This is a genomic window from Kitasatospora sp. NBC_00458 (assembly GCF_036013975.1).
Taxonomy (GTDB): domain Bacteria; phylum Actinomycetota; class Actinomycetes; order Streptomycetales; family Streptomycetaceae; genus Kitasatospora.
On the sequence record NZ_CP107904.1, the window covers coordinates 1,151,937 to 1,209,607 of the forward strand.

Sequence of the window (57,671 nt, forward strand, 5' to 3'; positions counted from 1 at the left end):
TCGAACCGCCGCCCGGCGAGGGCGGTGAGCAGTTCCTCGGCGGCCCGCCCGGCGCGGGCCGGGTCGGGCTCGTCGCGGACGGTCACCCCGATCTCGCCCGAGGCGAGGAGGTGCTGGCCGGGTTCGCCCGCGCCGGAGAGGGTCAGGCGGGTGCGGAGCGCCTCGTGCCGGGCGAGCAGCGCGGCGACGGCCCCGGTGAACCCGGCCTCGTCGACGGGTGCGCCCCGGTCGGCGAGCGGGAGCACCCGGCCGAGGTTGAAGTAGTGGTCGTTGGGCGCGGTGCGGCCGATGGCGTGCCAGATGGCGCGCTGGCCCCAGGTGAGCGGGGCGCGGCCGGCCCGGCTGCCGGTGAAGGGGACGGCGAGGACGGCCGCCCCGGCGGGGGGCGCCTCGCGCAGGGCCGTCCCGGCGGCGGTGGGTCCGCTCATCCGGTGGGCTCCGCGCCCGACCGGCCGCCGAGTCGGCGGAGTCGCTCGGCCAGGCCGTCGAGGCCTTCGGCGTGGAGTGCCGGGTCGCCGAGGTCGATCAGCACCCCGAACTCCTCCTCCAGGCCGTCGGCGAGCCGCAGCAGGGCCAGCGAGGAGACCCCGAGCGCGGTCAGCGAGGCGTCCGAGGCGAGGAGTTCGGCGGTGCCGAGGGTGCCGTCGGTGGCCTCGGAGACCAGCTCGGCGAGGCGGCTGAGCAGCGCGTCGCCGGGAGCGGGGGCGTCGCCGGGCGCGGGGGCGTCGCCGGGCGCGGGGGCGGCGGCGGCCGTGTCGGCGGGGGCGCTCACCGGGCCGCTCCGCCGGTGGCGGCCGCGGCCTGCTCGGCGAGGCGGCGGCGCAGGCTGAGCGGGCGGATGTCGGGCCAGACCCGGTCGACGTGGGCGGCGCACTCCTCCTCGGTGCCGGCGAACCCCTCGGCGCGCCAGCCCGCGGGCAGCGGGGTGCCGGACGGCCAGAGGGCGTGCTGCTCCTCGTCGTTGACGACCACCTGGTACGGGGCTTCGGTGCTCACGGGCTACTCCTTGCGAAGGTCGGCGACGGCGGCGGCGACGCCGTGCACGGTCGGGGTGTCGAAGAAGACGTCGAGGGGGACGGCGACGCCGAGTTCCCGGCGGATCCGGGCGGCGATGGCGGTGATCAGCAGCGAGTGGCCGCCGAGGTCGAAGAAGTCCTCGTCCGGTCCGAGGTCGTCCAGCCGCAGCACCTCGCGCCAGATGGCGAGGACGGTGGCGGTGGTCGGGTCGAGGCCGTCAGGGCCGTCGGGGCCGTCGGGGCCGTCCGAACCGCCGTGCTCGGCGGTCGGGGCCGGCGGTTCCGCCCGGACGGGGGCCGGTTCGGGCAGCGCCGCGCGGTCCAGCTTGCCGTTGGGGGTGAGCGGGAAGGCGTCGAGCACGACGCAGGCGCCCGGCAGGACGGCGGCGGGCAGGGTGGCGGCGAGGTAGGCGCGCAGCTCGTCCGGCCCGGGCGGCGGCCCGGACGGGACGACGTAGACGGCGAGCCGGCGGTCGTCCTCGGGGCCGTGCAGGGCGGCGGCGGCCCGGGCGACGGCGGGGTGCTCGGCCAGCCGGGCCTCGATCTCGCCGAGTTCGATGCGGTGGCCGCGCAGCTTGACCTGGGTGTCGGCGCGGCCGACGTACTCCAGGGCGCCGTCGGGGTGGCGGCGGACCAGGTCGCCGGTGCGGTAGATCCGGGCGCCGGGCGGCCCGTACGGGTCGGGGAGGAACCGGGCGGCGGTCAGGCCGGGGCGCCCCCGGTAGCCGTGGGCGACGCCCGCGCCGCCGAGGTACAGCTCGCCGGCCAGCCCGTACGGGACGGGGTGCAGGCGCTCGTCCAGGACGTAGGCGCGGGTGTTGGCGAGCGGGTCCCCGATGCCGATCCGGCCGTCGGCCCCGACGGGTTCGGCGAGGGTGGACCAGACGGTGGTCTCGGTCGGGCCGTAGACGTTCACCAGGCGGGCGGTGGCGGCGGCCAGTTCGGCGGCGAGCGGGGCGGGCAGGGCCTCGCCGCCGGTGAGCGCGGTCAGGACGGGGGCCTGCCCGGCGGCCGGTGCCCCGAGTCCGGCGTCGAGCAGGACCCGCCAGCCGCTGGGGGTGGCCTGGACGTGGCTGACACCCTCGCGGGCGATCAGCCCGAGCAGTGCGGGACCGTCCCGGTGGGCGCCCTCGGGGGCGAGGACGACGCGGCCGCCGGTGGTGAGCGGGAGCAGCAGTTCGACGGTGGAGATGTCGAAGGAGAGCGAGGTGAGCCCGAGCCAGCGGTCCCCGGGGCCGGAGCCGAGGCGGTCGCGCAGGGCGGCGAGCAGGTTGGCGAGCGCGCCGTGCGGCACCTCCACGCCCTTGGGGGTGCCGGTGGAGCCGGAGGTGTAGAGGACGTAGGCGGGGTGGGTGGGCGAGGGGCCTGCGGGCAGCGCGGGCCCCTCGCCCGGTACGGGGGCCGCACCGCCGGGGGCGGGGACGGCGTCCGGGTCGGCGTCCGGGTCGGCGGGGGCCAGGTCGGCGGGCGTGAGGTCGCCCGGCCCGTCCGGCTCGCGGGTGATCCGCAGGGCGAGCCCGGCGTCGGCGCGCAGGAAGGCGAGCCGCTCGGCGGGGTACTCGGGGTCGAGCGGCAGGTAGGCGGCGCCGGCGGCCAGGGTGGCCAGGACGGCGACCAGCTGGTCCCGGCCGCGCGGCAGGGCGATGCCGACCAGTGCGCCCGGGCCCGCGCCGTGCCGGGTGAGCGCGGCGGCGGCGTGCGCGACCAGGCCGGCGAGCTCCCGGTAGGTGTGGGCGGCGCCGTCGGCGACCAGGGCGACGGCCCCGGGGGTCGCCGCCGCGCGGGCGGCGAACAGCGCGGGGACGGTGTCCTCGGCGAGTTCGGGGCGGGGTGCGGGCGCGGCGAGCTGGGCGGCCCGTTCGGCCGGGCCGAGCAGCGGCAGGTCCCCGACCGGGGTCGCGGGGTCGGCGAGCACGCCGTCCAGCAGGGTGCCGAAGTGGCCGGCGATCCGTTCGACGGCGCCCGGTGCGAAGGCGTCCGCCCGGTACTGCAGGCTTCCGGTCACCTCGTCGTCCGCGTCGACGAGCTGGAGGTGGAGGAGGTTGCGGGCGGTGCCGGCGAAGCCGGTCCAGCGGACGGTGGCGCCGAGCGCCTCCCCCGGGGCGGCCGGATCCGCCGTGGCGGCGGCGCCGAAGGCGGGCTCCGGTCGGCCCGCGGGCCGGCGGCGGTAGCTGACCGAGAGCGGGGTCAGCGCGGTGCGCGGGGTCAGGCCGCGGACGGCCCGGCCGAGCGGCACGGCGCGGTGCGGGTACAGGCCGCGCAGCCGGGCGCGCACGTCCAGCGCGAGGTCCGCGAACGGCTGCTCGGCCGACGGGCCGGTGAACAGCGGGAGTTCGTTGACGGCCAGGCCGACGGCGACCGGTTCGCCGGGCCGGCGGACGGACAGTTCGACGGCGGTGGCGGGCGCCCGGTCGCCGTAGCGCAGCAGCAGGGCGTGCCAGACGGCGGTGAGCAGTTCGAAGCGGGTGACGCCGAGCCGGGCGGCGGTGGCGGCGAGTGCGGCGTGCCGGTCACCGGCCCACCGGAACGGCACGGCCGCGCCGGGCGCGGGGGTGGTGCCGTGGCCGGGGGACTGCCGCAGCCCGGGCAGGACCGGCGGGCCGGGCTCGTGCCAGCGGTCGGCCCAGTAGGCGGTGGCGGCCGCGACGTCCTGCGGCGCCGGTCCCACGGCGGCGGGCGCGGCGGGCGCGGCGGGCGCGGCGGGCGCGGCGGGCGCGACGGGCGCGGCGGGCGCGACGGGCGCGGCGGGCGCGGCGGGCGCGACGGGCGCGGCGGGCGCGGCGGGCGCGACGTCCGCAGGCTCCCCGCGGTAGGCCGCGGCCAGGTCCGCGACCAGCCGGTCCTTGGACTCGCCGTCGAAGGCGAGGTGGTGCGCGGCGACCAGCAGCACGTGCCGGGACGGCCCGGTCCGGTACAGGGTGAACCGGGCGAGCGGCCCGGCGGCCAGGTCGAAGCGGGCGGCCGTCTCGTCGGCGAGCAGCTTGTCGAGTTCGTCCTCGCCGCAGTCGGCCAGGCGCAGCCCGGGCGCGGGGCCGGCCAGGACGGCGGTGCCGTCGGGGGCGATCCGGCTGCCGAGCGCCGGGTGCCGGCGGACGGCCTCGGCGCAGGCCGCGGCCAGGGCCGGGACGTCGAGCGGGCCGTCGAACCCGACGGTGACGGCGAGGTGGTAGGCGGCCGCGGCGTCGAGGGTCTGCTCGGTGAGCCAGATGCCGTGCTGGGCGGGGCTGAGGGGGGTGCTCATCGGGGTGCCTCGGGGGACTCGTGGGTCGTCAGGAGCCGGCGCAGTTCGCGTTTGAGGACCTTGCCGCCCTCGTTGCGCGGCAGTGCGTCGAGGAACAGGACGGTGGCCGGCAGTTCGTGCGCGGCGAGCCGGTCCAGCAGGGAGGCGCGCAGGTCGGCGGCGGTCGGTGCGCCGTGCGCACCGCCCTCGGCGGGGGTGAGGACGACGGCGGCGGCGACCACGCTGCCCAGGACGGGGTGCGGGACGCCGAACGCGGCGGCGTCGGCCACCCGCGGGTGGCCGTGCAGTGCGTTCTCGACCTGGAGGGTGGAGACCTTGTGGGCGCCGGACTTGATCACGTCCTTCTCCCGGTCGAGCAGGTGGAGGAAGCCGTCCGCGTCGATCCGGCCGAGGTCGCCCATCCGGACCCAGCGGCCCTGGAACACGGCCCGGTCGTGCTCGCCGAGGTAGCCGCGCGGGGCGGTCGGGGAGCGGAGCCAGAGCTCGCCCGGCTCCCCGGGCGGGACGGGTCGGCCGTCCGGGTCGGTGATCCGCAGGTCGGCGAGCGAGGCGGGCTGCCCCGGCGACTCCGGGTGCTCCGGGTCGAAGAGCAGGGTGACCTGGGCGGGCGCGGCCTCGGTGGAGGTGTAGTAGTTGGCGATCTGGGCGTGCGGGAAGGCCCGGCTGAGGGCCAGTGCGACCGGCTGCGGGAGGGCGGCGGCGGTGGAGCCGACCAGCCTGACGCCGTCCAGCGCGCCACCGCCCGGTGCGCCCCCACCGTCCGGTGCGCCCCCACCGTCCGGTGCGGCCCCGCCGTCCGGTGCGGCCCCGCCGTCCGGTGCGCCCGGGCCGGCCGCCGCGGCCTTGGCCAGGGCGGCCGAGCCGAGCAGTTCGACCGCCATCGCGGGGACGAGGAAGACGCTGCCGACGCGGTGTTCCGCGATCAGCCGGAGGAACCGCAGCGGGGTGAACTGCGGGGCGGCGACACAGGTGGCGTGCGCGTCGAGCGCCTTGACCAGCATCGTCTGGCCGGCGTTGGTGCCGACCGGGAAGGCGTGCAGGAAGGCCTCGGAGTGCCGCAGCGGGCGGCGGCGCTCGTCCAGGGTGCAGCCGTGCGCCAGGTTGGCGTGGGTGGCGGTGACGCCCTTGGGCGTGCCGGTGGTGCCGGAGGTGTAGAGGATCTGGGCGGGAGCGGCCGGATCGGGCGCCGGGAGGCCCGGGTCGGCGGGGTGGCCGGCGGCGTCCGCCTCGGTGAGCACCGTCACCCCGGCGGCGGCCGGGCCGGCGTCGGCCGCCCCCGCGTGTAGCAGGAACCGGGCCCCGGAGTCGGCGAGGGCGTGCGCGGTGACGGCCGGGGCGAGCCGGTCGGAGAGCGGGACGGCGACGCCGCCGGCCCGCAGCACGGCCAGGTGGGCGACGGCGTAGGCGGCCCAGTCGGCGGTGCCGTAGCGCAGGCCGACCCGGTCGCCGGGGCGGAGGCCGGCGGTGCGCAGGGCTCCGGCGAGCGCGCCCGAACGGGCCTGCCAGGAGCCGAAGTCGAGCCGGTCGGGGCCGTTGGCGACGGCGGTCCGCCCGGGGTGGGCGGCGGCCCGGTGGGCGAGCAGTTCGGGCAGGGTGGCGGGGGCGCGGTTCACTCGGCGCCCGCCTTCGCCCGCGGTGCGGGGTCCGTGTGCACCGGGTGCGCCGCGTCCGTCCCGGTCCGGCGCGCGGCCTGCCCGGCGGCCTCCTCGGCGGCCCGGCGGGCGGCCGCGGCGCGGGCCCGTTCCCGCAGGCCGACCAGGTCGTCGGGTTCGGCGTCGGGCACGTCCCGGTCGAAGCGGGCGAGCGCGGGCAGCCGCAGCCCGACGAGGACCAGCACCAGCATGGCCAGGCCGAACAGCACGTACATCAGGGCGATGCCGCGCCCGGGCCCGGTGCCGATCAGCGGGCCGAAGACCGGGGCGAGCGCGCCGCCGGGCTCCATCAGCGGGCCGAACACGGCCGAGCCGAGCGGGGCGATGACGCCGTGGCCGAGCGGCAGGGTGGACCAGGCCACCAGCGTGTTGAGCGCGAAGACCCGGCCGTGGAACCGCTGCGGCACCTTGACCTGGACGATCGTCGAGTAGACGCCGTTGACCAGCGAGAGCGCGAAGGACATCCCGAACGCCCCGGCGGCGATCACCCAGAGCCCGGCGTGCAGGCCGGTGACGGCCCCGGCCAGGGCGAGCAGGGCGGCCAGGCCGAGCATGCCGCGCAGCCGGTGCCGGCGCGGCCCGCCCCAGAACCCCATCGCGACGCCGCCGAGCAGCGCGCCCGCGCCGCCCGCCACGGCCACCCGGGCGGCGCCGTCCAGGTCGTCGAAGGCGAGCACCATCGGGGTGACGAGCAGGAACAGCGGGGAGAGGAAGACGTTCAGCCCGGCGAACCAGAGCAGCATGGCCCGGAACCCCCGGTTGCGCCAGGAGTAGCCGAAGCCCTGCTTGATCTCCTCGGTGAGCGACTCGCGCCTGGTCCAGGGCAGCGTCCGGGGGAACCGCACCACGAGCAGGATGCCGATCGCGAGCGCGTAGCTGGCCACGTCGATGATCAGGATGCCGCGCAGGCCGATCGCCGACATCATCGCCACCGCCACCAGCGGGACGACGAACTGCGCCGCGCCGAAGGCCAGCTGGACGATCCCGTTGGCGTGTCCCAGGTACTGCTTGGGCACGATCTGGGGCACCGCGGAGGCGTAGGCGAGGCGTTGGAAGGTGAGGGCGACCGAGAGCACGCCGAGCAGCACGTAGACCGTCCAGGAGTGCAGCTGCCCGGCGAGCAGCAGCGCGAGCATCGCGGCCTGGGTGGCGCCGGCCGCGACGTCCCCGGCGAGCATGACCCTCCGCCGGTCGAGCCGGTCGACCAAGGCGCCGGCCAGCGGGCCGACCAGGATGCCGGGGAGCATGGCGACGACGGCGTAGAGCGCGTACCGGGCCATCGAGCCGGTCTCCAGCAGGATCCAGACCGGCAGCGCGAACTCGGTGAGCGCCGAGCCGGTGATCGAGACCAGCTGTCCGGCGGCGACGGCGAGGAAGCGGCCGAGGCCGGGCTGCGGGCCGTCCGCCTCCGGCTCCCCCGCGGCGGCGCCCACCGCCGGGGAGCCCGCCGGACCTGCTGCCGGGGCCTCCGACGGGGAGCCCGCCGCGGTGCCCGCCGCCGGGGCGGGCGGGCCGGTCTCGCCGTGGAACCACCAGGAGTTCTCGGGTGCCCGGCCCGGCAGGGCGCCGGTCTCCCCCGCCAGGACGGCGCGGTGCACGGTGGTGACGGCCTCGGCGACCTCGGCGGCCCGGTACTTGACGAAGAAGTGCCCGCCCTGGTCGAGCACGGCGACGGCGGAGCGCTCGGCGAGCAGCAGCCACTCGCGGTAGCGCTCCTGGTAGAAGTCGGCGGCCGGGTCGTGGTCGCCGACCAGCGAGACGAGCGGCGCGCGCAGCCGGGGCGCGCCGGCGGCGACCTCCGCGATGGCGCGGGTGAAGTACGCCTCGGCGGCCTTCGAGTCGCGGCGCATGTTGCCGACGATGAACCGGATCTGGTCCTGGTCGAGTTCGGAGGTGTCGACGCCCATGCCGGTGAGCCAGTTGACGTAGACCCGGTCGCCGAGCAGCGGCTCCAGCGAGGCGAGTCCGCTGAGCGCGGTGAGCACCCTGCTGCGCGGCTTGGCGAAGGGGAACTGGGCGCCGGCGTACACCGCCTCCAGTTCGCGGCCGGAGGCCTCCAGCAGGCGGGCGGTGGCCACGGCCAGCGCGGTGCCGACGCCGCAGTGGCCGTAGACGACCACCGGACCGTCCACCCGCTCGCGCACCTCGGCGGCCAGCTGCTCGGCCAACTCGTCGAAGGGGACGTGCTGTTCGGTGACGCCGATGTCGTGGCCGGGGATGGCCACCGCCCACAGTTCGGTGTCGGCGGGCAGCAGGTCGGCGACCGGCTGGTAGACGACCGCGCTGCCGCCCCCGTACGGGACGCAGACCAGGGTGAGCCGGCGGCGGTCGGCGGGGACGGGCCGGGTGAGGCGGTGCAGGAGCCGGCGCGGGCCGCGGTCCTGCTCGTCGAGGGAGGCGAGCGCGGCGAGGTCGCGGACGGTGCGGCAGGTGAAGAGGTCCATCACGCTGACCGGGCGGGCGCCGGCCTCGGCGAGCCGCCTGCGGGCCTTGGCGACCACCTGGGTGGCGAGCAGGGAGTGGCCGCCGAGGTCGAAGAAGTCCTCGTCGGTGCCGACCTCGGGCAGGCCGAGCACCTCGGCCCAGATCTCGGCGAGCACCCGCTCGGCGGGAGTGGCGGGTGCGGTGGCGCCGGCGTCGCGGCGCAGCTTCGGGGCGGGCAGGGCCCGGCGGTCGAGCTTGCCGTTGGGGGTGAGCGGCAGGGCGGGCAGGACGGCGAAGGCGGTGGGCACCTGGTGGTCGGGCAGGCTGCGCTTGAGCGCGGCGCGCAGCGCGGCGGGGTCGGGTTCGTCGGCGCCGGGCGCGGGGACGAGGTAGCCGACCAGGCGCTTGTCGCCGGGCCGGTCCTCGCGGACGACCACGGCGGCGTCGGCGATGCCGGGCCGGGCGCGCAGGGCGGCCTCGGTCTCGCCGGGCTCGATCCGCAGGCCGCGGATCTTCACCTGCTGGTCGATCCGGCCGAGGTGTTCGAGGGCGCCGTCGGGGCGGCGGCGGGCGAGGTCGCCGGTGCGGTAGAGCCGGGAGCCGGGCGGGCCGTAGGGATCGGGGACGAAGCGGGCGGCGGTGAGGCCGGGTCTGCGGTGGTAGCCGAGGGCGACGGCGGTGCCGCCGATGTGCAGTTCGCCGGGGGCGCCGGGCGGCACCGGGCGGAGCGCCGCGTCCAGCACGTACAGGCGGGTGTTGTCGATCGGCAGGCCGATCGGGACGGTCTCCGGCGGGCCCTCGCACTCCCAGGCGGAGACGTCGACGGCGGCCTCGGTGGGCCCGTACAGGTTGGCGAGTGCGCAGCCGGGCAGGCGGGTGGTGAACTCCCGTGCGGTGTCGGGCGGGAGGGCCTCGCCGCTGCAGACCACGCGGCGCAGCGCGGTGCACTGCTCGATGCCGTCCTCGGCGAGGAAGACGGTGAGCATCGCGGGGACGAAGTGGGCGACGGTGACGCCGGCCCGCACGATCAGGTCGCGCAGGTAGCCGCTGTCCTTCTGGCCGCCGGGCTTGGCGAGGACGATCCGGGCGCCGGTGGTGAGCGGCCAGAAGAACTCCCAGACGGAGACGTCGAATCCGGCCGGGGTCTTCTGCAGGACGGCGTCCCCGGGGCCGATCCGGTAGGCGTCCTGCATCCAGTGGATGCGGTTGGCGATGGCCCGGTGGGTGTTGGGGACGCCCTTGGGGCGGCCGGTGGAGCCGGAGGTGTAGATCAGGTAGGCGGTGTCGTCGGGGGCGGGTCCGGCCGGGCCGGCGGCTCTGCTCCTGGCCTTGGGCCACTCGCCGGGGTCGTCGAGCAGCAGGACCCTGGCGGTGCAGCCGTCCGGGACGGGGAGGCGGCGCTGGGTGAGCAGGACGGGTGCGGCGCTGTCGGCGAGCAGGAAGGCGAGCCGCTCGGCGGGGTAGTCGGGTTCGAGGGGGGTGTAGCCGGCGCCGGTGCGGAGCACGCCGAGCAGGCCGGCGACGAGTTCGGGCGAGCGTTCGGCGCTGATCGCGACCAGGCTGCCGGGGCCGACGCCCTCGGCGGCGAGGCGGGCGGCGATCCGGTCGGCGGCGGCGTCGAGCTGGCGGTAGGTCAGCGCCGGCTTCCCCTCGAAGGCGACGGCGACGGCGTCCGGGGTGCGGGCGATCTGCTCGGCGACCAGGGCGGTCAGCGTGGTGTCCGGCCGGTCGACCGCGGTGTCGTTGAACTCGTCGATCTCGAAGGCGCGTTCGGCGGCCGGGAGGTCGTCGAGGGCGGACAGCGGGGTGTCGGGGTCGGCGGCGACGGCGGTGAGCAGCCGGCCGAGGTGTCCGGCGAGGCGGGCGACGTCGGCCTCGGCGAACAGGTCGGTGTTGTAGTTGAACGAGCCCTGCAGGCCCTGCGGCCACTCCTGGAGGAAGAGTTCCAGGTCGAACCGGGTGCCGCTGGCGCGCACTCCGAACGGCGCTACGTCGAAGGGAGGTTCGCCGACGGCCTCGCGCTGGGTGGCGTAGTTCTGGACGGCGAGGACGGCCTGGAAGACCGGCGGCCGGGTGACGTCGCGGGGCACCTTGAGCTCGGTGACCAGCTGGGCGAAGGGGAGCTCCTGGTGGGCGTAGGCCTCCAGGCAGGTCTCCCGGGTGCGGCGGAGCAGCTCGGTGAAGGCCGGGTCGCCCTCCAGCCGGGCGGGCAGCGCCAGCACGTTGACGAACATACCGACGAGCGGTTCGAGTTCGGGCTCGGGGCGGCCGGCGATCGGCGAGCCGACGGCGAAGTCGCGCTGGCCGCTGTAGCGGGAGAGCAGGGCCTGGAAGGCGGCGAGCAGCACCATGTGCACGGTGGCGTCGTGCCGCTTGCCGAGGGCGGTGAGCCGGTCGAGCAGCCCGCGGTCGACGGCGAAGCCGTAGCCTGCGCCGTCGAAGGTCTGCCGGGGCGGCCGGGGGCGGGAGAAGGCGAGCTCCAGCGGTTCGACGCCGGCCAGTTCGCGGGCCCAGTGCGCGACCTCGGCGGCGAGCCGCCCGCCGCTCAGCCGCTCGCGCTGCCAGATCGCGAAGTCGCCGTACTGGACGGCGAGTTCCGGCAGCGGGTCAGGGCGTCCGGCGGCGTACGCGGCGTAGCCGCGGAGGATCTCGCCGAGCAGGACCTCGCTGGACCAGCCGTCGCTGACGCTGTGGTGGACGACCAGCAGCAGGACGTGGTCGTCGGCGGCGAGGCGGATCAGCAGGGCGCGCAGCAGCGGGCCGCGTTCGAGGTCGAAGGGGACGGCGGAGGCCTCGTCGACCAGCCGCTCGGCGTGCGCCTCGTCGTCGGCGTCGGCCACGGTGAGCGCGGCCGGGCCGGGCGGGTCGACGGCCAGCACCGGGCGGCCGTCCTCGGTGGCCGGGTAGCGGGAGCGGAGCGTCTCGTGCCGGGCGACCGAGGCGTCCAGGGCGCGGCGCAGCGCGTCGGCTTCCAGCGGCCCCCGCAGCCGCCGGACCACCGGGATGTTGTACGCGGCGGTGCCCGGTGCGAACTGCTCCATGAACCAGAGCCGTTCCTGGGCGAAGGAGAGCGGCACGGGCGCGTCGGCGGCACGGCGCCCGATCGCCCGGCGCGGCGCGGTGCGGGCGCGCAGCCGGCGGCTGAGCAGTTCCCGCTTGGCGGCGGTGAGGCCGGCGGCCGGGGGCGCCGGGGGCGCGGTGGCCGGGGTGGCGGCGTCGGGCCGGTCCGCCGGGGGCGTGTCCGCTCCGGCGGCGGGGCTGGTGGTGTCGGTGCTCATGAGGGCGTTGCGGTCCCTTCCGGGGCGTCCTGCGCGGCGAGCAGCTCCTCGGCGGCGTCGTCGGACAGTGCGTCGAGCTCGGCGACCAGGGCGGCTTCGACGGCGTCGGCGAAGGCGGCCACCGTGCGGTGGGTGAAGAGGGTGCGCAGCGGGACGGCCAGGTCGGCCGTGCCGCGGATCCGGGCGATGACCCGGGTGGCGAGCAGGGAGTGGCCGCCGAGGTCGAAGAAGTCGTCGTGGACGCCGACCCGGTCGAGGCCGAGCACCTCCTGCCAGACCTCGGCGACCAGTTCCTCCGCCTCGGTGCGCGGGGCGAGGTAGGCGGCGCGCAGTTCGGGGCGGGTGTCGGGGGCCGGCAGGGCCCGGCGGTCGAGCTTGCCGTTGGGCGTGAGCGGCAGGGCGTCGAGGGCGACCAGCGCGTTGGGCACCAGGTGGGCGGGGAGCACGGCGGCCAGGTCGGCGCGCAGCGCGGCCGGGTCGGGCGCCGCGGCGCCGGGCGCGGGCACGACGTAGCCGACCAGGCTGTCGCCGCGGGCCACCACCGCGGCCTGGCCGATGCCGGGCCGGGCCAGCAGCGCCGACTCGACCTCGCCGGGCTCGATCCGGTAGCCGCGCACCTTGACCTGGGCGTCGATCCGGCCGAGGAACTCCAGGGCGCCGTCGGCGCGGTGGCGGACCAGGTCGCCGGTGCGGTAGCGGCGGGAGCCGGGCGGGCCGTCCGGGTCGGGGACGAAGGCGCGGGCGGTGGCGCCGGGCCGGCCGAGGTAGCCGTCGGTGACGCCCGCCCCGCCGACGACCAGCTCGCCCGGGGTGCCGGGCGGTACGGGGGTGCCGTGGCGGTCGAGCACGGCGACGCTGGTGGCGCCGATCGGTCGGCCGATCGGCGGTCGGTGCTTCGCGTCGGCGGCGGTGAGGTCGGCGGTGGTGGCGATGACGGTGGTCTCGGTGGGGCCGTAGGAGTTGACCAGCCGGACGGTGTCGCCGAAGCGGGCCCGCCAGGCGGCGACGGCCTCGGGGGCGACCTGGTCGGCGCCGAGGATCAGCAGGCGCAGGCCGGGCGGCCAGGCCGTGGCGTCGAGGTCGGCGGTCAGCCGGTGCCAGTAGGGCGTGGGCAGGTCGAGGACGGTGAGGCCGGCGGCGGACGGTTCGGCGAGCTGGTCCGGCAGCGCGGCGCCGGCGCCGGCGACCACCAGGGCGGCGCCCGCCGCGAGGGCCGGGAACACCTCCTCGGCACAGGTGTCGAAGGAGAGCGAGGCGTACTGGAGGACCCGGTCGGCGGCGGTGATGCCGTAGCCGTCGCGCATCCAGGCCACCCGGGCGGCCAGCGCGCGGTGCGGGACCAGGACGCCCTTGGGGGTGCCGGTCGAGCCGGAGGTGTAGACGAGGTAGGCGGGGTCGTCCGGGCCGGCTGCGGCCCCGGCGGGGAGCCGCGCGGGAGCCGCGGCGGCCGCGCCCGGGCCGCTCCCCGGCGCGGGGAGGACGGGGAGGACGGGGAGCACCGGGAGGTCGGCGGCGAGGCCCTCGACGGGTGCGCCGTCGGCGGTGACCAGCACGGCCGCGCCGCTGTCGGCGAGCATGAAGGCGAGCCGGGCGGCCGGGTACTCCGGGTCGAGCGGCAGGTAGCCGGCGCCGGCGCGCCAGGCCGCCAGCATCGCGACCACCGCGCGCGGCCCGCGCGGCAGGCAGAACGCCACCAGGTCACCGCGCCGCACCCCGCCGGCCGCCAGCCGTGCCGCCAACTCCTCGGACGCGTCCTTGAGTCGGGACCTGTCGAGGGTCTCCTCCGGTCCGATCAGGGCGACCGCCGCGGGCTCGGCCCCGGCGGCGAGGTCGATCGCGTCGAGGACGGTGGCCGGGTGGGCGGGCAGCGGCGGTCCGGCGGACTCCCCCGCCACCGCGGCGAGTTCGGCGGCGTCCAGCAGCGGCAGCAGGTGGACGGGGGTGTCCGGGGCGGTGAGCGCGGCCCGCAGCAGGGTCTCGAAGCGGCGGCCGAGCCGGACCACCCGCTCCTCGTCCAGCAGGTCGGTCCGGTAGCCGAACACGGCCTGCAGGTCGGCGCCGTCCGGCCGGACGTCCAGGGCGAGTTCGAACTTGGCGGCGGTGTGGCCGCCGTCGGTCTCGGCGCAGAGCAGGTCGGCGAACGCGTGCTCGTCCAGCGCGCCGCCGCCCTGGGTGTGCACCGTGAGCAGGGTCTGGAACAGCGGGGTGCGGCCCGGGTCGCGGTCCGGCCGCAGCTCCTCGGCGAGCTGCTCGAACGGCACCCGGCCGTGGCCGAGCGCACCCAGCCAGTCGGCGCGGACCCGCCGCAGCAGCGCGTCGAAGCTCGGCGCGCCCGCGAGGTCGGCGCGGAGCACCAGGGCGGAGGAGAAGTAGCCGACCGTCGACTCGCTCTCGACGGTGGTGCGGGCCGCGGTGGGCACGCCGACGCAGAAGTCGTCCTGGCCGGTGCAGCGGTGCAGCAGCACCTGGTAGGCGGCGGCCAGCACCATGAACGGGGTCAGCCGGCGGGCGCGGGCGAAGGCCTCCAGCTCGGGGCCGGCGCCGCGCAGGATCCGGGTGTGGAAGGCGCCCGTGCTGCCCGGACCGGCGGGCCGGGGGCGGTCCAGCGGCAGCTCCAGCGCGGGCGCGCCGGACAGTCGCCCGCGCCAGTACTCCACCGCCTCGGCGGCCTCCGGCCCGGCGAGCCAGGCGCGTTCGGCGGCGGCGTGGGCGGTGTAGGACGGCGGGGCGGGCAGGTCGAGCGGCCGGCCGGCGCGGTGCGCGGCGTAGCGGTCGGCGAGTTCGGTGCGGAGCAGGCCGAGCGACCAGCCGTCGGCGGCGATGTGGTGCACGACGAGGCAGAGCACGTGCTCGCGCTCGCCGGTGCGCAGCAGGGCGGCGCGCAGCAGCGGGCCGGCGGCCAGGTCGAAGCCGCGGTTGGTGCGTTCGGCGAGCGCGGCCGCGAGGTCCGCCTCCGGGTGGGGCCGGTCGCGCAGGTCGACCAGGTCGAGCGGGAGGTGCGCGGGCGGCTCGACCACGGCGGCCGGGCGGCCGTCCTCGGCCGGGAAGCGGGTGCGCAGTGCCTCGTGCCGGGCCACCGCGCCGTCGAGGGCGGCGGACAGCGACCCGGGCGCCAGGTCGCCGGTGAGGCGCAGGACGAGCGGGATGTTGTAGGCGGGGTCGCCTGGGTCCATCTGGTCGAGGAACCAGAGGCGTTCCTGCCCGACGGTGAGGACGCCGGCCTGCGGCCCGGCGGCGGACTCGTGCCCGACGGGCCCGTGCCCGGCGGACTCGTGCCCGGTGGCGGGCTGTTGCGGCGCGGTCGGCGAGCCGTTCGTGGACGGCCGGGCAGGCCGGTGCTCGTACTCCTGGACGGTCCTGGACATGACACTCCTCGGTACCCGCCCCGCGAGGGGACGGCGGGTCTGGGACATGGCTCGGCCGCGTGCCCTGCGTGGGTGGGAGGAGCTGCGCGCTCGGCGAGAGGCGGCGGGCCCCCGTTTGGCCGCCGCGGTCCGGATCATGCTAGGGAGCGTCCGAGGGAGCGTCAATGGTCTGGACCAGCTGAACCGGTGGGACTGCTGTGACTGGTGGGACAGCCAGGGCGAACGCGTCCGATCCGGGCTCGAACGGCGGAAACTCGCCCGAAACGCCGAGCGGCCCGGCCGGTCCGGGGCACCGCTCGGAACGCCCCGAAGACGCGCCGCGGAACGCCGAACGGCCCGGCCCCCGTCCGAGACGGGGGCCGGGCCGGGGGCGCCGGGAGCCGGGTCAGGCCTGCTGGGCCGCCAGCTTCCGGGCGTCCTTGCGGCGCTCCGGGCGAAGGCTGTCGACGATCACACCGGGGCCCTCCCCGGGGGTGAGCTCCCAGGCCCGCAGCTTCGCCGCGACGGCGGCCAGCCGCGGGTCGCCCGGCGGCACGTCGATCGAGAACAGCGACTCGTCCGGCGTCCGGTCGTCGCCGCCCCAGCGGACCACGCCCTCGCAGTCCGCGAGGATGTCGCGGATCGTCAGCTCCTCCAGCGGGAAGAAGCCGCCCCGGACCCCGGTCGGGTAGGAGCCGGGCCTGATCTGCACCGCCGTGCCGGACGCCTGGTTGGACTCGGCGAGCCGCCGGCCCACCGCGTCCGGCGCCCGCCAGCCGACCACGTCGCCGGACCGCAGCGCGTCGACCTCGTAGTGGAACCGCCGGACGACGTGCACCAGCACCGTCTCGACCTCGCCCATCCGGACCTTGACGTCCAGCGGGGTGCCGGGCACCGGCCGGGTGTAGACGCTGCCGCGGGCGTCGGTGGCCTTCTCCATCTCCCAGCCGTTCTTCGACGGGATCCCGGTGAGCACCTTGGCCTCCCGCTCGCGGGCCTCCTCCACCGCCCGGCGGACCGCCTCCGAGCTGGGGACGGGGGTCGGGGCGGGCGCCGGGGCGGCACCCGCCGCGTAGCCGGGGGTGGCGAGCAGCTGCGAGCCGACCGCGGCACCGGCGGCGACGGCGGCGGCGCGGAACAGCGCCGCTCGCCGGGACAGGTTGGCCGTCACTTGTATTCCTCCTTGCGTCGGACGATCACGAACACGGTGAGCAGGACGGCGCAGACCGCCAGCACGGCCAGCACCGGATTGACGTACGAGGGCACGATCACCGGGACGACACCGCCGTCGGCGGTGCGGCACCCGAACTCCAGCGGGATCCACGACGGCTCGTAGCCGACCAGCCGACGCCCCACCGCCGCGTTGCACGCCGTCGACTGGTCGTAGTCGTCGGCGGCGAACAGGTGCAGCAGACCCCAGGTGTACGTCGCGGCCGTCGCGGCCCAGGCCAGCGCGGCCGCGGGGGCCGACGCCTTCGCCGCGGTCCACCCGGTCCGGGCGCGGAGCAGCGCCCGGACCGCGCGGACGAGCAGCCAGGGGACGGCGACGAACCCGACCGCCATCAGCAGGAGGAGGACGACGCCTTCGTGGGAGGCGAACGGCTGGTCACCCGACATCGTGGACCTCACGTCTCGTCAGCGGTTGCGGGAGATGGAGTTGTACTTCTCCATCACGTAGTACAGTCCCATCCGCTTCTTGGCCTCCTTGTAGGCCTCGTTCCCCGGCCCCTGGTAGCGGCGCAGGACGTCGTAGATCTCCGAGTCGACGTAGTCCAGGCGCGGCGACCGCATGGCCGGTGAGTCGTCGTCGCCCTCGGGCTTGCCGTCGATGTCCCACAGGTCGATGAGCGCCACGTTGGTCAGGGCCGTGGTCTCGGAGTCGTACGAGGCCTTCCAGCAGTTGTACAGGTGCTCGTCGTTGGTCTTGTCGAGGATCGACCCGCCGGTGATGTAGCCCTTGCGGACGGCGTTGTTGTGCGCGCCGAGGAGCGTCAGCCCGCGCTGCTTGGCGATGCCCGCCGAGGTGTCCTCGAAGTGGCCCGTGGTGTTGAACGCCAGGATCACGGCATCCCAGGCCAGCAGGTCGTCCGGTGCGATGTGGCGCATCTCCCAGTAGGCCGAGGTCTGGATCAGGGCCTTGCGCAGGTTGTACCGGTTCGACAGCTCGGTGATGAGTTCGTCGTGCTCGATCACCGTCGTCTGGAAGCACTTCCAGTGCTGGTAGCTGCGCATCCCGCCGTCGTTCGGGTAGCCCAGCGACTCCATGTACTTGCCGACGTCCGTCTGCATCGCGGACCACACCGTCATGTCCAGCCGGACGTCGGCCTTCACCGGGCGCGGCGGGTCGAAGGAGTTCTGACCGGTGTCGCGGCCCGAGGCGATGTTGTTGTCGATCTCGATCGAGCCGGCGCCGCTCCCGACGGTGCGGGTGACGATCTGGTCGTACGCCCAGTCGGCCGGCAGCGGGTAGCCGTAGTTGCCGGAGAACCCGGAGGACATGTCCGAGACGAACGAGGCCGTGGAGTGGCCGGCCTGGGAGACCCGGGTGCAGACGTTGCGCGGCCCGTACACCCCGATCTGGTACCGGTTCCCGTCGTCGGCCATCGCGTCCTGGATGCCCTTGAAGTGCGGCAGCACGTTGGACGTGATGTCGGAGTCCATGGCGTCGAAGTCGACCGCGAAGAAGATCCGCGTCCCGGCCTTGAAGCCGTGGTCCAGCGCGGCGTTCACCGCCGCCTGCCCGGCGGTCCGGCCCGCCGTGTAGGTGAAGTTCGAGGCGTCCCGCCCGTAGGTCTGGTAGATCGGGAAGCAGCGCAGGCCGTTGGCGGCGATCGTCGCCAGCTCGCCCTCCTGGATCGCCTTCTCGGGGAGGTCCTTCGTCGGGTCCTTCACCACCAGCGGATTGGTGAGGTAGCGCCCCACGTAGGTGATGCCCTCGGCCTTGAGGGCCGCCGCGCGGGCCGGGGTGATCCTGGTGACGCCGTCGCAGGCCGCACCCTTGCGCGCCTGGTCGCCGTAGGACACCAGCAGGGAGGCCCAGGTGGAGAAGTCCCCGGTGCCGCTGACCGGGAGCGCCGCGAACGACTGGAAGTCCCGGACGGCGCCCGCGAGCGCGGAGTCGAAGGAGGAGGTGAACGCGTTCGGGCGGCTGTTCAGGACCATGCCCGCCGAGAACAGCTCGACCCAGGTGCCCTGCGACCCCTGCGACACCGTGTGGGACTTGATCCCCGCCTGGGTGCCCGGTCCGAAGACGCCGTTGGCCGTCCCGTCGGCCATGCCCAGCTCGAACTGGACGGCGAACAGCATCGCCTTGGCGACGTCCCGCGAGTTGTGGCCGTCGCAGGGGATGGCGTAGAAGTCGCGGCGGTTCAGGTAACGGCCGTTGAGCCAGCGCTGGACGGCACGGATCTCCTGCGTCCCGGAGTTGACCGTGACGTAGGCGTCCATGGTCAGCAGGGCCTTGAACACCTTGGGCGTCAGGTCGCTGCCGGGCATCAGGCCGTCCACGCCCATGTCGAGCTTGAGCCGGGCCACGCCCGCCTGGACCCGCGCGTTGTAGGTGCCGTCGAAGCCGCCGCCGTCGTAGCCCTTGCAGTAGAGGGCCGACTGGATGATCTGGCCGAAGTTCCCCGAGGGCACGGTGGAGGCGTTGAGCGCCGGGTACTTCGTCGCCAGGGTCGACAGTGTCGTCGGACCGAAGGTGTTCGAGAGCGCCGTGATGCCGAGCTCGATCTGGAGGGCCTTCGTCAGCGCGAACATCGTGGGCCAGCCGGTCCGGCCGTCCTCGTCGATGATGCCGATCCGACTGCCGTACACGGTGTTCAGGAACCGCTGGGCCCGCATCACCATTTCATCGGCCATGGTCGCCGTCCTCCTTCTTGGTCCCGACCGGAGTGTCGTGCCGGCGAGAGTCGTGCCGGCGGAGAGTCATGCCGGTCCACCGGCACACGGGATCCCGCGGACACGGCCCCGTTCGGGCCGCGGAGGAGGAAGGCGCGCCACACGCCCGGCACCGTCGACAGGACGGCCCGGCACCGCGCCGGAGGGCCCGAGAAAGGCCCCCGTGATTCACCGTCGAAACCGATTCCCGAATCCCGCCCGAAGCGGTGGGAAATCGTTCGTGAAATCATTCCGCCGTGCCCTGGACGGACCCGGCATTCCCCCGTGATTCGCTATCCCCCGTGCTCAGGGCCACCTTCCCCTTCGGTGGACCCCGGTTGATCGACCCACCGATGCTTTCATCAGCCGTACGGACGCGTCAAGCACGGAACTGACGGATCGTATCGGTCCGATGCCGCCCCCCACCGGCCGCCGCGTCCTCGACTCGCCCCCGGGCGCTCCCCGGGCCGCCGCGGCGCAGCTCCGAGCGGCTCCTCCGGGCCCCTGACGGATCGGGGAAGGATCGGGGACGGAACACCTCCCGGGGAGGAGACCGGCCGCACACCGCCGACCTCGTGATCGACCACGAAGGGGAATAGCGTCCGACCGGACCCGAACGACCGCCCCGGCCGCACCGGGCGGTGGGTCCCGTTCACCGGCCGGGGTCGGCGGCCCGCGCGGAGATGCCCAGGTCGGTGCGCATGGTCGCGCGCAGGAGGGCGAGCTGGTCCCAGCCCGCCTCGACGGCGCCGGTCAGCGCGGCGAGTTCGCCCTCCGGCTCCGGCATGCCGTGACCGATCCTCATCAGCCTGCCGTAGAGGCCGCTCAGCACCCGGTTGGCCCGGGAGACCTCCGCCAGCACGAGGTCGGGGACGGTCATCTGCGCCTCGGCGTACCGCTGGAGGTACTCGGTGCGGACGGTGTCCAGGACCGCCAGCGCGGGCTCCGCCGCCGCCGGGTCCCGGCGCAGCGCGTGGGCGTAGTCGTTCAGTGCGGTGAGGTACTGGCGGGCGGCGATGTTGAGGGCGGTGTAGCCGGCGCGGCGCTCGGCGAGGTCCACCGCCTCGCGCTGTCCGGCGAGTTCCTCGCGCCGCTGCCGGTCCGCGAGGTCACGCTCCTCACGGCGTGCGGCGTCGCCCCGGCGCTGCGTCAGGAGGGCCGAGGCGAGGGTGCCGGCCACGCCGACGACGGCGACCAGCAGGGCGGTGAGGCTCGATGGGTCCATGGTGGCCGGGTGTCCCTCGGTCGGTGCCGGACGGCGGGTCGGCAGGGTCGGCGGGCGGTGTGCGGGCGGTGTGCGGGCGGCAGGCGGGCAGCCGGCGGGCAGCCGGTGGGCAGCCGGTGGGCGGAGCGCCGACCGGAAGGCGGTCGGGCGGACGGACGGCGACCGCCCGTCACCCGCCCTGGTAGACGAACGCCGCCCACACGTCGAGGGCCGCCGCGTCGCGGCGGGCCAGCGCGACGAGCTCCGGCGGGGCCCCGGGCGGCAGCCGCCGGTCCGGGTCGAGCGCCCACAGCTGGGTGCGGCGCAGCGCCTCGGCCGGCGGCTCACCCCCGGCCAGGCGGCCGTGGAACACGTACATCAGCACGCACACCATCTCGTCGACCACCTCCCAGCGGGAGCCGACCACCCCGGTGGCCCCGGCCGCGACGAACGCCGTCGACAGGGTCAGCGCCTCGTCGAGGTCGCCGCCGGTGTGGTCGCTGACGCACGCGTCCAGGACCACCAGCCCGCCCGGCGAGCCCGGCGGACGGCCCTGGGCCTGCCGCAGGATGTCGCCGACGGGCAGCCGGCCGCTCCGCGCCGGGTCCGGGCCGTCCGGGCCCGGACGGCCCGCGAGGTCGGGGCGGCCCACCACGTCGGGGCGGCCCGCTGGGTCCGGGCCCCCGGGGCCCTCCGGTTCGGGTGCCAGGCCCAGGTAGGCGTCCAGCGGCGAGCGGCCCGACGGCACCGCGTGGCAGGCGAGGTGCAGGACGGACGCCCCGGCCCGCCCGGGCGCGGGCAGCGCGGCCAGCACCTCGCGCGGCGTCCCGGCCCCCTCCGCGTCCTCGACGTAGCCGAGCAGGGTGCCGTGCGGGTAGTAGTCGGCGTGCAGGTACTCGGCCTCGACCTCGGCGAACATCAGCTCCCGGGTCGGGTCGCCGACGATCACCGGCCGTTCGCCGAGCGGCAGCCGGGGCCGCGCGGCCGCCTCGCAGAACTGGCGCGCCGAGACCGCGTACGACACCACCGCCCGCTCCAGCGCGCGGACCGGCCGGCCCCCGTCGCGCAGACCGCTGCTCAGCAGTGCGGCGTGCCAGGGCACCCCGCCCAGCTCGCCGAACGGCACCAGCACCAGCCGGGGCAGCCGCCCCTCGGCATCGCCGGCCTGACGCAGCGCCGGGTGGCGGAGCAGCGGCCGGAGCACGGTGGTGCCCGCCCAGTCGCAGAGCTCGGCCAGGGTGGCCTGCCACCGGCGCCGCGCGGCGACCCGCTCCGGGTGGCCGGGCGGGCGGTCCTCCAGGGTGGCCTGCCGCTCCAGGTGCTCCCGCCGGTAGGCGGCCAGCGGGCCGCCCCGACCGAGCGCGTCGGAGCTGACCAGACCGAGCGGCACCAGTTCGACGACCCCGGGGGCGGCCGCACCGACCAGCAGGGCCTGACCGCTGCGGCCGTCCCCGGGCGGCAGCAGGTAGACGAGCGCGTCGGCACCGGCCGTGCGCAGGCTCGCGGCGATCTCCTCGACCGACGGCGGTGCCATGAGCAGGGTGCCGACCGGGGAGTCGGTCAGTGCGGCGAGCGCCCGGCGGCGCAGGTCGTCCGGCATCGGGACGGCGGCGCCGCCGGGCAGCGAGTCCAGCAGCGTGCCGGGCGTGCCGAGCAGGGCGTCGAACGGGCCGCCGCCGGAGTCGTCACCCTGCGCTCCGCCCGCCAGCCAGGCGGTGGCGAGGTCCTCGTGGCCGGCGCTCCGCAACAGGTCGGGGACGTCGGTGGTGGCGGTCGAGGCGTGCAGCACGAGTCCCCGGCCGAGCTCCAGCACCTCGACGGCGGACCGCAGGTGGGGATCCCCGGCGACCGGACCGGCCGGCCCCCCGGCCGATCCCCCGGCCGGTCCCCCGGGGCCACCGCCTGCCCTCGCCGCCTCGTGGTCGGCCAGGCACCAGTGGGCGACCTTCAGGGCCTGGTCGGCGGCCCTCCGGGCCACCATGAGCGCCGGCGCCGCGGCGGCCTGGAGCAGTGCCGAGGCGGCGGTCTGGCGCAGCGCGTCGACGCCGGACTCGCGGCCCAGCCGCCGGTCGTCCGGCCCCAGCCGCCGCCGGTGGACGTCCGCGATCAGGATCCGCGCCGCGACGAGCAGCTGGGTGGGGGTCCCGCGCCGCAGGTGTTCGACGGCGGCCCCGGCGGCGGCCAGCGCGGCGTCGGCGTCGGCCGGGCGCCGGGCGTGGCGGTACCGCCTCGCCAGCAGCTCCGCCCGGAGCAGGAGCCCGCGGGTGCCTTCCAGGCTGTCCGGGGCGGCGCACGCGTCGAGGAGGTCGAGGTACGACAGGGCGGTTTCGGTGCGGTGGTCGGAGAAGACCGGGTTGAAGGCGCACATGCCGAGCGCCGCCGCCGCCCGCATGGTCAGCACCGCCTTGTGCAGGTGCCCGGCCGGCGTCTCGGCCGCCACCTCCAGCATCAGGGCGACCGCCCCGTCGACGCGCTCCGGGGCCGCCAGGAACGCGTGCAGGAAGGTGGCCGCACCGAGGTCCCCGCGGGCGAGCAGGTACAGCGGGTCGTCCTCCGGCACCTCCGCGGCCAGCGGCTCCAGCTCGGCCACGAGCCGCCCCATCCGCTCCGTGTCCCCGACGGTCAGCGCGTCCTGGAAGTCCAGCATCAGCCGGATGCGCTGGAGGGTCGGCAGTTCCCGCGCCACCAGCCGCTCGACCCCGGCGTGCGCGGAGCGGGCCAGGAAGGCCAGCACCTCGGCGTGGTAGCGGCGGGAGGCCGACAGGTCCTGGTAGTCCCCGCCGAGCAGGAAGCGCTGGTAGAGGCTGACCGAGAGGTTCTCCAGGTAGACGGCCCGGTTGACGTCGTCCGGCGCCGCCTGCCGGAACGCGGCGCGCTCGTGCCGGATCGCGGCGTCCAGGTCGGCCATCTCGTTGGTGAGGGCGAAGCGCTTGCTCATCGCCGCCCCCAGCGAGCCGTGCAGGTGCTCGTCCGACCACTCGGTGCCGGAGGGCTTCGCCCGCGACTCGTCCAACAGGCCGATCACCCGGTCCGCCCCGGCCAGGTCGGTGGAGAACTGGCCCTGGACGATGGAGGCGTGGGCCAGCTGCTGGAGGATGTCGCTGCGGCGGATCCCGTGGTCCTCCTCCTCCATCGAGTCCGCGGCCACCGTGAGGTGGTGGACGGCCTCCTCGGTGGGGAACGCCTCCGCGTCGTGCTCGCGCATCGCGATGACCATGGTGCCGAGCACGGCGTGCGAGGCGGGCCGCACCGGGTCGTCCCCGGCCATCCCGGCCAGGCCCTCGCGCAGCACCTCCACCGACTCGTACGCCTCCGCGGTGGCCACGTAGCGGTCGAGCCGGGCGAGGCCGGCGAGGGTGCCGCCGAGCAGCCAGCGGACGTTGCCGCCGAGCGGGTGGTCGGGCGGGAGCAGCCGGCGCAGGTCGCGCAGCCGGGCGAGCCGGTGGGGGGCGTCCTCCGGCCGGATCGTGCCGTCGCAGCGTGCCCAGTAGCGGTCGAGCAGGCTGAGCGAGGCGCGCAGCCGGTAGGGGTCGTCCGGCTCGGTGGTCGCGGCGATCAGTTCCAGGTGGGTGACGGCCCGGTCGGCGCGCTCCTCCTGCTCGGGTGAGGCCGCGCGGTGCTCGTCGCCGGCCAGGAGGACGGCGAGGCGTTCGCGGACGGCGAGTTCCAGGGGGTCGGCGAGGTCGGCGGCGCCGGGCCGGGCGTCCGGGGCGGGGCGGAAGGGCGGGTCGCCGGGGTCCGTCCAGGGCGGCGGGCGCAGCCGGTCGAGGACGCCCTCCAGGACGGCGGTCGCGGCGGCGAGGTCGGCGGGGGCGAGGTCGCGGTCGTACCGGTCGGCGAGGGCGTGACCGAGGGTGGCCAGGAACCCCGGGTCCTGGTCGTCGTAGTCCGCCCCGGACACCCCTGACTCCCCGGCGTCCCCTGCCGTCCCTGCCTCCGCGGTGTCCGGGGTGTCGGCGTCCGGGGCGGCTCCGTACGGCGCACCGCCGGCGAGCGCCTGCCAGGGACCGGGCGGGACCGGGACGGGGCAGGCGAGCCGCAGGGCGTCGACCGCCCGGTCGAGGTCGTCCGGGCGGGCGGAGCCGTCCACCGGTTCCGGCTGCGGCCCGTCCGCCGACTCGCCGGTCGGCGTGTCCTCGTGACGCGCGTGCAGCAGCAGGCCCAGCCGGCCGGCGGCCTCCGCCCGGTCCTCGTCCGCGGGGTCGAGCAGCGCCACGGCGAGGGTCAACAGGTCGACGGCCTCGGCCCGTTCGGCCAGCACGGCGCGGCGGATGGCCGCGTCCTCCCCGAACTCCGGCTGCACCACCGCCCGCCAGTACCGGACGGAGAGGGTGAGCCCGAGCAGGAACCGCACCCTCGCCGACGCGTCCGGCGGCACCGCCGCACCCGCCTGCTCCAGCAGCCCGCGCGCGGACGTGAGGGCGGTCAGCGCGCCGGAGAGCAGGAGGGCCTTCCGCCGCGGATCGACCGCTTCGTCGTAGGAGGCCAGCAGGCCCCGCCCCCGCGCCACCAGCGCGGCGGCCTCGTCGAGCACCGTCACCGGAACATGACCTCCCCCGTCGTCCACCCCTGCACGGCAGACAACCGCACCACCCGCCACAGGTCAACCGCCCCACCGGACCACCCCGGAGGAGGCGGCCCGGCCGTCAGCGGGCGGTTGCGGTGTACTGGTCGGCGGACAGCGCGAACACCCGGACCCGCCGGCCGGAGGTGGGGTTGACGGTCTCGCGGACCGGCTGCATGCCCAGTTTGGTCATGATCCGCTCGGAGGCGTCGTTGCCCACCTGGGCGATGCTGACGATCCGCTCCAACCCCCGCTCCTCGAAGCCGAACCGCACGGCGGCCACCGCGGCCTCGGTGGCCAGGCCCCGTCCCCAGTGGGGGCGTCCCAGCCGCCAGCCGACCTCGACCGCCGGCAGCACCTCGGGCAGGAAGTGGGGCACCGAGAGGCCGGTGAACCCGGCCAGTTCGCCGGTGGCCCGGATCTCCACGGCGAACAGGCCGAAGCCCCGTGACTCCCACTCCCCCTCCCAGGCCCGGATCCCGTCGCGGGTCTGCCGTTCGTCGCGGACGCCGCCGTCCCGGATCCACCGCATGACCTCGGGGTCGGCGTTGACGGCGGCCATCGGCGCGATGTCCTCCTCGCGCCAGCGGCGCAGGATCAACCGGGGAGTCTCAAGGGTGACCATCCGAGCATTCTGACCCGCCGATGGACTTCCCGTCATCCACACCCCCGCCGGCCGGTCCCCGTGCCGGATCCGGCCGCGGACGTGCCCGCTCCGCGGACGCCCTGGCGAACCATCGGGAGCGAACTCCCGGTCCTCCAGGTACTCGTCGAAGATGCCCACCGCCCCATCAGACCAGCCGGGAGCCTCCCGCCGCGCTTCTCCGCACACCGCCCGCGGAGCGGAGTGCGTTGCCCGCTGCCGGGCCCCGTGAGAGCATCGGTTCCCCACGGTCCGTCTCCATCCCCTCGCGCTCGACGGCGCGGAGGAAAGAGTGCGGGCCTTTGCCGTGTCCACGGATTCGAGAGATCCACCGAGCTCCGCGAACGACAGGTACCGCTTGATGCACACGACAGGGCCGACGGAAGCGCGCATCGAGGAGGCGAACACCGTCCTGGTCGCACCTCCGACGCTGCGGGACGACGACGTGTTCGGGGACTTCCTCGGGTCCGTGATCACGCCGGAGGACCTCGCGTCCGGTTCGCACGACCTCGCGGGGAGGACCGTCTACCTGTGCGGCGACGTCTCCGCGGTCCCGCACCGTCGGCTGGAGTCGGCCGCAAGGGTGTTCATCGTCCGGGAGCTGTCACACGGTCACGCCGGGAACGCCGGGGACGCCGGGGGACCCTGGCCCCTGGTCGACGCCGGCCGCGTCCCGGTCCGCGTCCACGGCGTCGGCGTGTACTACCGCCGCTTCTTCGACCCCGGCGCCGATCACTTCGGACGGATCCGCGCGGAGCACGCGTTCCAGTCCCTGACGGAGTCCACCAAACCCGGGACGGCCCACCGCAGCGGGATCTACCTCACGCCCGTCACGCGCGACGGGGACGACCTGCACTTCCGCCTGCTCCGGTGCTCCACGAACCTCTCGGGGCCGACCGAGGGCTTCCGCCCGACCGACACGCAGATCGTGGAGGCCCTGAACCGCGAGGCCGCCGCCGTCTTCCGGGACCACGCACCGCTGAACCACGTCCTCGCCCAGACCTACCACAACACCCTCGCCACGGCCGAGCGCAAGCAGTCCAAGGCCAGGATCTCGGCCCACGCCGACAAGACCAAGGACATGCCCGTCAACGGCGTCATGGCCTTCTGCACCTTCTACGACCGGCTCGACGGACTGCGGCCGCTGGCCGGGGACCCCTTCGATCTGGGCGTGAAGGGTGCCAGCGGGCTGACCCGGCTCCGGTTCCACCTCAAGGAGCCCGGGAGGCGGACCACCGGGCCCGACGGGGCAGCGCTCCCCGAGCAGTTCACCCTGACCCTCCACCCCGGCTCCGTGTTCCTCATGCCGCTGTCCACCAACCGCCTGTACACCCACGAGATCCGGCCCTCGGCACTGGACGCCGGGCTGCTCCCGACCCGCCTGGGCTACGTGGTGCGCTGCTCGAAAGCCGAAGCCGTCCACAGGGACGGCCACACGTTCCTCACGACGGCCGACGGCCCGGTGCGGCTGGGACCGCCCACACCGGCCGGCATGGACGAGCTGCGCAGGCTGTACGCGGAGGAGAACAGGACCTCGTCCTTCGTCGACTACGGCGACGCGTTCCCCTTCAGCATGAACACGGGGGACTACCTTGCCCCCCGGGCCTAGGATCCCGGACGAGATCCTCTCGTGCACCCTGCCGGCCGGGGAGGACCTCTTCGCCGAGCTGTCCGCGTCGGCCCGCCTGGACGACGTCGGAAAGGGCCGGCGCGGTGCCGTGCTCACCAGGACCGACGGGACCGGTGGCGTGCCCCTCGTCCGGACCACCACGCGGTACGGCGGCCCGGCGCAGCCCTTCCGGGCGGTGCACGAGCGGCTGGCACGACAGGTGCGGGAACTCCTGGCGCTCCCGGTCGGCTTCGACAACGCCCTCATCGAGACCTACACGAACGCCTACCGGACCATGGGCAGCCACTCCGACCAGGCCCTCGACCTGGCCGACGGTTCGTTCATCGCCCTCTTCTCCTGCTACCGGCACCCCGAGGCCACCCCGCCGAGGAAGCTGGTCTTCGAATCCAAGGCGTCCGGCGAGGGGTCGGGTGACGAGGGGTTCGAGGTCCCCCTCACCCACCACGGCGTCGTCGCCTTCTCCGTCGCCTCGAACCGGCGGCTCCGGCACAGGATCGTCCTGGACGCGCCCGCGCAGCCGGCGGACAACCAGTGGCTGGGGGTGACCTTTCGGACGTCGAAGACCATCGTCCGGTTCCGCGACGGAGAGGCGTACCTCCGGGAGGGCGAGCGCCTCGTACCGGCCGACGACGAGCAGCGGCAGGAGTTCTACCGGCTGCGGCGCCGCGAGAACCGGGAAACGGACTTCGTCTACCCCCCGCTCACGTACACCCTCAGCGAGGGCGACCTGATGCCGCCCGGCTGACCCGCCGGCCGGGCCCGGGGCCGTCCGTCCCCTGTGCGGACGGCTCCGGGCGCACCGGCGCGGCGCGTCAGTCGGGCTGCATGAGGCACGGCGCGTCAGGCGCAGCGTGTCCGGCACGGCGCGTCCGGCGCGGCGCGTCAGGCGCAGCGTGTCCGGCACGGCGCGTCCGGCGCGGCACGGCCTGTGCGGCGCGCCCCACCGGGCGGGCCGCTGCCGATCGCCACGGCCCGCCGGGCGGAGCCGCGACCGCAGCCACGACCGCAGCCACGGCCACCGTCACCCCGCCATGGCACGGCGCAGCGCGGCGGCGAGTTCGGCGACCTGCCGTTGGGAGACCTCGGCGGACAGGATCGCCTGCGAACCGTGGAACGTGCCCGGCCACTGGTGCAGTTCGACCGAGACCCCGGCCCGCAGCAGGCGCAGCGCGTACTCGATGTTCTCGTCCCGGAGCGGGTCGAACTCCGCGCTGGCGATGTACGCCGGTGGCAGGCCGGACACGTCGGCGGCCCGGGCCGGGGCCGCGTACGGGGTGGCCGGCCGGCCGCCGAGGTAGTGCCGCCAGGACGCGGCGATCTTGTCCCGGTCCTGCCAGGGCGTGTCGGTGAAGTTCACCTGCGACCACGTCTCCTGGCGGTCGTCCAGCCCGGGCTCGTTGAGCAGCTGGAAGCGGATCGGCGGCCCCTGTTCGTCGCGCGCCCGCAGCGCCGCCCCGGCCGCGAGCCCCGCGCCCGCGCTGTGGCCGCCGACCGCTATCAGCGCCGGGTCCACGCCGAGTTCGGCCGCGTGCTCGGCCGTCCAGGCCAGGACGGCGAGGACGTCGTCGAGGGCCGCCGGGTAGTGGTGTTCGGGGGCCCGGCGGTAGTCCACCGAGATCACCACCGCGCCCGAGCCGGCGGCGAGCATGGCGGCCCACGGGTGTTCGGTGTCCAGGTCGCCGAAGACCATGCCGCCGCCGTGCATCCAGACGACGGCGCCCCGGGCGTGCTGCGGGCGGTAGATCCGCACGGGCACGCCCGGGTCGCCGGGCACCGTGCGGTCCTCGACGGTCATGCCCGAGGTGTCGGGTGCCGGGCGCGCGGCGGCCCGGGCGGCGAAGTCCCTGCGGGTGGCGAGCGGTTCGGCCATGTCGATCGGCGGGAGCATCGGGATGAATGCTTCGAGTTCGGGATCCATGACGACCATCCTGCGGGGCCGCCGCCCCGGGGTCGCCCGCCGTCCGTCGCGCGTCCCGGCCCGATCACGCGCCGTCCGGCGGCTCCGCCCCGCCGCGGCGGGGACCTATCCTCCTGCCATGGAGGCACTGGCCGATCGGCTGTCGCAACTGGATTCGCACGTCCACGGCGCGATCCGCGTCGTCGCGTTCTACGACACGCTGATGCGCCGCCGGGTGGACCTCGCCGCGCTCGCCCGGGCCTCGGCGGGCCTGGCCGAGTGCGTGGCCGGGGTGCGGCTCCACGGCGCGGGGCGGACGATCCGCATGACGGCCGACGGGCGGGAGGCGTCCGCCCCGTCGGCGCCCGCCTCCAGCACGGCGCCGGTGACCCTCGACGACGAGGAGATCGGCGCGGTGTGGCTGGAGCGCCCCGGCCCGCCGAACCCGCTCGACGACGTGCTCCTCGACCGGCTCGCCATCGCCGTCGCGGCGGCCGCCGAACGCTACGGCCCGGCCCGCACCACCATGGCCGACCCGGCCCTGGTCGAGCTGGTGGTCGGTTCCGACGGCGACGAGGCGGCCAGGGCGCGGGCGCTGCGCCTGCTGGGCTTCGACGCCGGCCGGCCGGTCCGGGTGGTCGCCGTGCGGTCGCCGCTGCCCCTCGACCGGATCGGCGGCCTGGTCTGCCCGGACCACCCGGTGAAGGCGGCCCGGATCGCCGACACGGGCGTCATCCTGGCCGGCGCCGTCGACGCGGCACGGTTCCCCGCCGGTGTCCGCGCGGGCCTCGGCGCCGCCGTGCGGCCCGACCTGTCCTGGCGGGAGGCCCGCACCGCCCTGCGCTTCACCACCGCGCGCCGGCCGGTCGTCCGCCACGAGGAGCTCGGGTCCCTGGCGCTGCTCGCCGACGTGCCCCCGGAGGCCGTGCGGAACAACGCCGACGTGGCCGCGATCGCCCGGATCGCCGACAGCCCGGAGGAGTTGGAGACCCTGGACGCCTACTGCGCCACCGGCTCCCTGCGCCGGGCGGCGGACCTCCTCCACCTGCACCACAGCAGCGTCGCCCGCCGGCTGGAGCAGACCGCCAGGACCCTGGGCATCGAGCTCACCGAACCCGCCGGGCTGCTGCGGGCCGGGCTCGCGCTCACCGCGTGGCGGCTGCTCGACGACTGAGCGGGCGGTCTGCGGGTGGCGGTCGGCGGGTGGCGGTCGGCGGGGTCGCCACCGGCGGGATCCGCGACGACCGGCCGTCCACCTGTCCGCCGTCACCGGGGCCCCGCCCGGTGTCCGACGCCCGCCCGCCGGTGTCGGGCGGGCGGTGCCGTGACGCGGCACCGGGCGGTCCTCCGTCGGACGGACGGGCCCCGCCACGTACGGCGGATCCCCGGGGAGCGGACGTACGGCGGCCCGGCCGGTCCCGGCGGCGGCGCACCCGAGCCCGCTGCCGACCGCCGCCCGGCGACCGCCGCCACCCGCACCGGGTCAGGCGGGCGGCGCCGAGCCGTACGACCCCGGGACTCCCCGGCCTCCGCCCCCCTCACTCCCCCGCCCTGCGGGCCGTCCACACGGCCGTGTAGCAGGCGAGCGGGAGGGCCACGAGCAGGGCGGCCCAGAAGGCGGCGTGGCCCCACAGGCCGGCGATCCAGCCGAACAGGCCGTCCGGCACCGGGATCCGCAGGGCCTCCAGCGGTCCGAGCGGCGGCGGCCAGGCTCCGAGGACGACGACGCCCACCGCCGACCCGGCCAGCAGGCGGGGTGCGGCCCGCGGCGTGGCCGTCGCGCTGAGGAAGGCGAGGAAGGCCAGCAGGACGAGGAAGTCCGCCTGGTAGGCGGCGCCGACCTGACCGGTGCCCCAGGACTCCGGGGTCGGATGGGGCCCGCTGACGGCGAGTCGGACCTCGACGGCGGCCCAGAGCAGCAGCGCCAGGACGAGGGTGCCGCCCGCCGCGAAGACCAGCCGGTCGCGGAAGCCGTCGCGGCCGGTGCGCCAGCGGTCGGGTCCGGCGCCCCGGGCGCGGCGCCGGGCCGCGAGCCGTCGGCGGTCGCCGGTGGCCCGCTGTTCGGCCTCGGTGGCGGGGGCGAGCAGCCAGCGGTTGGAGCGGTCGTTGAGGGCCAGCGCGAGGACGACGGCGGCCGTCGCCGCGACGCCCGCCCAACTGCCCAGGCCGCCTTCGAACATGATCACCCGCTCGACCACCGTGGGCGGCGGCTTGAGCACCGTCATGGGGGGACCGAGCCGCAGGTAGCCGATGGCGAAGGCGGCGGCCACGACCAGGAAGAGCACCCGCCGGCCGATCCGCGCCGGGTAGGCGGCCACCGCGACGGCGGCGGCGAGGGCCGCGCCCAGCTGTCCGACCGTCTCGCGGGCCGCCTGTTCCCCGGCGGTCCGCAGCGGGCCCCCGAACGCGCCCTCGGGCAGGATCGCGCCGCCCACCCCGGCGTCGACGGCGATCCGCCAGACCGCGCCCGACCAGAGCGTCAGGGCGAGGCCGAGGAGCAGCAGCACGGCGGCCGCCGCGCGCCGGGGAAGTGCGCCCCGGGCGCCCCGCCACCAGGCGCGCGCCGACGTCTTCCAGGCGCCCCGTCCGGCACCGGTCCGCGCCCCCTCGGCACGGACGCTCCGCACGTGCAGCACCGCGGCCGCGGCCAGCACGGCCCGGCCGTCGGCCGTGGCCGGGGCGGCGGCCAGCGCACGGCGGCGCAGCTCCGCCCAGGTGCGCCGGAACCGGTCCCGCTCACCGCGCAGCACGGCCGACCGCACCGTACCGGCCGCGTCGGCGACGACGGTGGCGGCCGTGTGGGCCGCCGCGGGCAGCACGCGCAGCGGGCCCGGCAGCGAGGAGAGCCGCCGCACCACCGCGAGGCGCTGCTCGTCGGGCTGGACGGTGAGCAGCAGGGCCCAGCGCCGGGCCGCCGTCCGCTCCTCGGCGGTGAGCCCGCCGTCACCGCCCCCGCCGCGGCCACCACGGCGCCCGCCCCTGCGGCCGCCGCCCCCGCCCCGGCCGCCCAGGGCCCGGGCCTCCCGCTCGACCGCGTCCATGACGGCGGGCAGTTCGGTCAGCGCGAGCAGCCGGAGGCAGGACCGTTCCGGGCAGGCCGCGTGCCCGCAGCGGAACCGGGCGGCCAGGGCCGGCAGCCCGGCGGCGATCAGTTCGTCGACGAAGGCGGCGGCGTCCTCCTCCCCGGCCAGCCGGGCCAGCCCGATCGAGTCCACCCTGCGGTCCCGCACGGACGGGACCGCCTCCGGCGCGAACACCGCGCCCAGCGCCAGCACCGCGCGGGAGGCCGCACGCGACCGGTCCTGTGCGGTGCCGCGGTCGACGTCCTTCAGGTAGTGGAGGTCGAGCGCGGTGTCCTTGACCTCGTCGCGGAGCCAGTCGCGCAGCCGCCGCGCCCCACCGCCGACCAGCCAGGCCGCCGCGTCGGCCGACCCGGCGAGCATCGTCTCCGCCAGCGCCGCCGGGTCGTGGAAGTCGGCTCCCCGGTAGGCGATCGGTCGGTGCGCGGGCCCGGTCGCGGCCTTGGGCGCCTCGGGTGCGACTCGGCTGCGCACCACCTCGGGGGTCCCGCCGGACAGCCAGTCGCGGACCTGCGGGGCGGTCCAGCGGTCGGCCGGCTCCTTGGTGAACAGGCCCTGCAGCAGCAGCCTCCGGCGCTCGTCGGCCACCGCGGCGAGGTCCACCTCGTCGTCCATCACCAGCCGGTACTGCAGGGCCTCGTCGCTGACCAGCCCGCCGTCCGCGCGCCGGAAGCGGGTCCGGCCGGTGAACACCTCGTACAGGATGGTGCCCAGCGCCCACCACGGCCCGGCCCGGTGGTTGTGCCCGGCCAGCTGCTCGGGCGCCATGTAGGCGACGGTGACCTGCATGTCGGCGGAGAAGCGGCGGCTGGCGGTGAGTCTGGCGACGCCGCCGAAGTCCGCCACCACGAACTGGGGCGCCGACGGACCGCCCCGGCCGCCCGGCCGGACCAGGATGTTCGCCGGTTTGAAGTCCACCGGGTTGCGGTCGACCGTGGTCTGCCAGAAGTCCAGCAGCGCGACCAGCTCGCGGATGATCCGCTCGGTCTCGCCGGGCCGGTCGAGCCGGCCCCGGCGGCGCAGGTCGGCGACGTGGTCGGCGAGGGTGACCGGCAGGTACTCCATCGCCATCCAGTCGCGGAGCGCGCCCGCGTGCTCGATCCGCCCGTGGCCGAGGATCTCGGGGACGTGGCGGCGGAAGGCGGTGTCGCCGAGGTGGGTGAGGAGTTCGGTGTCGGCCTGCACGCCGGGGTTGCCGACCTTGACGGCCGCGTCGCCGCCGCCGTCGGCGCGGTGGACGTGCCAGACGGTGCCCTCGCTGCCGGAACCGGCGGGGCGGACGGGCCGGTAGCGGTCGGTGAGGGCGGCGGGGAAGGCGTCCGGGGAGGCGGGGGTGGGCTCGGCGGGGGGCGCGGCGGACGAGCCGGCGGCGGGCGGGGGCTGCGCCGCACGGGGGCGCTGGACGCGGGTGGGTGCGCCGGGTGCGGCGGGCGCGGGCCCGGCGGCGGTGGGGGCGGGCCCGCCCCGCTGGAGGCGGGTGCGCGGCCCGGGGACGGCGCCGCCGGTGCCCTTGCCGCTGTCCGTTCCCTTGCCGGAGCCGGTGCCGGTTCCGGTACCGGTGGTCGCTCCGGCGCCGCTGCCTGCGCCTCCACCTGCACCAGTGCCTGTGCCTGCGGGGCGGTTCCCCCGCTGGAGCCGGGTCCGCGGGCTCTCGGCCGGACCCGCGTCCGGGCTGCCGGCCTGACCTCCCGCCTGACCGCCCGCCTGACCGCCCGCCTGACCGCCCGCCCGGCCACCGGCCGGGTTCCCCGCCGGTGGCCCTCCGGTACCGGCCCGGCCGCCGTTCGCCGGCCGGGCCGGGCGCTGGAGCCGGGTCCGCGGGCTCTCCGCGGGCGCGGCCTCCCCCGGCCCCGGCGCCTGCCCCGCTCCCCGGTCCGGGGCCTGGTCCTGCCGCTTCCCCTGTCCCGGCCCCTGTCCGCGGCCCTGCTTCCGCGTGGCCGGGCCCGGTTCCGGTGGTGTGTCGGCCATGGCGCCGTTCTCCTCCTCGCGCCCCCGGCTCACCGGGGAGCGCCGAACTCGTCGATCTCGATCACCTGGACGTCGATGTCCTCCGCGAACCGCAGCCGGTGCCCCGGCCACACCGCGGTCGGCCCGTCGACCGGGCGGTCGTCGACGTGGGTGCCGTTGGTCGATCCCAGGTCCTCGACGTGGAGGACCCCGTCGATCCAGCGCAGCCGCGCGTGGTGCCGGGAGAGCTGGTCGAACCCGGCCAGACCGGGGATCGCGGCGCAGTCCGGTTCGTCCCGGCCGATGGCCAGCCCGCCGCCGCCGCGCTGGTGTTCGCCGCGGACCGGCAGCAGCGCGCCCGCGATCACCAGCGCCAGCCGCACCACCGGCCGGGCGGGCCGGGCGGGCCGGGTGGCCGCGTCGGGTGTGCCGCCCGCGGGGGCCGCCGGGGCGGGCGGAGGGGCGGGCTGAGAGGTCGTCGGGGCGGGCGGAGGCGCGTCCTGCGCCGGGTCGTGCCGCTCCAGCTCCACGAAGAAGTGCACCTGGCAGTACCCGCGGGTGCCGGAGGTCGGACACTCCCCCGGTGCTCCCACCGGGCAGCGGTAGATCACGGTCGCCACGAAGTCTCCCGGAGGGTCACGCCGCGCCGGACCAGGTCCCGTTCGATCCGGCCCAGGTCGCCGGGGCGCGGCACCCCGATCACCCGGACCTCGCCCTCGGTGACGTGCACCTGGAGTTCCGGCCGCTCGGGGCGGTGGTCCAGATAGGGCGCGTAGCGCTCCCGGCCGAGGGCCGTGCGGGTCACCAGCCGCTGGTTGGCCGAACCGCGCCAGGCCAGCGTGGTCGGCTGCCCGGCCCGGTAGCGGCCGGTGACGACCGCGTCGGCGCCGGACAGCGCGGAGGCGGTCGCCGGGTCGGCGGCCAGTTCCTCCGGCTCCCAGCCGGTGTACACCAGCAGGTCGGCTGCCCGGCCGGAGCGGCGGCGCTCCTCGTCGGCGGCGGCGAGCAGGGCGGCGAGGGCGGGCGCCTGCTCCAGCGGTTCGCCGCCGCTCACGGTGAGGCCGTCGATGCCGTCGGCCAGCGCCGCACGCCACAGGGCCGCGAACCGCGCGGTCGTCAGCTCCCGTCCGGCGGAGGGCTCCCAGGTGTGGCGGGACATGCAGCCGGGGCAGGCCAGGGTGCACCCCTGGAACCAGACGCCCAGCCGCCGGCCCGGTCCGAGCGAGGTGACCGGCCGGTACACCTGGCTCACCCTGGCGGCGGGCGCGGCGGGCACGGCGGACGTGCCGGCCGGGACGCCGCCCGGCGCACCGGCCGCCGCAGCGGTCGACGCCGCAGCGGTCGACGCCCCGGCAGGCCCGGCAGCCGGTGGACCGCCCGGCCCGCCGTTCGCCGGCTCCCCGCTCACCCCGGCCAACGGTTCACCTCCAGCCGGTAGCCCTCGCCGTCCCCGTCGCCCTCGACCGACGCCACCTCGATCCGCTCGCCGCGCTTCGGCGGGGTCCGGAAGATCTCCTGGGACAGCGGGTTGACCAGCGCCGACTCGACGGCGGTCAGGACGCCGCGCCCGCCGTGGTCGAGCCGCCGGGTCGCCTCGACCCGGAGCACCTCCCAGGCGTCGTCGGCGACGGTCAGCTCGGCGCCGTGCACCTCCCGGATCCGGCCCGCCACGGAGGCGATCGCCTTGTCCAGGATCTGCGGCACCCACTTGTCCTGCATGAAGTCCATCGGGATGAAGTTGTCGCCGAACCGGTTGCGCAGCTCCGGCCGCCGGATCTGTTCGTTGAAGAAGAGGTCGAAGGCCTCGCGCAGCGCCTGGCGGACCACCGCCGGGTCGTCGTGCCGGGTGAGCCGGCGGCGGCCGGTGCGCTCGGATCCCTCCTGCGCCGGGTCGCCGGCCTGCGGGACGGGGTCGGCGGCCGGATCCGGTGCCTGGCCGCCGGCCGGGTCGGCCGCCGGGTCGGCGGCAGGCCCGCCGTGCCCCGCCGACGTCCCCCGCCCCCGGCCCCCGGGGCGCTCCGTCACCCCGGTCGTGGCGATCCCGAGGTTCGAGGTGAAGACCAGGACGCATTCGGTGAAGTAGACGGTGGCGCCGCGCCCGTCGGTGAGCCGGCCGTCCTCCAGGATCTGCAGGAACAGGTCGAACAGCCGCGGGTTCGCCTTGTCGATCTCGTCGAAGAGCAGCACGCTCATCGGGTTGGCGCGGACCGCGTTGGTCAGCTCGCCCCCCGCGTCGTGGCCGACGAACCCCGGCGGGGCGCCGATCAGCCGGTCCCGGGCGTGCTCCTCGGCGAACTCGCTCATGTCGAAGCGGATCGGCCGGGCGTCCTTGCCGAGGATCATCTCGGCGACGCCCTTGGCGAGTTCGGTCTTCCCGACCCCGGTCGGGCCGGAGAGGAAGAGGGTGCCGCGCGGCCGGCTCGGCGAGCTGGACGACTGCGCGCCGTTCAGCCCGGCCGCCGAGCGCATGAAGATCTCCAGCGTGCGGCGCACGGCGTACGGCTGTCCGATCACCTTGCCGTTGAGGAACCGCTCGCCGTCGGCGATCCGCTCGCGCAGCGCGGCGGTGGCCCACGGGTTGTCGAGCACGCCGATCCGGTAGAGCCGGGCCGCCTCGTCCAGCCGCTGGACCGGCAGGCTGCGGTCCAGCGCCATCCGGCCGATCGCCATCACCTCCGAACTGCCCATGCCGTGGGAGGAGTCGGCGAGCGCCTTCGCGGCGGCGGCGGTCTCCGCCGCGTCGAGCGCCGCCCCACCGGTCGCCGCCTGGTAGCGGGCCAGCCCGCCGACCACGTGCCGGGCGGCGGCGAGCCGCTGGTCGTGCGGCGGCTGCGGCACGTTGATCACCCGTACCGCGCGGCTGCCGACCGCGAACTCCATCGGCAGGTCCTCCTGCCGCTCCACCACCCAGAACACCGTGTTGTACGGCGTCACGACCGTGCTGCCCTGCACCGGGCGGGCGGTGTGGCCGAGCTCCTCGGCGGCGGCGAACAGCCGGGCGGCCTCCCCGGCGACGGGGGCGCGCGCCGAGCCGAGCCGCGCCGCGTACGGGACGACCAGCCCGACCGGCGGGCCGGGGTGGCGGACCACTCCCACCATCGCGTCGCGCAGCCGGTCCAGCATATCCGGCTCGTCCTCGTCGTCCGAGCCGCCCGCCGAGCCGCCCGCCCCGCCACCGCGCCGCCACCGCTCGTCGCGCTCGGCGAACTCCCGGATCACCTCCGGGACCTCCTGGAGCGTCGCACTCAGCCGCAGCAGGGCGATCCGGTCGTTCACCTGGTCGACGAAGGCGAGCGCGCCGTAGCCGCGGGCCATGCAGAGCGACTCGATCACCCCGCTCAGCGTGTAGGGGGCGAGGGTCGGGCTGCTGCCGGCGGCGTGGTCGTCCGGCAGCAGGTACTGGTCACGGACGTTGCCGGTCAGCAGCACCTGCGGGTAGACGGTGAGCGCCATGTCCAGCTCGCGGATCCAACTGGGCGTGGCCGTACGACCGTCGTCGCCGTCCTCCGGCGCCGCTCCCCGTGCCGGGTCCTCCGCCGTGCCCTGCGGCGTGTCCGGTGGCGCGTCCTTCCGCAGGTCCGCCCTCCCGCCGTCCGCGCCGCCCGCGCCGTCCCTGCCCACGTTCCCACCGCTCACGTTCTCACCGCTCACGCTGTCGCTGCTGCTGCTGGTAGGCCGAGGCGGCGTTCGCCGCGCCCTTCCGGCCCTGGTTCTTCCGGCGGCGCGGGGCGACGGCGGCCGGCGGCGGCCACGAACCGTCCGGCACCACGCCGGCGGCCATCATGCCCGGCGCCATCGCCGACGTCCGCTCCAGCCGCACGCCCTGCTGCCGGACGCCCTCCTCGATGGCGGGCAACTGCTCGTCGCAGAACCACTGCTGGACCAGCTCGTCCTGCTCCTCGCCCAGGGCCCCGTCCGCGCCCCGCTCCGCCGACCGCTCCGCCGCCCGGTCGCCGGATGGGTCGCCGGACCGCTTGACGACCGAGGTCGAGAGCGTCGCGCGGTCCGGGGAGAGCACCAGCCGCAGCCCGTACCCGGCCACCGGCGCCTCGCCCGCTTCGCCGCGCCCGGCGCCGTCGCCGCCGGTGCGGTCGCCCGCTCCGGGGTCGCCGAACGGCACCACCACCTCGCCCTCGGCGGCGAGCAGGTCGGTGAAGTCCTCGCCCACCAGGTAGTCCCGCTCGCGCAGCACCTCGGCGAGCGCGGCCGCGACCGGCACCCGGTTCCGGCGGGCGTCCGCCCGGGCCACCGCCGCCTCCACCGCGGGCCGCAGGTACGCCGGGTCGTCGGCGGCCGCGAGGTCGGCGACCAGCCGGTCACGCTCCTCCGGCTCCGCCTCCTGCGCCAGTTCCACCAGGGCGGCGCGCAGTTCGGCGCGCTCCTCCTCGCGCCTGCGGCGCTGCACCGAGTGCTGGACGAGCGCCGCCAGGTCGGTGAGCGTCGTCCGCACCTCGGAGACGGTGCCGGCCGCCCTCAGCGAGCGCACCAGCCCCGCCACCTGCTCCAGGTCGGCGGGGTCGCAGCGGGGCACGTCCCGGTCGAGCATCGCCTGCGCCTCGGCGAGCGCGCCCGCCCGGACGCCCTCGGTCCGGTCGGCCTGCTCGCGCGCGGCGGCCTCCGCCGCCTCGGCCGCGGCCCGCGCCGCGGCCCGCGTGTCGGCCCGGGTGGACGCCTTCGCCGGACGCGGCCGCTCCGGTTCGGCCACCGCCTCCGGCAGGACCGCCGCCCAGACGCCCTGCGCCGCCTCCGCCAGCTCGCGCGCCGCCCGGCCGTTGGCCTCCCTGGCCCGCTCGATCGCCCGCGTCAGCTCCGCCTCGTCGGCACCCGCGCCGACGGTGACCGTCTCCACCCGCACCCGGCCGGACCGGTACGCGCGGTGCAGCTGCCCGGCCTCGCCGCGCAGGCCCTGCGCCTCCTCGTTCAACTCGCCGAGCCGGGCGCGCAGGTCGGCCCGCCGTTCCTCGGCGAGCAGCCGCTCGCGCAGCTCCGCCTGCCGCTGTCGGGCGCGCCGCAGGTTCTCGGCCCGCTGGGCCTCCGCGGCCAACTGCGCGCGCAGCCTGCGGCGGCGCTCGGCCTCCCGGTCGACGTAGGACCACCCGTATCCCGCGGAACTGCTCACCGGCCGCCTTCCGAGCGCGAGTCGTGACGTACGGTGCGGACCGGGAGGTACGGCACCGGTCGGACACCCTACGCGCGCCGTCGAGGCCGGTGCGGGTCGTGACGTCGGAACGACCACGCGAGGACCGGCACCGCCCCCGAGGTGCTGCTGAGTGCCCATCATGCCGCAGATCGCGGAGGGTTGTTCCCGCCTTGCGGGAATGGGTGATCACCCCTCGCACACGCACGGGAGGCGCTAGATTTGCCGCGGGTGAACGGCACGTCCGGCGAGCGGGAGGTGGTGCGCGGTGACACCGACCCAGGTCATGGCGGCCCTGCGGGACCACTGGGACGAGGTGTGGGCCCTGCTCGACGATCCGACCCGGACCGCACTGCTGGGCCTGGTCGAAAGGCTCCCGGAGGACCCCGAACGCGTGTCCCGCAAGATCAGCCGGCTCCTACTGGCGGCCGGCCCGCAGGCGTACGTCCTCTTCGGCGCGTCTACTTCCGACTCCGTACGCTTCATCCCCGGACCGCACGAGGCCCCCGGGCTGCTGGTCGCCCTCGCCGTCTCGCTCCGGGAACTGGGCCGGCGGACGGCCCCCGTCCTCTCGGAGGCCGGGGGCGCGCCGCCCGCCGACCCCGCCTCCCCCCGGCAGGCCGACGAGCAGCAGCTCGCGGACGACCGGCTGCTCGCCACCGGGAACGTCACCGCCGCCGAGTACCGGGCCGGCGGGCACGACCCCGCCGATCCCGACCTGATCCGGCTGACGGACCGCCAGGGCACCGTCCGCCTGCCGTCCTTCCAGTTCGACGGCGCCTCCGGGCACCCGCTCCCGCTGGTCGTGGAGGTCAACCGCCTGCTCGACGCCGACGACGACCCGTGGGGCGTCGCCGACTGGTGGCTGGGCGCCAACTCCTGGCTGGACGCCGTCCCCGCCCGCCTGCTGGGCACCCCCGACGAGCGCTCGCTGCTCGCGGCGGCCCGTGCCGAGATCGCGGAGTGGTGACCGGATGCCCGACGTGAAGGTCCCCGCCCCCACCGCGACCGCCGCCCCGCACCGCGAGGTGCTGCCCGCGGGCACCCTGCTCCACCGCGTCCACCTCGCCGCCTACCCGGCCACGGCGTTCAACCCGAACCCCGCCGACGCGCTCTACGAGGGCGGCCGGTTCTGCTCCTTCCAGGGCGACGGCGAGCACCTGCCGTACCTCTACGCGGGCTTCTCGGAGCGGACGGCCGTGATGGAGACCCTGGTCCGCGGGATCCCGTTCGACGAGAGGGGCTGGCGGCGGATCCGGCGCGCCGCCGTCCGGGGCCGGGTGCTGTCGCAGATCGAGACCACCTGCGACATCCCGCTCGTCGCCCTGATGACCCCGGACCAGCTCGCCGGGGTCCACCAGGACGAGTGGCTGGTCCACTCCACCCCCGAGACGTACGCCCGCACCCGCCGCTGGGCCGCCTGGATCCGCGGCCAGGCGCCGTGGGCGCTCGGCCTGAAGTGGCCGTCCAAGCGCGACCTGGCGAGCGCCGCCTGCATCCTCTACGAGCGCAACGGCGCGGCCGGCCTGGTCAAACCGGCGGGCCCGGAGCCCGTCCCGCTCGACACCGCCGCCGGCGCCGAGCTGCTCAACCGCCTGCTCGCCCCGGCCCGCACCCGGATCGAGCCGCCCCGCCGCCAGGCGCACTGACGGCGGGGGCGGGCTCAGCGAGACAGCCGGGCCCGGAAGAACGGGCCGGGCCCGGCCGGACGGGCCGGATCAGCAGGACGGGCCCGGATCAGTGGGACGGGCCGTGCTCGGAGACCCACCGGGCGGCGATGACCGGCGTGGATGCGGCGGCGAGCGCCAGCAGCCATCCCAGCCAGGTGGGCGGCCAGGCGAACGCCACGACGAGGTCGAGGGCGACGCCCACCACCAGGGGGATCGCCGCCGGGAGGTGCAACCGGGGGTCGAACCGGCGCAGTCGGTGGAGGTCCTCCGCGTTCCCGGCGGTGACCAGGCCCGCCAACAGCCCGCCGAAGAGCCCGAGGATCATGATCCAGAGGCCGGCGATCCCGCTCATCGACGAGTACTCGTGGGACCGGGCGCCCAGGTCGAGCGCGTTCGGCGCGAACATCAGGCTGAGGCCGTCCCCCTGTTCCGGCTCACCGAGGGTCTCGACGTCGTCGAGGGTCATCCGCCGGCTCTCCCCGCCGCCCCACGGGACCTCCACCACCATCCGGGCGTTGAAGACCTGCTGCTCGTTGACGCTCACCCCGGTCCGCCGGGGCTCGGAGAGGATCTCCGCGACGTTCGCCGCGTACGTCCCGCCTCCCGCCCGCAGCACCTGCTGCGTCCAGCGGCCGTCCTCGCCGTCCGGCCCCACCGCGGGAGCCAGCCCGGCCGCGGTCCCGAGCAGCAGCGCGGCGCCCACCAGGAACCCGAAGCAGCGCCCCGGCTTCCGCGCCTTCCCCGCCTTCCCCGCCTTCCGCAGGTCCGGCCGGGGCGGGCGCCGCCGGGCCGCCAGCGAGGCGGCGACCCAGGCCGCCGCGCAGACCAGTGTCACCAGCAGCGGCAGCAGCCGGTCCAGGGTGGAGAGCGCCGCCGCCTCCGGACTCAGCGCGGGCAGCAGGGCCCACACCTCGGTGACGATGACGCCGATCGCCAGCAGCCACCCGGTCAGCCGCGTCCACACCGTACTCACGTTCCCCCCGCATGCGTGATCGAGGTGCGATCGTAGCGATCGGGGAGGTGCCCGCCACGTGCGGGGGGGGGCGGCGCCGCCCGGGGCCGCGAGGCGTCCGTCCGGGGCCCGTGACCGGCGGGTGCCGAGGCCGTCCCCGCCGTCGGGGGTGGACCTACGCGGCCCCCGCCCCGCCGGTCCGTCAGTCCTCGGCGCCCGCCGGCTCCTCGTCCCGCTGGTCCTCCGTCCGTCCGGCCCGCCAGTAGCCCATGAAGCAGACGGCACGCCGGTCGATCCCGCGCTCGCCGACCAGGTGGCGGCGCAGCTCGCGGACGGTCGCCGCCTCACCGGCGATCCACGCGTACGGCTCGCCGGCCGGGAGTTCGGCGGCCCGGACGGCGGCGGGCAGGACCTGGGCGTCCCGGTCGCGGTACAGCCAGGTCACCTCGACGCCGGGCCGGCCGGTGGGCAGGTAGCCCTCCTCGCCCGGTCCCTCGATCTCGGCGAACACCCGCACGGGCAGCCCGGCCGGCAGTTCGTCGAGGATCGCCGCGACGGCGGGCAGCGCGGACTCGTCCCCCGCCAGCAGGACCCAGTCCGCGCCCTGCGGCAGCCGGAACTCCACGCCGCCGGCCTCCTCCACCGCCGGTCCGCAGACCAGCACCCGGTCCCCGGGTGCGGCGGCGACCGCCCAGCGGGAGCCGGGGCCGTGGTCGCCGTGGACGGCGATGTCGATGTCGATCTCGTCGGGGTCGCGGCGCTGCGCGCGGACGGTGTAGGTGCGGAGCACCGGCCGGACTGCCGGGTCCATCCCGCGCCAGGTCTGGTACCAGCCGAAGTCGCCCTCGCCGGAGGGGGTCTGCGGTTCGCTCTGCCCCGGCTGCGGGAGGAGGAGCTTGATCCGCTGGTCGAGGCCGCCGTTGACGAAGCCGGTGAGGCTCTCACCGGCGAGCGTGATGCGGACCAGGTGGGGGGTGATGCGGGTGCTCCGGACGACCTGGAGCGGGAAGAGCACGAAACGCGCGGGGGCGGCGGTGCTGGTCAGGGCCCTCTCTCCTCTCAGCAGGCGGGTCGGCGGCGCGTCGGACGACGGCCGCCGATCCCCACTAAGCTTAGGTTAGGCTAACCTATCTGTTCGCGTCCTGCCCATCCCGCCCGGGCCTGCCCCGGCTGCCTGCCCTGGGCTGCCCCCGGACCGCCCCGGACCGCGTCAGACCCGGTCCAGTGGCCGGTGCGGCCCCGCGGGGAGCTCGACCCCGATCGGGTCTCCGGCCCGCACCACGCCGCCCGTCCGGACCACGCTCATGATCCCGGCCTTGCGCACCACGTTCCCGGCCTCGTCCCGCCCCACGACCTGCTTCAGCAGACCCTCCCGGAAAGCGTCGATCTGCAGGCAGGGGTTGCGCAGCCCGGTGACCTCCAGGACCGCCTCGTCCCCGATCCGCAGCAGCGTCCCGACCGGCAGGCCGAGCAGGTCGATCCCCCCGGTGGTGATGTTCTCCCCCAACTGACCGGGCGCCACCTCGAACCCCTTCTCCGCCACCTCGGCGAACAGCTCCTCGTGGATCAGGTGGACCTGCCGCAGGTTGGGCTGCGTCGGATCCTGCGCGACCCGTGAGCGGTGCCTCACCGTCACGCCCGCGTGCACGTCCCCCTCCACCCCGAGGCCCGCCAGCAGCGTGATGCCGTCCCGGTTGGGCTTGGTGAAGGAGTACTCGCCGTTGCTGCTGACCGCCGTGACCGTGCCGCCCATGTCGCGCGGACCTCCTGTTCGGAGACGATGATTCGTCCCGAGCCTATCGAGCCCCTGTGCGACCACCGCCCGGCATCCGGCGGCCCGGCATCCGACGGCCCGGCAGCAGGCCGGTGGCACTCCGGCCCGCGGCGCGGATCACGGCGGTGCGGGCGACGGCGGTGCGGGCGGCGACGGGGACGGCGTCGGGACCCGGAGCCGGACGACGGCGGCCGCCGGGGAGGTGGACCCACTCCCCGCCACTTCGAACTTATAGCGCACCTGGGGCCTTGCGGCAAGGCCCCTGACCTGCTGCAGAATCTCCCGCCTGGGCGAAAGCCGGAGATCGACGGGAGTCATGTATGCGTGTGGTGTTGTCGGCGTACGGGTCGCGGGGCAGTGTCGAGCCGATGGCGGGGCTCGCGGTGCGGCTGCGGGAACTCGGCGCGCAGGTACGGGTGTGCGCGCCCCCTGACGAGGAGTTCGCGCAGCGGCTGGCCGGCGTCGGCGTCGAGGCGGTGCCGGTCGGCGACCCGGTGCGGCCGCTGGTGACCACGGTGACCCCGGGGTCGGCGGCGGGCCTGGCCAAGCGCGTCGCCGACCTGATGGCCGCGCAGTTCGACACCCTCGCCGCAGCGGCGGAGGGGTGCGACGCCCTGGTCGCGACCGGCCCGCTGCCGGCCGTGGCCGCGGCCCGGTCGGTGGCCGAGAGGCTGGGCGCCCGCTACGTGCACGCGAGCCACCAGCCGGTCAGCCTGCCGTCGCCGCACCAGGCGCCGCCCGCGCGGCGGGGCCGGCCGCTGCCCGCGGAGGAGTCCGACAACCGCGCGCTGTGGGACCTCGACGCCCGGATCGCCGACGAGATGTTCGGCGAGGAGCTCGACTCCCGCCGGGCGGCGGCCGGCCTGCCACCGGTGACCGGTGTCCGCGACTACGCCTTCACCGGCAGTCCGTGGATGGCCGCGGACCCGTTCCTCGCCCCGTGGCGGCCGACGGACCTCGCCGTGGTGCAGACCGGCGCGTGGATCCTGCCGGACGACCGCCCGCTCCCCGCCGGACTGACGGCCTTCCTGGACGCCGGCACGCCACCCGTGTACGTGGGGTTCGGCAGCACCCCCGTGCAGGATCCGGCGGGCGTCGCCCGGGCCGCCGTGGAGGCCGCCCGGGCGCGCGGCCTCCGCGTGGTCCTCGCCCGCGGCTGGGCGGGTCTGGACGCGGTCGACGACCGGGAGGACTGCTTCGTCGTCGGCGAGGTCAACCAGCAGGCGCTGTTCCGCCGGTCGGCCGCCGTCGTGCACCACGGCAGCGCGGGCACCACGACGACCGCCGCGCTGGCCGGTGTGCCGCAGGTGGTGGTGGCCCAGGGCGCCGACCAGCCGTACTGGGCCGGGCGGGTGGCCGCCCTCGGGATCGGCGCGGCCCACGACGGACCGGTCCCGACCGCCGGGTCCCTGTCGGCGGCGCTCGCCACGGCCCAGGCGCCGGGCACCCGCGAACGGGCTTCCGTCGTGGCCGGCACGGTGCGCACCGACGGGGCGGCGGTGGCGGCGCGGCTGCTGCTCGACGCCGTCGGCCGGGGCTGAGCGCACCGGCCGACGGCGTCGGCCCGTCGGCCCGTCGGCGCAGGACCGCCCGGGTGCCCGGGTGCCCGCCCTGCCCCGGCCTACCCCAGCCCGCCCCGGCCTGCCCCGGCCTGCCCCGCGCGGTCAGCTCCGGCGGATCGCGCGGGGTTCGCCGAAGCGCTCCTCGAACTCGGCGTCGCTCAGGGCCTCGATCTCGTCACCGGTGATCCGGCCCGCCAGCAGTTCGGCGAGGTGGCGGGGCAGCCGCGCGCGCCGCATGCCCTCGGTGATCCCGCCGGGCACGGTGCGGACCTCGGTGTCGACGCGGCCGTCGGGGTGCAGGGTGTAGGTGCGGTAGCCGGGGCCGTCGAGGCTGCCGTTCGTGTGGTCGATGCTGTAGTAGGTCGACGGGCACACGTACACCGGGCGGCCCTCGAACTCTCCGGACAGGTCGCCGTGCAGGTGGCCCGCGCCGATCGCCCGGATCGCGGGGAAGTCGCGCACCAGCGCGGCGAGGCCGCGGTAGGAATCGACGTCCGGGGCGGTCCGGAGCAGCGGCGGCTGGTGCAGCCAGACGAAGACGTGCTCGGCGCCGGTGGCCGCCAGGACCCCGCGGGCCCGGGCCTCCTCCGCCGGGGTGAGGCCCGGTTGGGCGGCCGCGTGCACCCGGTCGTCGCGGTCGCGGTAGGTGCCGTCGCCGTCGGCCTCGCGGCCGTGCGCGTTGCTGTCGAGGAACAGCATCAGCCAGTTCCCGACCCGGACGGCCGACTCCAGGTGCACGTTGGGGCGGGGCAGGCAGGCCTGCAGTTCGTCCTGCCGGTCGTGGTTTCCGGCGAGGCAGTAGACCGGGACGGGGAGCGTGTCGAGGACCGCGCCCATCCGCTCGTACGCGCCGGGCTCGCCGGTGTCCGCGAGGTCGCCGGTGGCGACGACCAGCGAGGCCCCGGCGATCGCCTGCCCGGCGTCGGCGAGGACGGCGGCGAGTCCCTCGTCGGGTTCGTGGGAGATGAACCCCCTGGTCCCGGGGGAGTCCTGGAAGTGCAGGTCGGATATCTGGACGATGCCGAAGGACCCGTCGGCTGCGGCCGTCCCGGCTGCTCCGGTGTCCTGGGCCGCCTGGACCTGGTTCGTCTCTCGCATCATGCGCCCTCGCTCGCTCGGTGGGGAAGGACCGTGGGTCCGGGTCGGACCTCGGCCAATCTAAGGAAGTGGCAGAACTGCCAAATGACAGTCGTGCAAACTTCTGCCGAGCACCGTCGGGCGTTCCGGGGGCACCCGCCGGGCGCCGTGGCGCAGCCGAGGGCGCCGGCGGACGGGGACGGGCCCGCCCCGACCGCACGGGGGGCGCGGTCGGGGCGGGCCCTGCCGGCCCGGGGGGGGCGGGCCGGCGGTCAGGTGGCCAGGTGTGGTCAGGTGGCCGGGCGGCCGAGTGCTTCGCGTGGCTGAGGCGATCCAGGCGGTCCAGGCGGTCCGGGCAGCTCAGGCGGACGGTCCGGCGTCCGGGATCCAGGAGCCGTGGATCATCGCGGGCACCCGGCGCGGCAGGTGGACGGTGGCGACCGGCGGGAGCGTGAGGTCGGAGGCGTCCAGGACCAGCAGCCTGGAGGCGTCGGCGTTCAGGTCGCTCACCACCGTGAGCAGGTAGCCGGCGTCCTCGTCCGCGTCGGCCCGACCGGAGGCCGGGACGAACAGGGCCTCGCTGGGCAGCTGCCCGGTGCCGACCGGCAGCAGCTGCCGGTCCCCGGTGCGGCGGTCGTACTTGACCAGCGTGTGGTTGCCGACGCCCCGGTCGTCGGGGAACGACAGCGCGTACTGGTAGCGGTGCTCGCGGCCGAGGTAGGCCTCGTTGATGGTCGGGAACTCGACGGTGAGGTCGTCGGTCCACTCCTCGCGGACCCGCCCGGCCGCCAGGTCGACGGTCCAGCGGCGGCTGCGGGAGCCGGAGTTGGGCTCGGCGCCGCGGTCGGGGGCGCCGATCCACCAGTTCCAGGAGCGCTGCCAGCCGTCACGGCCGACGGCCGGGCCCTCGATCACGACGCGCCCGGCGGCGTCCTCGTAGGCGTTGGCGAAGTGCATCGCGTACCCGGCCTCGATCGGGAACCAGCGCACCTCCGACGCCCGACCCTCACCGCGCGGCATGACACCGATCCGGGCCGCCTGCGCGTCGTTCCAGCCGTACGGGATCCCCGAGTGGTCGCCCGGGTCGAAGGTGACCGAGCCCTCCAGGAAGACCACGTGGTGCTCGGTGATCACGAAGTCGTGCTTCAGGGCGGCGCTCGCGCCGGGCACCTCCTGGCTGGTCAGCACGGTGCCGTCGGGCGAGGAGACGTGGTGGATCAGGTAGGGCGGGAACGGGGAGGAGGCGAAGAAGTGCAGCTCGCCGGTGACCGGGTCCTCCCGGGGGTGGGCGGTCATGGCGGAGGTGAGCCGGCCGTTCCAGTCGTAGGCGCCGACGGTCTCCAGATCGGCGGTCAGCTCGAAGGGGAGCGCCGACTCGCAGAGCGCGAGCAGTCGGCCGCCGTGTTCGATGACGTGGGTGCCGGCGGTCGAGGCGGTGAGGTCGGGGCCGTGCTCGGTCATGTAGGGGGCGCCGTCCAGGGCGGGGGTGTGGACCCAGCGGTTGCGGTACCACTCGGCGCGGCCCTCGCGGAGCCGGATGCCGTGCACCATGCCGCTGCCCTTGAACCAGTGGGTCGGGGTGACGCCGGGCTTCGGGTTGTGGCTGTTGCGGATCAGCCGACCCGTCAGCTCGGGCGGCAGGGTGCCCTCGACGGTGAGGCCGGTGGCGGTGATCTCGTCGGCGACGGGGGCGTAGTGGCCGGTCAGGTAGGGCTTGGCGACGGCGGTCATGGCAGGGACCTTTCGCTGGTCGGTCGGTGGGTCGGCGGCACTGCGGGCGGACGGGCTGGTGGGCTGGGGTGCTGGGGTGCTGGGGTGCTGGGGAGGCGACGAGCAGCGGGGCGCCTCAGTGGGCCGTGCCGCCGGCGCGGCGCTCGGCCTCGGCCTTGAGGTGGCCGAGCCAGCGCTCCAGGGACTCCCGCAGCGCCTGCTCCATCACCTCCGGCATGGCGGCGACGGGCGCGCCGCTCCAGGACTCCTCGGTCCGGACGGTCACCCGGCCGTCCCCGGTCTCGTCGAACGCCCAGACGTGGACTCCCTCGATGCCGTTGGCCGGGCCGCCCCAGACGATCCGCGCGCCGGGGACGAGCTCCCGGACCGTGGAGGTGATCTCCAGGCCGTGGGTCCGCCAGGTGAAGGAGGCTCCGGGTCCGTCCAGCGGGCCGTCCCGGCGGACCGACTCGACGTCCGGGTTCCACTGCGGCCAGGCCTCGACGTCGGTGTGGACGGCCCAGAGGGTGGCCGCCGGGGCGTCGACGGTGGTGGCGAGGCGGACGATGACGGGGGCGGTGGTGTCGATGTTCTGGGTGGACACGGGAGTTCCTCTCCTTGACGGGGCTTCGGTGCGGTGCGGTCGGTGCGGTGCGACGGGCGTGCGGTGCGACGGGTGTGCGGTGCGGTGCGGTGCGAGGGGTGCGGTCAGCGCGGGCCGGGCTGCGCCGTGACCGGCTCCGCCGACGCGGACTCCGCCCCGGCGGACTCCGGCGGAACGGCTTCCGCCGGGGCGGGCCTTCGGAGCAGCAGGAGTGCGAGGGCCGCCGCCGCGGCGAGGACGACCGCGCCGCCCAGGAAGGCGGCCCGGTAGCCGGCGGTGAGGGCCTCCAGAGGGGGCAGCCGGTCCTCCCGGCCCGCGGTGACAGCGGCCGCGAGGGTCCCGAGGACCGCCAGGCCGACCGCGCCGCCGACCTGCCTGGTGGTGTTCACCAGGCCGCCGGCCAGCCCGGAGTCGGCCGCCGGGACCCCGGCGACGGCGACGCCGGTCAGGAGGGAGAACGCGGCGCCGAGACCGAGGCCGACGGCGACGGCGGGGCCGAGCACGTCGGTCGGGTAGCTGCCGTCGGCGGCGATCCCGGAGAGCCAGAGCAGCCCGGCCGCCTCGGTGAGCAGTGCGGCGGCCAGCACCGGGGCGGTGCCGAACCGGCGGGCCGCCCGGGGGCCCAGGGCCGAGCCGAGCATGTTGGCTGCGGCGAGCGGGAGCTGGCCGAGCCCGGCGGCCAGCGGGCCGTCCCCGAGGACCTGCTGTTGGTACAGCGGCAGGAGGTAGAACAGCGCGATCCAGACCGAACCGAGCAGGGCCATCAGCAGGTTCCCGGCGGCGACCCGGCCGGTCCGGAGGAGGCGTGGCGGCAGCAGCGGGCTCGGGTGGCGGCGCTCGACCAGGAGGAAGAGCCCGAGCAGCGCGGCGGCCGCGGTCAGGGCGCCGAGCACCGGGGGGTCGGTCCAGCCGGCCCGGCGGGCGGCCGTCAGTGCCCAGACCAGGGCGGTCAGGCCGAGGGCGGCGGTGCCCGCGCCGAGGACGTCGAGGCCGCCCCTCCCCCGTTCCCGCGCTTCGGCGTCCGGCGCCGGTGCGCCCGGGACCAGGACGGCGGTCGCGGCGAGGACGAGCAGGGCGCCGACCGCCGTGGCGTGGAAGGTCCACGGCCAGCCGAGCGCCTGGGTCAGCACGCCGCCGAGCAGGACTCCGGCGGCGCCGCCGGCGCCGGAGACCGCACCCCACACCCCGAGGGCCCGGCCGCGCCCGGGGCCGGGCGGGAAGAGGTCCATCACCAGGGCGAGCGCGGCGGGGGCGACGGCCGCGGCGGCCAGGCCCTGCACGGTCCGGGCGGTGATCAGCACCGCCCCGGTCGGCGCCAGCCCGGCCGCTGCCGAGGCGGCGGCGAACAGGGCCAGCCCCGCGAGCAGGACGCGCCGCCGTCCCCGGAGGTCGGCGAGGCGTCCGCCGGCCAGCAGGAGTGCCCCGAAGGCGAGGCCGTAGGCGTTCACGACCCAGGACGCGCCGTCGTCGTCGAGGCCGACGCCGTCCCGGATGCGCGGGAGGGCGACGTTGACGATCGAGGTGCTGAGGATCACGACGAACTGCGCCCCGGCGAGCGCCGCCAGGCCGGCGCCCGGTCGGCCCGGGGCCTGCCGGACGCCCGGGGTTCCCTGCGGCATCACGCCGCCTCCTTTCTCATTTGTGAGTGATAGACCACTCACACTTGCGGCCGAAGAAACGGCGGCGCCGTCCGGGCCGCGGATCGCGGACCTCGGGCCCCGCCGGGTGCCCCGCCGCGGGAGCGGTCGGGCACGGGGGTGGGTCGATGGGTGAGCGGGTGGGTCGGTGGGCGGGTCAGTAGTGGGTGATGCCGGCCGCGAGGGTCCGCGTCCACGGCGCGTCCACGGCGTCCGCACCGATCGAGACCAGCAGGTGGCAGAGCATCCCCGTGGCGAAGAAGCCCTGGACCTGCTGGTCGTCCCCGCCGGAGGCGCCGCGCACGTACTCCACCGTCCGGGCGTACCCCTGCCGGACCGCCTCCCGGACGGCCGGCTCGGAGACCGCCGCCGCCTGGGCGTGCAGCTGGACCAGCATCAGGTCGTTGTCGGTGATCAGCTTGGCGTAGGCGTCCCCCATGGCGGCGAGCACCACCTCGGGCGCACTCCCCCCGGCCTCCGCCGCACCCCGCTCCAGACTGCCCCGCACGCGGACGAAGCAGTGCTCCACCACCGCCACGAACAGGGCCTCCTTGCTGGGGAAGAGCCGGTACACGTAGGCCTGCGAGATGCCCGCGGCCTTCGCCACCTCCGTGGTGGTGGTGCCGAAGTACCCCCGCGCGGCGAAGGCCCCGATGGCGGTGCGCAGCACCGTCTCGCGACGCTCCTCGGCGGTGGACAACTGGCGGGGCCGTTCCGTCTTCATGTGAGTACTCAACCACTCACACCCGCCGACCGTCAACACCCCGTCAGACCGTCACCACCGGGGCCCCCGCCCTCCGGCAGCGCCGCGGAGGCGGTCCTAGTGCCATTTGGTGCAGTAGTTCTTTCCACCGGTCCAGGTACAGGCCCGGGCCTGCCAGGGCGCGCCGTCGTAGACGGGGGCGTTGAAGGAGGCCGAGTCCTGGACACCGGAGTCACCGGGCAGGATCTGGGTCTTGTTCACGTACGGGTCCCATCCGACGTTCGGGTTGGTGGACCGGTCGAACCAGACCTCCTGCCAGGTGTCGCCGACGATCTTCCAGTGGGCGTACTCGTGGTGGTCGGAGTGGAGTTCGGTGTAGATCAGCACCCATCCGTTGGGCGTGTACGTGACGTCGCAGAAGTAGCTCCCGGGCTTGAGGCTCCCGCACCCCTGGGCGACGGCGCTGGTTTCGGTGGCGGCCACGAGCCCGGCGGCGACACCGAGTGCGAGGGCGCAGCGCAGGGCGATGGATCCAGGACGGCGCACGGCAATACTCCGTTTCTCGGGGGAGTCGGGAATGCTCCACGGACAGGAGTGACCGTGTACCGACAATCCGAGTCTGCGGTCGGGACGTCGAACCGTCAATGGCGCGTACCCGTACGGTCCGCCGGCTCCGCGAGGAACCGGACGGGCGGGGCGCGTCCGGGGTGCGCTCCGCCGGAACCGCCCTACAGGCGGACGGCGAAGCGGGGGGCGGGGCGGGCGGCGGCGGCCGGGGCGGGGAGGACGGTGGCGGCCGGGGCTGCGGGGAGGATGCGGCGGAGCGGGGTCGGGGCGCCGCGCGGGGCCCATTCGCGCGGATAGCCGAGGGAGACCTCGTGGAACGGGACGCCGTCGGTGCGGGTGGTGCGGGGGATGTGGAGGTGCCCGTAGACGACGGCCGCCGCGTTGAAGCGGCGGTGCCAGTCGGCGGTGTGCTCGGTGCCGCACCAGAGGGCGAACTCGGGGTGGCGGAGCACGTAGGTGGGGTCGCGGCGGAGCGGGAAGTGGTTGACGAGGACCGTCCGCACGGCGGGGTCGAGGGCGGCGAGGCGGGCCTCGGTGACGGCGAGCCGGGCGCGGCACCAGCTGTCGCGGTCGGGGTAGGGGTCGGGGTGGAGCAGGTACTCGTCGGTGCACACCACGCCGGCGGCGTGGGCGGCGGCGAGGGCGGCGGCCTTGGTGGTGGTGCCGCGCGGGCGGAAGGTGTAGTCGTACAGGAGGAAGAGCGGGGCGACGGCGACCGGGCCGCCGGGGCCGGTCCAGACGGGGTACGGGTCCTCGGGGGTCGAGACGCCGAGGCCGCGGCAGAGGTCGACGAGGGCCCGGTAGCGGGCGTCGCCGCGGAGTTGGACCGGGTCGTCGGGCGGGGTCCAGAGTTCGTGGTTGCCGGGCGCCCAGACGACCTTGGCGAAGCGTTCGCTCAGCACCCGCAGGACGCGGGCGATGTCCTCGAAGCGTTCGGAGACGTCGCCCGCGACGATCAGCCAGTCGTCGTCGGAGCCCGGGCGCAGGCGGTCGACGACGGCCTGGTTCTCGGCGTAGCCGACGTGCAGGTCGCTGGTGGCGAGCAGGGCCCCGGTCATCGGCGTGCCTCCACGAGGTTGGTGGCGTCCAGGAGTCGGCGGGTGTAGGGGTCGGCGGGGCGGTCGAAGAGCCGCTCGACGGGCGCGGTCTCGACGAGCCGGCCGTCCTTCATGACGGCGACCCGGTCGGCGAGGTGCTGGACGACGCCGAGGTCGTGCGAGATGAAGAGCAGCGCGAGGCCGAGGTCCCGGCGCAGGTCGGCCAGCAGGTCGAGGATCTGCGCCTGGACGGAGAGGTCCAGTGCGGAGACCGGCTCGTCGCAGACCAGCAGGGTGGGTGCCGGGGCCAGTGCCCGGGCGATGGCGACGCGCTGGCGCTGGCCGCCGGAGAGCTCGGTCGGGCGGCGGTCGAGGAGGGCGGCGGGGAGGCCGACCTGGTCGAGCAGTTCGGTGACCCGCTGCCGCCGCCGGGCGCCGCGCGGCACACCGGCGCGGGCGGCGGCCTCCGCGATGACGCGCTCCACGGTGAAGCGCGGGTCGAAGGAGCCGAGCGGGTCCTGCTGGACGGCCTGGATCCGGAGGCGGTCGGCGCGGCGGCGGCGTTCGGGCAGCTCGCTCCACGGCCGGCCGGCGAGGCGGACGGTGCCGGTGTCGGGGCGTTCCAGGCCGAGGACGATCCGGGCGGCGGTGGTCTTGCCGGAGCCGGACTCGCCGACCAGGCCGAGCGTCTCCCCGGGGTGGAGGTGGAACGAGACCTCCTGGACCACGGGGCGGCCGGCGAAGGACTTGCCGATCCGGTCGACCTCAAGGAGCAGCCCCGCGTCGGAGGAGGACGGGCCCCCGGTGAGGGCGACCGGTTCGCGGACGGTGAGCGCCGCCGACCCGGGGTGCCAGCAGCGGGCTCCGAGCGAGTCCACCGGGGGGAGGACGCTCCGGCAGGTCGCGTCGGCGGCGGCGCAGCGGGCCGCGTACGGGCAGCCGTCGGGGTCGGGGGCGACCTGCCGCAGGGGGGCGGGCGCGAGCCGGGTGCCGCGGGTGCGGGCGCCGGGGACGGCGTCGAGGAGGGCCCGGGTGTAGGGGTGGCGGGGGTCGGCGAGCAGCCGTTCGGTGGGGCCGGTCTCGACGATCCGGCCGCCGAACATGACGGCCACCCGGTCGGCGAGCCGGGCGACCACCGACAGGTCGTGGCTGATCAGCAGCAGGGCGGTGCCCTGTTCCCGGAGGCCGTCGAGCAGGTCGAGCACCTGGGCCTGGACGGTGACGTCGAGGGCGGTGGTGGGCTCGTCGGCGATCAGCAGGTCGGGTTCGCCGGCGAGCGCGGAGGCGATCAGGGCGCGCTGGCGCAGGCCGCCGGAGAGCTGGTGGGCGTACTGGGCGGCGCGGCGTCCGGGCTCGGGGATCCCGGCGCGTTCGAGGAGTGCGCGGACCCGGGCCGGGATCTCCTCGCGGCCGGCCAGGCGGTGCACCCGCAGCGGCTCGGCGACCTCGGCGCCGACGGTGCGCAGCGGGTCGAGCGACACCAGGGCGTCCTGGAGGACGAGGCCGATCCGGCGGCCGCGCACCCCGCGCCACTCGGCCTCGGTGAGGGTGGCGAGGTCGCGGCCGTCGAAGGCGAGCCGACGGGCGGTGACGGCGGCGGGCACGCGGCCGCCGGGGCCGGATGCGGTGAGGCCGACCAGGGTGCGGGCGGTGACGCTCTTGCCGGAGCCGGACTCGCCGACGACGGCCAGGCACTCGCCGCGGTCGAGGGTGAACGAGACGTCCCGCACGGCGTGCACCGGGCCGAACCGGACGTCGAGCCCGTCGACGGTCAGCAGGGGCGCCTGCGCCGGGGGCTGCTTCACGATCGGGGCCGGGGTCGGGGCCGGGGTTGGAGCCGGGGCCGGCGTCCGGGTCGGAGTCCGGGTCGGAGTCGGCTTCGGGGCCTGCGCGGGCGTCATGCCTCGGTCCTCCGGGTGAAGCGGGCCTGGGCGCGGCGGCCGAGGACGTTGACGACGAGCGCGGCCGTGGTGATGGCGGCGCCCGGGAACACGCCGATCCACCAGGCGGTCGCCAGGAAGCGGCGCCCCTGGGAGAGCATCGCGCCCCACTCGGGGCTGGGCGGCTGCGGGCCGAGGCCGAGGAAGCTGAGCCCGGAGGCGGCGATCAGCGCGGTGCCGAAGCCGACGGCGGCGAGGACCAGCATCGGGCCGACGGCGTTGGGCAGGACGTGCCGGGCGATCAGCAGCGGGCGCGGCAGGCCGAGTCCGACCGCCGCCTCCACGTACCCGGAGCGGCGGACGACCAGTGTCTCGGCGCGGACGATGCGCGCGTACCCGGGGACGAAGGCGATCGCGATGGCGAGCATGACGTTGAGCGAGCCGGTGCCGAGGATGGTCACGGCGAGCAGGGCGAGCAGGATCGGCGGGAGCGCGAGCAGGATGTCCGCGAGCCGCATCAGGGCCTGGTCGGCCCAGCGTCCGCCGAGCGCGGCGGCGAGGCCGAGGGCGGTGCCGCCGGCCACCGCGAAGACGGTGGCGCCGAGGCCCAGCAGCAGGGACGGCCGGGCCCCGTGGAGGACGCGGGTGAACAGGTCGCGGCCGAGCTGGTCGGTGCCGAACCAGTGCTCGGCGCCCGGCGGGGTGAGCGCCTCCGCCGGGTGGGTCTCCACCGGCGAGGCGGAGCTGAGCAGGCCGGGAACGAGGGCCGCGAGCACCAGTAGGGCGAGCGTGGTGACGGCGAGCGCGAAGCCGAGCCGGCGGGCGAGCGGCGCGACGGCGGCCCGCCGGGAGGTGCGGGCGGCCGCGGGGTGCGCCGGGGCGGCCGCGGTGGCCGCTCCGGCCGGGACGGCCTCGGTGGCCGGGCCCCCGGGGACCGGCCGCTCCCCCGCGCGGGGTGCGTCCCCCCGTCCGGGCGGATCGGCCGGGTCGGCTGCGTCGGCAGTGGCAACGGTGTTGTGGGACATGGGAGTTCAGCCGTTCCTCAGCCGCGGGTCGATGACGAGGTAGAGCAGGTCGACGAGGGTCGAGATGACCACGAAGACCAGCGCCGAGAGCAGGACCAGCCCGATCACCAGCGGCAGGTCCTTGTTGGTGGTGGCCTGGAGGGTGAGCGCCCCGATCCCCGGCCGGCCGAAGACCGACTCGACCAGCACCGCGCCGCCCAGCAGCGAACCGGTCAGCCACCCGGTCAGGGTGACCACCGGCACGGCCGCGTGCCGCAGCCCGTGCCGGAGCACCACGGCCGCCGAACCGAGCCCGCGCGAACGGGCGGTGAGCGTGAACGGCCGCCCGAGCGCCGCCTCCAGGCCCTCGCGCAGCACCTGGGCGAGCATCCCCGCCACCGGCAGCGCGAGCGTGACGGCGGGCAGCACCAGGGCGGCGAAGCCGTCGTCCCCGGCGACCGGGAAGATCCGCAGCTGGAACGAGAACGCGGTGAGCAGCAGGATCCCGATCCAGTAGGACGGGCTGGAGACGGCCAGCAGCTCGGCGAACGAGCTGAGCGCGCGCAGGGCGGGCCGCCGCCCCGCGGTGCCGACGGCGGCGACCAGCGCCAGCACCACGGCCAGCGCCAGGGCGGTCAGGCCGAGTTGGACGGTCGGCCCGAGCTGCTCGCCGATCAGCTCCGAGACCGGCCGCTGGAGCTGGTACGACTCGCCGAGGTCCCCGGTCAGCAGGTGGCCGAGGTAGGTGGCGTACTGGACCGGCACGGGCCGGTCCAGCCCGTACTGCTCCTGGATCGCCGCCTTGACCTCGGGGCTGGCGGCGGTGCCCGGCCCGAGCATGACGGTCACCGGGTCGCCCGGGATCAGCTGGAGCGCGGCGAAGGCCACGGTCGCCGCTCCGAGCAGCACGGCGAGCGCGCCGAGCAGCCGGCGCAGCACGGCGCGCAGGACGCGGACGGCGGCGGGCGGGCGGACGGCCGCCGGGGTGGCGGCCGTCGGGTGGGTGGTGGTCATGCCTCAGTCCCAGGAGGTCGGGTGGCGGGTCCGGGGACCCGTGCGGCGGGATCGGCCGCACGGGTCGCCGGGGTACTCGATCGGTCCGTCCGGATGCCCACCGGGCCCGGACGGAGGGTCACTTGGCGAGCCAGGCGTCGTGGAACGCCAGCCAGGTGTTGGGGTCGGCCGTCAGACCGCGGACCTTGGCGGAGGTGCCGACCACGGCGGTGCGCACGTACAGCGGGACGATCAGGCCGAGGTCGATGGCGCGCTGCTGGGTCTTGCCGTAGACGTCCTGGCGGACGGCCTTGTCGAACGTCCCCTTGCCGGTCGTGGTCCACTCGTCGAGCTGGGCGTCCTGGTAGAACGTGGCGTTCTGGCCGCCGGTGGACGGCTTGCTGGAGCTGTGGAAGTAGAGCCGCAGCACGTCCGGGTCGAACCGGGCCCAGCTGTAGTCGGCGATGTGCTCCTTGCCGCCGTAGGTGTTGGCGATGAAGGTGCCGATGTCCAGGCGGGGACGGGTGATCTCGACGCCGATCTTCTTGAGGTCGGCCTGGATCGCCTGGCCGAGCGTCTCGCGCTGCTCGCGGACGAACTCGGCGGGCGGCAGCGGCCACTCCAGGGTCAGTCGCTTGCCGTCCTTGGTGCGGTAGCCCTCACCGTCGCGGGCCGTCCAACCCGCGTCGTCCAGCGCCTTGTTGGCCGCCGCCTGGTCGTACGGCCAGGACTTCTCCAGCGCCTTGTTGTAGTACGGGGTGCTCGGTCCGACCGGGCTCCAGGCGCGCTTGTAGACGCCGAAGTAGACGGACTGGACGTCGGTGTCGAGGTCGATGCCGCGCTGGACCGCCTTGCGGACCAGCGGGTCGTCCAGCGGGGCCTTGCTGGTGTTGAGGACCAGCCCGTAGTTGGCGCCGGGCGCGTCGGTGGCGATGGTGCGCAGCTTCGGGTCGCCCTGCACGGTCTTGACGTCGGCCGGCGGGATCGGCTCGGCCACCTGGACCTGGCCGCTGTTGAGCGCGCCGACCCGGACCGAGTCCTCGGTGAGGAAGCGGATGGTGAGCTTCTCCAGGTAGGCCGGGCCCTGGTGGTTGGCGCTCGGCGGCGCCCAGTTGTAGTCGGGGTTGCGGGTGAAGACGGCGCTCTGGCCCTTGGTGTAGCTGCTGAACACGAACGGGCCGGTGCCGACGTCGGCGGGGCCGCCGGCGCCCAGCTTGGAACCGTTCTCCTTGATCGTCTTCGGCGAGTAGAAGCCCAGGTAGGCGGTGCTCGCGGCCTGGAGGAACGGGGCGAACGGCTCGCTGAAGGAGACCTTGACCGTCCGCGTGTCGACCACCTCGGTGCCGGTGTACGGGCCGAGCAGGCTCGCCGCGTACTGCGACTTGGTCTCCTTGGCGACGATCCGGTCGAAGTTGGCCTTCACCGCCTCCGCGTCGAACGGCGTGCCGTCGGTGAACTTGACGCCGTCGCGCAGGTGGAAGGTGTAGCTCTTGAGGTCCGGCGTGATCTCCCAGGAGGCCGCCAGCCAGGGCTTGAACTCGCCCGTCGCGTCCTGGTGGACGAGC

At 76.2% G+C, this 57,671-nt stretch carries 39 protein-coding genes (2 of these 39 cut by a window edge); 6 read left to right on the forward strand and 33 right to left on the reverse strand.

What is annotated here, in order from left to right:
• The 13 genes from OG550_RS03975 to OG550_RS04035 form a co-directional block, all read right to left on the reverse strand.
• Positions 1–428: the 5' portion of a condensation domain-containing protein gene (locus tag OG550_RS03975; protein ID WP_327674540.1), read on the reverse strand. Its footprint begins 1,042 nt before the window's first position; only the first 428 of its 1,470 coding nucleotides appear in the window; the start codon lies at positions 426–428; its stop codon lies off the left edge, out of view.
• Positions 425–772 (reverse strand): phosphopantetheine-binding protein, encoded by a 348-nt coding sequence (locus OG550_RS03980; protein WP_327674542.1) that lies wholly within the window; start codon positions 770–772, stop codon positions 425–427. The genes OG550_RS03975 and OG550_RS03980 overlap by 4 nt, the downstream gene beginning before the upstream one ends.
• Complete coding sequence (locus OG550_RS03985; RefSeq protein ID WP_327674544.1) at positions 769–996, reverse strand: MbtH family protein; 228 nt, start codon at positions 994–996, stop codon at positions 769–771. The genes OG550_RS03980 and OG550_RS03985 overlap by 4 nt, the downstream gene beginning before the upstream one ends.
• A gap of 3 nt (positions 997–999) precedes the next feature.
• Positions 1,000–4,257 carry a non-ribosomal peptide synthetase gene (locus OG550_RS03990; RefSeq protein ID WP_327674546.1) on the reverse strand — a complete coding sequence of 1,086 codons (3,258 nt, stop codon included), beginning with the start codon at positions 4,255–4,257 and terminating at the stop codon, positions 1,000–1,002.
• Positions 4,254–5,870 (reverse strand): class I adenylate-forming enzyme family protein, encoded by a 1,617-nt coding sequence (locus OG550_RS03995; RefSeq protein ID WP_327674548.1) that lies wholly within the window; start codon positions 5,868–5,870, stop codon positions 4,254–4,256. The genes OG550_RS03990 and OG550_RS03995 overlap by 4 nt, the downstream gene beginning before the upstream one ends.
• Positions 5,867–11,482: an amino acid adenylation domain-containing protein gene (locus OG550_RS04000; protein WP_442906129.1), complete on the reverse strand. Its 5,616-nt coding sequence runs from the start codon at positions 11,480–11,482 to the stop codon at positions 5,867–5,869. Before OG550_RS04000 ends, OG550_RS03995 begins: the two co-directional genes overlap by 4 nt.
• Before the next feature lie 125 nt (positions 11,483–11,607).
• Positions 11,608–14,976: an amino acid adenylation domain-containing protein gene (locus OG550_RS04005; protein ID WP_327674552.1), complete on the reverse strand. Its 3,369-nt coding sequence runs from the start codon at positions 14,974–14,976 to the stop codon at positions 11,608–11,610.
• A 385-nt stretch (positions 14,977–15,361) separates the two neighbouring features.
• The gene (locus tag OG550_RS04010; protein ID WP_327674554.1) at positions 15,362–16,126 is read right to left on the reverse strand and encodes a hypothetical protein; all 765 of its coding nucleotides are present in this window, start codon (positions 16,124–16,126) and stop codon (positions 15,362–15,364) included.
• On the reverse strand, positions 16,123–16,572 hold the full coding sequence (locus tag OG550_RS04015; protein WP_327674556.1) for a hypothetical protein: 450 nt from the start codon (positions 16,570–16,572) through the stop codon (positions 16,123–16,125). Before OG550_RS04015 ends, OG550_RS04010 begins: the two co-directional genes overlap by 4 nt.
• 18 nt (positions 16,573–16,590) lie before the next feature.
• A complete protein-coding gene (locus OG550_RS04020) occupies positions 16,591–18,816 on the reverse strand; it encodes a glycoside hydrolase domain-containing protein (RefSeq protein ID WP_327674558.1) in 2,226 nt (741 codons plus the stop codon).
• A 670-nt stretch (positions 18,817–19,486) separates the two neighbouring features.
• Positions 19,487–20,059, reverse strand: a complete 573-nt coding sequence (locus tag OG550_RS04025) for a hypothetical protein (RefSeq protein ID WP_327674559.1) — start codon at positions 20,057–20,059, stop codon at positions 19,487–19,489.
• A gap of 169 nt (positions 20,060–20,228) precedes the next feature.
• Entirely contained in the window at positions 20,229–24,578 is a 4,350-nt protein-coding gene (locus OG550_RS04030) for a CHAT domain-containing protein (RefSeq protein ID WP_327674562.1), read from the reverse strand.
• Positions 24,579–24,684: 106 nt separating this feature from the next.
• Positions 24,685–25,227, reverse strand: coding sequence for a GNAT family N-acetyltransferase (locus OG550_RS04035; RefSeq protein WP_327674564.1), 543 nt, complete (start codon positions 25,225–25,227; stop codon positions 24,685–24,687).
• Positions 25,228–25,606: 379 nt separating this feature from the next.
• On the opposite strand from OG550_RS04035, the gene OG550_RS04040 reads away from it, so the two are divergent.
• Positions 25,607–26,854 carry a hypothetical protein gene (locus tag OG550_RS04040; RefSeq protein ID WP_327674566.1) on the forward strand — a complete coding sequence of 416 codons (1,248 nt, stop codon included), beginning with the start codon at positions 25,607–25,609 and terminating at the stop codon, positions 26,852–26,854.
• Entirely contained in the window at positions 26,838–27,620 is a 783-nt protein-coding gene (locus OG550_RS04045; RefSeq protein WP_327674568.1) for a hypothetical protein, read from the forward strand. Before OG550_RS04040 ends, OG550_RS04045 begins: the two co-directional genes overlap by 17 nt.
• A 276-nt stretch (positions 27,621–27,896) precedes the next feature.
• Here OG550_RS04045 and OG550_RS04050 read toward each other — a convergent pair whose 3' ends face one another.
• Positions 27,897–28,793, reverse strand: a complete 897-nt coding sequence (locus OG550_RS04050; RefSeq protein ID WP_327674570.1) for an alpha/beta hydrolase — start codon at positions 28,791–28,793, stop codon at positions 27,897–27,899.
• 118 nt (positions 28,794–28,911) lie between these two features.
• Between OG550_RS04050 and OG550_RS04055 the strand changes: the two genes are divergently transcribed.
• Positions 28,912–29,946: a helix-turn-helix domain-containing protein gene (locus OG550_RS04055; RefSeq protein ID WP_327674572.1), complete on the forward strand. Its 1,035-nt coding sequence runs from the start codon at positions 28,912–28,914 to the stop codon at positions 29,944–29,946.
• A 364-nt stretch (positions 29,947–30,310) separates the two neighbouring features.
• Here the strand turns inward: OG550_RS04055 and OG550_RS04060 are convergent, their stop codons facing one another.
• The 5 genes from OG550_RS04060 to OG550_RS04080 form a co-directional block, all read right to left on the reverse strand.
• Positions 30,311–33,820, reverse strand: a complete 3,510-nt coding sequence (locus OG550_RS04060; protein WP_327674574.1) for a protein kinase domain-containing protein — start codon at positions 33,818–33,820, stop codon at positions 30,311–30,313.
• A gap of 29 nt (positions 33,821–33,849) precedes the next feature.
• Entirely contained in the window at positions 33,850–34,419 is a 570-nt protein-coding gene (locus OG550_RS04065; protein WP_327674575.1) for an FHA domain-containing protein, read from the reverse strand.
• Complete coding sequence (locus OG550_RS04070) at positions 34,407–35,042, reverse strand: 4Fe-4S single cluster domain-containing protein (RefSeq protein WP_327674577.1); 636 nt, start codon at positions 35,040–35,042, stop codon at positions 34,407–34,409. The genes OG550_RS04065 and OG550_RS04070 overlap by 13 nt, the downstream gene beginning before the upstream one ends.
• Positions 35,043–35,203: 161 nt before the next feature.
• Entirely contained in the window at positions 35,204–37,435 is a 2,232-nt protein-coding gene (locus OG550_RS04075) for an AAA family ATPase (RefSeq protein WP_327674579.1), read from the reverse strand.
• 4 nt (positions 37,436–37,439) lie between these two features.
• Complete coding sequence (locus OG550_RS04080; RefSeq protein WP_327674581.1) at positions 37,440–38,918, reverse strand: hypothetical protein; 1,479 nt, start codon at positions 38,916–38,918, stop codon at positions 37,440–37,442.
• A gap of 286 nt (positions 38,919–39,204) precedes the next feature.
• Here OG550_RS04080 and OG550_RS04085 point away from each other — a divergent pair, with 286 nt between their 5' ends.
• On the forward strand, positions 39,205–39,906 hold the full coding sequence (locus OG550_RS04085; protein ID WP_327674583.1) for a DUF3168 domain-containing protein: 702 nt from the start codon (positions 39,205–39,207) through the stop codon (positions 39,904–39,906).
• Between the two features lie 4 nt (positions 39,907–39,910).
• Positions 39,911–40,585, forward strand: a complete 675-nt coding sequence (locus OG550_RS04090) for an RES family NAD+ phosphorylase (RefSeq protein ID WP_327674585.1) — start codon at positions 39,911–39,913, stop codon at positions 40,583–40,585.
• Positions 40,586–40,673: 88 nt separating this feature from the next.
• Here the strand turns inward: OG550_RS04090 and OG550_RS04095 are convergent, their stop codons facing one another.
• From OG550_RS04095 to OG550_RS04105, 3 genes are all read right to left on the reverse strand, one after another.
• Positions 40,674–41,579, reverse strand: coding sequence for a hypothetical protein (locus tag OG550_RS04095; RefSeq protein WP_327674587.1), 906 nt, complete (start codon positions 41,577–41,579; stop codon positions 40,674–40,676).
• A gap of 181 nt (positions 41,580–41,760) precedes the next feature.
• Positions 41,761–42,573 carry a siderophore-interacting protein gene (locus tag OG550_RS04100; RefSeq protein WP_327674589.1) on the reverse strand — a complete coding sequence of 271 codons (813 nt, stop codon included), beginning with the start codon at positions 42,571–42,573 and terminating at the stop codon, positions 41,761–41,763.
• Positions 42,574–42,768: 195 nt separating this feature from the next.
• Positions 42,769–43,311 carry an MOSC domain-containing protein gene (locus tag OG550_RS04105; RefSeq protein WP_327674591.1) on the reverse strand — a complete coding sequence of 181 codons (543 nt, stop codon included), beginning with the start codon at positions 43,309–43,311 and terminating at the stop codon, positions 42,769–42,771.
• A gap of 341 nt (positions 43,312–43,652) precedes the next feature.
• Here OG550_RS04105 and OG550_RS04110 point away from each other — a divergent pair, with 341 nt between their 5' ends.
• Entirely contained in the window at positions 43,653–44,873 is a 1,221-nt protein-coding gene (locus OG550_RS04110) for a glycosyltransferase (protein WP_327674593.1), read from the forward strand.
• 123 nt (positions 44,874–44,996) lie between these two features.
• Here the strand turns inward: OG550_RS04110 and OG550_RS04115 are convergent, their stop codons facing one another.
• From OG550_RS04115 to OG550_RS04165, 11 genes are all read right to left on the reverse strand, one after another.
• Positions 44,997–45,995, reverse strand: coding sequence for a metallophosphoesterase (locus OG550_RS04115; RefSeq protein ID WP_327674595.1), 999 nt, complete (start codon positions 45,993–45,995; stop codon positions 44,997–44,999).
• A 336-nt stretch (positions 45,996–46,331) separates the two neighbouring features.
• The gene (locus tag OG550_RS04120) at positions 46,332–47,702 is read right to left on the reverse strand and encodes a carotenoid oxygenase family protein (protein ID WP_327674597.1); all 1,371 of its coding nucleotides are present in this window, start codon (positions 47,700–47,702) and stop codon (positions 46,332–46,334) included.
• A gap of 115 nt (positions 47,703–47,817) precedes the next feature.
• Positions 47,818–48,285 carry an SRPBCC family protein gene (locus OG550_RS04125; protein ID WP_327674598.1) on the reverse strand — a complete coding sequence of 156 codons (468 nt, stop codon included), beginning with the start codon at positions 48,283–48,285 and terminating at the stop codon, positions 47,818–47,820.
• A gap of 104 nt (positions 48,286–48,389) precedes the next feature.
• Positions 48,390–49,904 carry an MFS transporter gene (locus tag OG550_RS04130; protein ID WP_327674600.1) on the reverse strand — a complete coding sequence of 505 codons (1,515 nt, stop codon included), beginning with the start codon at positions 49,902–49,904 and terminating at the stop codon, positions 48,390–48,392.
• A 175-nt stretch (positions 49,905–50,079) separates the two neighbouring features.
• Positions 50,080–50,646 (reverse strand): TetR/AcrR family transcriptional regulator, encoded by a 567-nt coding sequence (locus OG550_RS04135; RefSeq protein ID WP_327674602.1) that lies wholly within the window; start codon positions 50,644–50,646, stop codon positions 50,080–50,082.
• Positions 50,647–50,742: 96 nt separating this feature from the next.
• Complete coding sequence (locus OG550_RS04140) at positions 50,743–51,171, reverse strand: hypothetical protein (protein ID WP_327674604.1); 429 nt, start codon at positions 51,169–51,171, stop codon at positions 50,743–50,745.
• Positions 51,172–51,353: 182 nt separating this feature from the next.
• Positions 51,354–52,250, reverse strand: a complete 897-nt coding sequence (locus OG550_RS04145) for a metallophosphoesterase family protein (RefSeq protein WP_327674606.1) — start codon at positions 52,248–52,250, stop codon at positions 51,354–51,356.
• A complete protein-coding gene (locus OG550_RS04150) occupies positions 52,247–54,130 on the reverse strand; it encodes an ABC transporter ATP-binding protein (RefSeq protein WP_327674608.1) in 1,884 nt (627 codons plus the stop codon). Before OG550_RS04150 ends, OG550_RS04145 begins: the two co-directional genes overlap by 4 nt.
• Positions 54,127–55,134, reverse strand: coding sequence for an ABC transporter permease (locus tag OG550_RS04155; RefSeq protein ID WP_327674610.1), 1,008 nt, complete (start codon positions 55,132–55,134; stop codon positions 54,127–54,129). The genes OG550_RS04150 and OG550_RS04155 overlap by 4 nt, the downstream gene beginning before the upstream one ends.
• 6 nt (positions 55,135–55,140) lie before the next feature.
• Complete coding sequence (locus OG550_RS04160; RefSeq protein ID WP_327674612.1) at positions 55,141–56,127, reverse strand: ABC transporter permease; 987 nt, start codon at positions 56,125–56,127, stop codon at positions 55,141–55,143.
• A gap of 118 nt (positions 56,128–56,245) precedes the next feature.
• Positions 56,246–57,671 carry the 3' portion of an ABC transporter substrate-binding protein gene (locus OG550_RS04165; RefSeq protein WP_327674614.1) on the reverse strand. Its footprint extends 245 nt past the window's final position, so only the last 1,426 of its 1,671 coding nucleotides appear in the window; the start codon falls outside the window, past its right edge; its stop codon occupies positions 56,246–56,248.

Excerpts from the sequence above, each read along its gene's own strand:
- OG550_RS03990 (WP_327674546.1), bottom strand. The coding sequence starts at position 4,257 with ATGAGCACCCCCCTCAGCCCCGCCCAGCACGGCATCTGGCTCACCGAG.
- OG550_RS04005 (WP_327674552.1), bottom strand. The coding sequence starts at position 14,976 with ATGTCCAGGACCGTCCAGGAGTACGAGCACCGGCCTGCCCGGCCGTCC.
- OG550_RS04015 (WP_327674556.1), bottom strand. The coding sequence starts at position 16,572 with ATGTCGGGTGACCAGCCGTTCGCCTCCCACGAAGGCGTCGTCCTCCTC.
- OG550_RS04020 (WP_327674558.1), bottom strand. The coding sequence starts at position 18,816 with ATGGCCGATGAAATGGTGATGCGGGCCCAGCGGTTCCTGAACACCGTG.
- OG550_RS04025 (WP_327674559.1), bottom strand. The coding sequence starts at position 20,059 with ATGGACCCATCGAGCCTCACCGCCCTGCTGGTCGCCGTCGTCGGCGTG.
- OG550_RS04035 (WP_327674564.1), bottom strand. The coding sequence starts at position 25,227 with ATGGTCACCCTTGAGACTCCCCGGTTGATCCTGCGCCGCTGGCGCGAG.
- OG550_RS04040 (WP_327674566.1), top strand. The coding sequence starts at position 25,607 with ATGCACACGACAGGGCCGACGGAAGCGCGCATCGAGGAGGCGAACACC.
- OG550_RS04050 (WP_327674570.1), bottom strand. The coding sequence starts at position 28,793 with ATGGATCCCGAACTCGAAGCATTCATCCCGATGCTCCCGCCGATCGAC.
- OG550_RS04055 (WP_327674572.1), top strand. The coding sequence starts at position 28,912 with ATGGAGGCACTGGCCGATCGGCTGTCGCAACTGGATTCGCACGTCCAC.
- OG550_RS04060 (WP_327674574.1), bottom strand. The coding sequence starts at position 33,820 with ATGGCCGACACACCACCGGAACCGGGCCCGGCCACGCGGAAGCAGGGC.
- OG550_RS04090 (WP_327674585.1), top strand. The coding sequence starts at position 39,911 with ATGCCCGACGTGAAGGTCCCCGCCCCCACCGCGACCGCCGCCCCGCAC.
- OG550_RS04105 (WP_327674591.1), bottom strand. The coding sequence starts at position 43,311 with ATGGGCGGCACGGTCACGGCGGTCAGCAGCAACGGCGAGTACTCCTTC.
- OG550_RS04110 (WP_327674593.1), top strand. The coding sequence starts at position 43,653 with ATGCGTGTGGTGTTGTCGGCGTACGGGTCGCGGGGCAGTGTCGAGCCG.
- OG550_RS04115 (WP_327674595.1), bottom strand. The coding sequence starts at position 45,995 with ATGATGCGAGAGACGAACCAGGTCCAGGCGGCCCAGGACACCGGAGCA.
- OG550_RS04120 (WP_327674597.1), bottom strand. The coding sequence starts at position 47,702 with ATGACCGCCGTCGCCAAGCCCTACCTGACCGGCCACTACGCCCCCGTC.
- OG550_RS04130 (WP_327674600.1), bottom strand. The coding sequence starts at position 49,904 with ATGCCGCAGGGAACCCCGGGCGTCCGGCAGGCCCCGGGCCGACCGGGC.
- OG550_RS04135 (WP_327674602.1), bottom strand. The coding sequence starts at position 50,646 with ATGAAGACGGAACGGCCCCGCCAGTTGTCCACCGCCGAGGAGCGTCGC.
- OG550_RS04145 (WP_327674606.1), bottom strand. The coding sequence starts at position 52,250 with ATGACCGGGGCCCTGCTCGCCACCAGCGACCTGCACGTCGGCTACGCC.
- OG550_RS04150 (WP_327674608.1), bottom strand. The coding sequence starts at position 54,130 with ATGACGCCCGCGCAGGCCCCGAAGCCGACTCCGACCCGGACTCCGACC.
- OG550_RS04155 (WP_327674610.1), bottom strand. The coding sequence starts at position 55,134 with ATGTCCCACAACACCGTTGCCACTGCCGACGCAGCCGACCCGGCCGAT.
- OG550_RS04160 (WP_327674612.1), bottom strand. The coding sequence starts at position 56,127 with ATGACCACCACCCACCCGACGGCCGCCACCCCGGCGGCCGTCCGCCCG.